Annotated in this window: 54 protein-coding genes and 11 pseudogenes (2 of these 65 running past the window's edge); 38 read left to right on the forward strand and 27 right to left on the reverse strand. The window is 57.1% G+C overall.

What is annotated here, in order from left to right; all coding sequences use genetic code 11:
* Window positions 1-164: pseudogene (locus tag ACZ1HE_RS22750) on the forward strand (GMC family oxidoreductase) (it extends 1,448 nt beyond the left edge of the window).
* Between the two features lie 71 nt (window positions 165-235).
* On the opposite strand, the gene ACZ1HE_RS22755 reads toward ACZ1HE_RS22750, so the two are convergent.
* Window positions 236-415: a hypothetical protein gene (locus tag ACZ1HE_RS22755; protein ID WP_472625078.1), complete on the reverse strand. Its 180-nt coding sequence runs from the start codon at window positions 413-415 to the stop codon at window positions 236-238.
* Between ACZ1HE_RS22755 and ACZ1HE_RS22760 the strand changes: the two are divergent.
* Both ACZ1HE_RS22760 and comE read left to right on the forward strand, forming a co-directional pair.
* Window positions 335-797 (forward strand): annotated as a pseudogene (locus ACZ1HE_RS22760) (sulfopyruvate decarboxylase subunit alpha). The gene ACZ1HE_RS22755 and the pseudogene ACZ1HE_RS22760 sit on opposite strands and share 81 nt — an antisense overlap.
* On the forward strand, window positions 794-1,348 hold the full coding sequence (gene comE / locus ACZ1HE_RS22765; RefSeq protein WP_472622080.1) for a sulfopyruvate decarboxylase subunit beta: 555 nt from the start codon (window positions 794-796) through the stop codon (window positions 1,346-1,348). Before ACZ1HE_RS22760 ends, comE begins: the two are co-directional and overlap by 4 nt.
* A gap of 2 nt (window positions 1,349-1,350) precedes the next feature.
* Here the strand turns inward: comE and ACZ1HE_RS22770 are convergent, their stop codons facing one another.
* Window positions 1,351-2,238 (reverse strand): LysR substrate-binding domain-containing protein, encoded by an 888-nt coding sequence (locus tag ACZ1HE_RS22770; protein WP_472624888.1) that lies wholly within the window; start codon window positions 2,236-2,238, stop codon window positions 1,351-1,353.
* A gap of 345 nt (window positions 2,239-2,583) precedes the next feature.
* Here ACZ1HE_RS22770 and ACZ1HE_RS22775 point away from each other — a divergent pair.
* From ACZ1HE_RS22775 to ACZ1HE_RS22800, 6 genes and pseudogenes are all read left to right on the forward strand, one after another.
* A pseudogene (locus ACZ1HE_RS22775) lies at window positions 2,584-3,206 on the forward strand (trimethylamine methyltransferase family protein); the annotation flags it as partial.
* On the forward strand, window positions 3,154-4,056 hold the full coding sequence (locus tag ACZ1HE_RS22780; RefSeq protein ID WP_472624890.1) for a trimethylamine methyltransferase family protein: 903 nt from the start codon (window positions 3,154-3,156) through the stop codon (window positions 4,054-4,056). The pseudogene ACZ1HE_RS22775 and the gene ACZ1HE_RS22780, both read left to right, overlap by 53 nt.
* Before the next feature lie 197 nt (window positions 4,057-4,253).
* Window positions 4,254-4,934 (forward strand): annotated as a pseudogene (locus tag ACZ1HE_RS22785) (mandelate racemase/muconate lactonizing enzyme family protein); the annotation flags it as partial.
* A 113-nt stretch (window positions 4,935-5,047) separates the two neighbouring features.
* Window positions 5,048-5,221 carry a hypothetical protein gene (locus ACZ1HE_RS22790; protein WP_472624892.1) on the forward strand — a complete coding sequence of 58 codons (174 nt, stop codon included), beginning with the start codon at window positions 5,048-5,050 and terminating at the stop codon, window positions 5,219-5,221.
* Window positions 5,222-5,237: 16 nt separating this feature from the next.
* The gene (locus ACZ1HE_RS22795; protein ID WP_472624894.1) at window positions 5,238-5,972 is read left to right on the forward strand and encodes an SDR family NAD(P)-dependent oxidoreductase; all 735 of its coding nucleotides are present in this window, start codon (window positions 5,238-5,240) and stop codon (window positions 5,970-5,972) included.
* Window positions 5,969-6,703, forward strand: coding sequence for an SDR family NAD(P)-dependent oxidoreductase (locus ACZ1HE_RS22800; protein ID WP_472624896.1), 735 nt, complete (start codon window positions 5,969-5,971; stop codon window positions 6,701-6,703). Before ACZ1HE_RS22795 ends, ACZ1HE_RS22800 begins: the two co-directional genes overlap by 4 nt.
* 3 nt (window positions 6,704-6,706) lie before the next feature.
* Here the strand turns inward: ACZ1HE_RS22800 and ACZ1HE_RS22805 are convergent, their stop codons facing one another.
* From ACZ1HE_RS22805 to ACZ1HE_RS22825, 5 genes are read right to left on the reverse strand one after another with little or no spacing between them, the layout of a single operon-like run.
* Window positions 6,707-7,852 (reverse strand): NAD(P)/FAD-dependent oxidoreductase, encoded by a 1,146-nt coding sequence (locus ACZ1HE_RS22805; protein ID WP_472624898.1) that lies wholly within the window; start codon window positions 7,850-7,852, stop codon window positions 6,707-6,709.
* The gene (locus ACZ1HE_RS22810; RefSeq protein WP_472624900.1) at window positions 7,839-8,048 is read right to left on the reverse strand and encodes an NAD(P)-binding protein; all 210 of its coding nucleotides are present in this window, start codon (window positions 8,046-8,048) and stop codon (window positions 7,839-7,841) included. Before ACZ1HE_RS22810 ends, ACZ1HE_RS22805 begins: the two co-directional genes overlap by 14 nt.
* Window positions 8,045-9,541 (reverse strand): aldehyde dehydrogenase, encoded by a 1,497-nt coding sequence (locus ACZ1HE_RS22815; RefSeq protein WP_472624902.1) that lies wholly within the window; start codon window positions 9,539-9,541, stop codon window positions 8,045-8,047. The genes ACZ1HE_RS22810 and ACZ1HE_RS22815 overlap by 4 nt, the downstream gene beginning before the upstream one ends.
* A gap of 3 nt (window positions 9,542-9,544) precedes the next feature.
* Window positions 9,545-10,420 (reverse strand): dihydrodipicolinate synthase family protein, encoded by an 876-nt coding sequence (locus ACZ1HE_RS22820; RefSeq protein ID WP_472624904.1) that lies wholly within the window; start codon window positions 10,418-10,420, stop codon window positions 9,545-9,547.
* 49 nt (window positions 10,421-10,469) lie between these two features.
* On the reverse strand, window positions 10,470-11,180 hold the full coding sequence (locus tag ACZ1HE_RS22825) for a GntR family transcriptional regulator (protein ID WP_472624906.1): 711 nt from the start codon (window positions 11,178-11,180) through the stop codon (window positions 10,470-10,472).
* A gap of 210 nt (window positions 11,181-11,390) precedes the next feature.
* On the opposite strand from ACZ1HE_RS22825, the gene ACZ1HE_RS22830 reads away from it, so the two are divergent.
* The 3 genes from ACZ1HE_RS22830 (at window position 11,391) to ACZ1HE_RS22840 (ending at window position 13,945) form a co-directional block, all read left to right on the forward strand.
* Complete coding sequence (locus ACZ1HE_RS22830; RefSeq protein WP_472624908.1) at window positions 11,391-12,341, forward strand: GlxA family transcriptional regulator; 951 nt, start codon at window positions 11,391-11,393, stop codon at window positions 12,339-12,341.
* Window positions 12,342-12,425: 84 nt separating this feature from the next.
* Window positions 12,426-13,157 (forward strand): sulfotransferase-like domain-containing protein, encoded by a 732-nt coding sequence (locus ACZ1HE_RS22835; protein ID WP_472624910.1) that lies wholly within the window; start codon window positions 12,426-12,428, stop codon window positions 13,155-13,157.
* A gap of 218 nt (window positions 13,158-13,375) precedes the next feature.
* Window positions 13,376-13,945 (forward strand): TetR/AcrR family transcriptional regulator, encoded by a 570-nt coding sequence (locus tag ACZ1HE_RS22840; RefSeq protein WP_472624912.1) that lies wholly within the window; start codon window positions 13,376-13,378, stop codon window positions 13,943-13,945.
* Here the strand turns inward: ACZ1HE_RS22840 and ACZ1HE_RS22845 are convergent.
* Window positions 13,942-14,361, reverse strand: a complete 420-nt coding sequence (locus ACZ1HE_RS22845) for a helix-turn-helix transcriptional regulator (RefSeq protein ID WP_472624914.1) — start codon at window positions 14,359-14,361, stop codon at window positions 13,942-13,944. The two genes, ACZ1HE_RS22840 and ACZ1HE_RS22845, sit on opposite strands and share 4 nt — an antisense overlap.
* On the opposite strand from ACZ1HE_RS22845, the gene ACZ1HE_RS22850 reads away from it, so the two are divergent.
* From ACZ1HE_RS22850 to ACZ1HE_RS22885, 8 genes and pseudogenes are all read left to right on the forward strand, one after another.
* Entirely contained in the window at window positions 14,341-14,739 is a 399-nt protein-coding gene (locus ACZ1HE_RS22850; RefSeq protein ID WP_472624916.1) for a hypothetical protein, read from the forward strand. The two genes, ACZ1HE_RS22845 and ACZ1HE_RS22850, sit on opposite strands and share 21 nt — an antisense overlap.
* A gap of 69 nt (window positions 14,740-14,808) precedes the next feature.
* Window positions 14,809-15,903 (forward strand): pyridoxal phosphate-dependent aminotransferase, encoded by a 1,095-nt coding sequence (locus ACZ1HE_RS22855; RefSeq protein ID WP_472624918.1) that lies wholly within the window; start codon window positions 14,809-14,811, stop codon window positions 15,901-15,903.
* A complete protein-coding gene (locus ACZ1HE_RS22860; protein WP_472624920.1) occupies window positions 15,900-16,787 on the forward strand; it encodes a thiamine pyrophosphate-binding protein in 888 nt (295 codons plus the stop codon). Before ACZ1HE_RS22855 ends, ACZ1HE_RS22860 begins: the two co-directional genes overlap by 4 nt.
* Window positions 16,726-17,511: a thiamine pyrophosphate-dependent enzyme gene (locus ACZ1HE_RS22865; RefSeq protein WP_472624922.1), complete on the forward strand. Its 786-nt coding sequence runs from the start codon at window positions 16,726-16,728 to the stop codon at window positions 17,509-17,511. Before ACZ1HE_RS22860 ends, ACZ1HE_RS22865 begins: the two co-directional genes overlap by 62 nt.
* Before the next feature lie 9 nt (window positions 17,512-17,520).
* A complete protein-coding gene (locus tag ACZ1HE_RS22870) occupies window positions 17,521-18,108 on the forward strand; it encodes a DEAD/DEAH box helicase family protein (protein ID WP_472624924.1) in 588 nt (195 codons plus the stop codon).
* Complete coding sequence (locus tag ACZ1HE_RS22875; RefSeq protein ID WP_472624926.1) at window positions 18,101-18,385, forward strand: hypothetical protein; 285 nt, start codon at window positions 18,101-18,103, stop codon at window positions 18,383-18,385. The genes ACZ1HE_RS22870 and ACZ1HE_RS22875 overlap by 8 nt, the downstream gene beginning before the upstream one ends.
* Complete coding sequence (locus ACZ1HE_RS22880; protein WP_472624928.1) at window positions 18,375-19,082, forward strand: HAD-IA family hydrolase; 708 nt, start codon at window positions 18,375-18,377, stop codon at window positions 19,080-19,082. The genes ACZ1HE_RS22875 and ACZ1HE_RS22880 overlap by 11 nt, the downstream gene beginning before the upstream one ends.
* Window positions 19,079-20,568 (forward strand): annotated as a pseudogene (locus ACZ1HE_RS22885) (aldehyde dehydrogenase). The gene ACZ1HE_RS22880 and the pseudogene ACZ1HE_RS22885 overlap by 4 nt, the downstream one beginning before the upstream one ends.
* Before the next feature lie 10 nt (window positions 20,569-20,578).
* On the opposite strand, the gene ACZ1HE_RS22890 reads toward ACZ1HE_RS22885, so the two are convergent.
* Together ACZ1HE_RS22890 and ACZ1HE_RS22895 are read right to left on the reverse strand one after the other, a co-directional pair.
* Window positions 20,579-20,920 (reverse strand): RidA family protein, encoded by a 342-nt coding sequence (locus tag ACZ1HE_RS22890; protein ID WP_472624930.1) that lies wholly within the window; start codon window positions 20,918-20,920, stop codon window positions 20,579-20,581.
* A gap of 85 nt (window positions 20,921-21,005) precedes the next feature.
* The gene (locus tag ACZ1HE_RS22895; protein ID WP_472624932.1) at window positions 21,006-21,527 is read right to left on the reverse strand and encodes a MarR family winged helix-turn-helix transcriptional regulator; all 522 of its coding nucleotides are present in this window, start codon (window positions 21,525-21,527) and stop codon (window positions 21,006-21,008) included.
* A 96-nt stretch (window positions 21,528-21,623) separates the two neighbouring features.
* On the opposite strand from ACZ1HE_RS22895, the gene ACZ1HE_RS22900 reads away from it, so the two are divergent.
* From ACZ1HE_RS22900 to ACZ1HE_RS22910, 3 genes are all read left to right on the forward strand, one after another.
* Window positions 21,624-22,724 (forward strand): cytochrome P450, encoded by a 1,101-nt coding sequence (locus tag ACZ1HE_RS22900; RefSeq protein WP_472624934.1) that lies wholly within the window; start codon window positions 21,624-21,626, stop codon window positions 22,722-22,724.
* A 237-nt stretch (window positions 22,725-22,961) separates the two neighbouring features.
* A complete protein-coding gene (locus ACZ1HE_RS22905; protein WP_472624936.1) occupies window positions 22,962-23,417 on the forward strand; it encodes an AraC family transcriptional regulator in 456 nt (151 codons plus the stop codon).
* 17 nt (window positions 23,418-23,434) lie between these two features.
* Window positions 23,435-23,968, forward strand: coding sequence for a GlxA family transcriptional regulator (locus tag ACZ1HE_RS22910; protein ID WP_472624938.1), 534 nt, complete (start codon window positions 23,435-23,437; stop codon window positions 23,966-23,968).
* A gap of 90 nt (window positions 23,969-24,058) precedes the next feature.
* Here the strand turns inward: ACZ1HE_RS22910 and ACZ1HE_RS22915 are convergent, their stop codons facing one another.
* Window positions 24,059-24,856 carry a glycoside hydrolase family 25 protein gene (locus tag ACZ1HE_RS22915; protein WP_472624940.1) on the reverse strand — a complete coding sequence of 266 codons (798 nt, stop codon included), beginning with the start codon at window positions 24,854-24,856 and terminating at the stop codon, window positions 24,059-24,061.
* Window positions 24,857-25,044: 188 nt separating this feature from the next.
* On the opposite strand from ACZ1HE_RS22915, the pseudogene ACZ1HE_RS22920 reads away from it, so the two are divergent.
* From ACZ1HE_RS22920 to ACZ1HE_RS22935, 4 genes and pseudogenes are all read left to right on the forward strand, one after another.
* Window positions 25,045-25,897 (forward strand): annotated as a pseudogene (locus ACZ1HE_RS22920) (D-amino-acid transaminase).
* Between the two features lie 240 nt (window positions 25,898-26,137).
* Window positions 26,138-26,878 (forward strand): hypothetical protein, encoded by a 741-nt coding sequence (locus ACZ1HE_RS22925; RefSeq protein WP_472624942.1) that lies wholly within the window; start codon window positions 26,138-26,140, stop codon window positions 26,876-26,878.
* A 260-nt stretch (window positions 26,879-27,138) separates the two neighbouring features.
* Window positions 27,139-28,023, forward strand: a complete 885-nt coding sequence (locus ACZ1HE_RS22930) for a hypothetical protein (protein WP_472624944.1) — start codon at window positions 27,139-27,141, stop codon at window positions 28,021-28,023.
* Window positions 28,020-29,141 (forward strand): hypothetical protein, encoded by a 1,122-nt coding sequence (locus tag ACZ1HE_RS22935; protein WP_472624946.1) that lies wholly within the window; start codon window positions 28,020-28,022, stop codon window positions 29,139-29,141. The genes ACZ1HE_RS22930 and ACZ1HE_RS22935 overlap by 4 nt, the downstream gene beginning before the upstream one ends.
* A gap of 56 nt (window positions 29,142-29,197) precedes the next feature.
* Here ACZ1HE_RS22935 and ACZ1HE_RS22940 read toward each other — a convergent pair.
* The 6 genes and pseudogenes from ACZ1HE_RS22940 to ACZ1HE_RS22965 form a co-directional block, all read right to left on the reverse strand.
* Window positions 29,198-31,412: pseudogene (locus ACZ1HE_RS22940) on the reverse strand (NADP-dependent isocitrate dehydrogenase).
* Between the two features lie 259 nt (window positions 31,413-31,671).
* Window positions 31,672-33,136 (reverse strand): annotated as a pseudogene (locus ACZ1HE_RS22945) (aldehyde dehydrogenase).
* A 9-nt stretch (window positions 33,137-33,145) separates the two neighbouring features.
* Window positions 33,146-34,182 (reverse strand): annotated as a pseudogene (locus ACZ1HE_RS22950) (LLM class flavin-dependent oxidoreductase).
* 3 nt (window positions 34,183-34,185) lie between these two features.
* Complete coding sequence (locus tag ACZ1HE_RS22955; RefSeq protein ID WP_472624948.1) at window positions 34,186-35,103, reverse strand: flavin reductase family protein; 918 nt, start codon at window positions 35,101-35,103, stop codon at window positions 34,186-34,188.
* A complete protein-coding gene (locus ACZ1HE_RS22960; protein ID WP_472624950.1) occupies window positions 35,100-35,906 on the reverse strand; it encodes an alpha/beta fold hydrolase in 807 nt (268 codons plus the stop codon). The genes ACZ1HE_RS22955 and ACZ1HE_RS22960 overlap by 4 nt, the downstream gene beginning before the upstream one ends.
* Window positions 35,878-36,480 carry an amino acid synthesis family protein gene (locus tag ACZ1HE_RS22965; protein ID WP_472624952.1) on the reverse strand — a complete coding sequence of 201 codons (603 nt, stop codon included), beginning with the start codon at window positions 36,478-36,480 and terminating at the stop codon, window positions 35,878-35,880. Before ACZ1HE_RS22965 ends, ACZ1HE_RS22960 begins: the two co-directional genes overlap by 29 nt.
* Before the next feature lie 108 nt (window positions 36,481-36,588).
* Between ACZ1HE_RS22965 and ACZ1HE_RS22970 the strand changes: the two genes are divergently transcribed.
* Window positions 36,589-37,275, forward strand: a complete 687-nt coding sequence (locus ACZ1HE_RS22970) for a GntR family transcriptional regulator (protein WP_472624954.1) — start codon at window positions 36,589-36,591, stop codon at window positions 37,273-37,275.
* A gap of 4 nt (window positions 37,276-37,279) precedes the next feature.
* The gene (locus tag ACZ1HE_RS22975) at window positions 37,280-37,570 is read left to right on the forward strand and encodes a DUF1330 domain-containing protein (RefSeq protein WP_472624956.1); all 291 of its coding nucleotides are present in this window, start codon (window positions 37,280-37,282) and stop codon (window positions 37,568-37,570) included.
* Here ACZ1HE_RS22975 and ACZ1HE_RS22980 read toward each other — a convergent pair.
* The 3 genes and pseudogenes from ACZ1HE_RS22980 to ACZ1HE_RS22990 all read right to left on the reverse strand — a co-directional run bounded on the left by ACZ1HE_RS22980 (window position 37,567) and on the right by ACZ1HE_RS22990 (window position 40,610).
* The gene (locus tag ACZ1HE_RS22980) at window positions 37,567-39,081 is read right to left on the reverse strand and encodes a tripartite tricarboxylate transporter permease (protein ID WP_472624958.1); all 1,515 of its coding nucleotides are present in this window, start codon (window positions 39,079-39,081) and stop codon (window positions 37,567-37,569) included. The two genes, ACZ1HE_RS22975 and ACZ1HE_RS22980, sit on opposite strands and share 4 nt — an antisense overlap.
* Window position 39,082: 1 nt before the next feature.
* Complete coding sequence (locus ACZ1HE_RS22985; protein WP_472624960.1) at window positions 39,083-39,565, reverse strand: tripartite tricarboxylate transporter TctB family protein; 483 nt, start codon at window positions 39,563-39,565, stop codon at window positions 39,083-39,085.
* A gap of 57 nt (window positions 39,566-39,622) precedes the next feature.
* Window positions 39,623-40,610: pseudogene (locus tag ACZ1HE_RS22990) on the reverse strand (tripartite tricarboxylate transporter substrate binding protein).
* A gap of 104 nt (window positions 40,611-40,714) precedes the next feature.
* On the opposite strand from ACZ1HE_RS22990, the gene ACZ1HE_RS22995 reads away from it, so the two are divergent.
* The 4 genes from ACZ1HE_RS22995 to ACZ1HE_RS23010 are packed head-to-tail and all read left to right on the forward strand — an operon-like array spanning window position 40,715 to window position 43,755.
* Window positions 40,715-41,380, forward strand: a complete 666-nt coding sequence (locus ACZ1HE_RS22995) for a response regulator transcription factor (RefSeq protein ID WP_472624962.1) — start codon at window positions 40,715-40,717, stop codon at window positions 41,378-41,380.
* Window positions 41,377-42,762: a sensor histidine kinase N-terminal domain-containing protein gene (locus ACZ1HE_RS23000; RefSeq protein WP_472624964.1), complete on the forward strand. Its 1,386-nt coding sequence runs from the start codon at window positions 41,377-41,379 to the stop codon at window positions 42,760-42,762. Before ACZ1HE_RS22995 ends, ACZ1HE_RS23000 begins: the two co-directional genes overlap by 4 nt.
* On the forward strand, window positions 42,729-43,160 hold the full coding sequence (locus tag ACZ1HE_RS23005; protein ID WP_472624966.1) for a hypothetical protein: 432 nt from the start codon (window positions 42,729-42,731) through the stop codon (window positions 43,158-43,160). The genes ACZ1HE_RS23000 and ACZ1HE_RS23005 overlap by 34 nt, the downstream gene beginning before the upstream one ends.
* Complete coding sequence (locus ACZ1HE_RS23010; protein ID WP_472624968.1) at window positions 43,141-43,755, forward strand: ABC transporter substrate-binding protein; 615 nt, start codon at window positions 43,141-43,143, stop codon at window positions 43,753-43,755. The genes ACZ1HE_RS23005 and ACZ1HE_RS23010 overlap by 20 nt, the downstream gene beginning before the upstream one ends.
* On the opposite strand, the gene ACZ1HE_RS23015 is transcribed toward ACZ1HE_RS23010, so the two are convergent.
* The 5 genes from ACZ1HE_RS23015 to ACZ1HE_RS23035 all read right to left on the reverse strand — a co-directional run bounded on the left by ACZ1HE_RS23015 (window position 43,756) and on the right by ACZ1HE_RS23035 (window position 49,187).
* Window positions 43,756-45,129 carry an FAD-dependent oxidoreductase gene (locus tag ACZ1HE_RS23015; protein ID WP_472624970.1) on the reverse strand — a complete coding sequence of 458 codons (1,374 nt, stop codon included), beginning with the start codon at window positions 45,127-45,129 and terminating at the stop codon, window positions 43,756-43,758.
* Window positions 45,130-45,237: 108 nt separating this feature from the next.
* Window positions 45,238-46,281 (reverse strand): alpha/beta fold hydrolase, encoded by a 1,044-nt coding sequence (locus tag ACZ1HE_RS23020; RefSeq protein WP_472624972.1) that lies wholly within the window; start codon window positions 46,279-46,281, stop codon window positions 45,238-45,240.
* 68 nt (window positions 46,282-46,349) lie between these two features.
* Window positions 46,350-47,330, reverse strand: a complete 981-nt coding sequence (locus ACZ1HE_RS23025; RefSeq protein ID WP_472624974.1) for an agmatinase — start codon at window positions 47,328-47,330, stop codon at window positions 46,350-46,352.
* Window positions 47,331-47,437: 107 nt separating this feature from the next.
* The gene (locus tag ACZ1HE_RS23030; protein ID WP_472624976.1) at window positions 47,438-48,415 is read right to left on the reverse strand and encodes an HpcH/HpaI aldolase/citrate lyase family protein; all 978 of its coding nucleotides are present in this window, start codon (window positions 48,413-48,415) and stop codon (window positions 47,438-47,440) included.
* A gap of 121 nt (window positions 48,416-48,536) precedes the next feature.
* Window positions 48,537-49,187 (reverse strand): response regulator transcription factor, encoded by a 651-nt coding sequence (locus ACZ1HE_RS23035; protein ID WP_472624978.1) that lies wholly within the window; start codon window positions 49,185-49,187, stop codon window positions 48,537-48,539.
* Window positions 49,188-49,396: 209 nt separating this feature from the next.
* Between ACZ1HE_RS23035 and ACZ1HE_RS23040 the strand changes: the two genes are divergently transcribed.
* The 4 genes and pseudogenes from ACZ1HE_RS23040 to ACZ1HE_RS23055 all read left to right on the forward strand — a co-directional run bounded on the left by ACZ1HE_RS23040 (window position 49,397) and on the right by ACZ1HE_RS23055 (window position 53,710).
* Window positions 49,397-50,641 (forward strand): pyridoxal-phosphate-dependent aminotransferase family protein, encoded by a 1,245-nt coding sequence (locus tag ACZ1HE_RS23040; RefSeq protein WP_472624980.1) that lies wholly within the window; start codon window positions 49,397-49,399, stop codon window positions 50,639-50,641.
* A 9-nt stretch (window positions 50,642-50,650) separates the two neighbouring features.
* Window positions 50,651-51,850 carry a malate--CoA ligase subunit beta gene (locus ACZ1HE_RS23045; protein ID WP_472624982.1) on the forward strand — a complete coding sequence of 400 codons (1,200 nt, stop codon included), beginning with the start codon at window positions 50,651-50,653 and terminating at the stop codon, window positions 51,848-51,850.
* Window positions 51,847-52,739, forward strand: a pseudogene (gene sucD / locus ACZ1HE_RS23050) (succinate--CoA ligase subunit alpha). The gene ACZ1HE_RS23045 and the pseudogene sucD overlap by 4 nt, the downstream one beginning before the upstream one ends.
* Complete coding sequence (locus tag ACZ1HE_RS23055; protein ID WP_472624984.1) at window positions 52,739-53,710, forward strand: 2-hydroxyacid dehydrogenase; 972 nt, start codon at window positions 52,739-52,741, stop codon at window positions 53,708-53,710. Before sucD ends, ACZ1HE_RS23055 begins: the two are co-directional and overlap by 1 nt.
* A 36-nt stretch (window positions 53,711-53,746) precedes the next feature.
* On the opposite strand, the gene ACZ1HE_RS23060 is transcribed toward ACZ1HE_RS23055, so the two are convergent.
* The gene (locus ACZ1HE_RS23060; protein WP_472624986.1) at window positions 53,747-54,178 is read right to left on the reverse strand and encodes a MerR family transcriptional regulator; all 432 of its coding nucleotides are present in this window, start codon (window positions 54,176-54,178) and stop codon (window positions 53,747-53,749) included.
* A gap of 146 nt (window positions 54,179-54,324) precedes the next feature.
* Between ACZ1HE_RS23060 and ACZ1HE_RS23065 the strand changes: the two genes are divergently transcribed.
* Window positions 54,325-54,576 (forward strand): WGR domain-containing protein, encoded by a 252-nt coding sequence (locus ACZ1HE_RS23065; protein WP_209250585.1) that lies wholly within the window; start codon window positions 54,325-54,327, stop codon window positions 54,574-54,576.
* A gap of 4 nt (window positions 54,577-54,580) precedes the next feature.
* On the opposite strand, the gene ACZ1HE_RS23070 is transcribed toward ACZ1HE_RS23065, so the two are convergent.
* Window positions 54,581-55,291 carry the 3' portion of an NAD(P)/FAD-dependent oxidoreductase gene (locus ACZ1HE_RS23070; protein WP_472624988.1) on the reverse strand. The gene runs 624 nt beyond the window's last position, so only the last 711 of its 1,335 coding nucleotides appear in the window; its start codon lies beyond the right edge, outside the window; its stop codon occupies window positions 54,581-54,583.

A 55,291-nucleotide genomic window follows, 5' to 3' on the forward strand; every position in this document is an offset into this window, starting at 1 on the left:
CTGACGCAGCATCTGTTGTAGACCCGGAACTTCGGTTGCGTGGAGTTGGCGGCCTGCGTGTCATCGACGCGTCGATCATGCCAAAAATCACCTCTGGGAATACTGCTTCACCCGTGATCATGATCGCTGAAAAAGCAGCCGATATGATCCGTGACAATAATTGAACCCCGCAAGCCTAGGGTTCGACGCCACTAAAGCTGGACTTTAGACTTTAGAAAGAAATTTTGCTTTGCAGTTAAGCCGCGCTTGAGAAATAGAAGGTGGAGAAATCTGAAACTGGAAACCGCCCATGACCATAGACGCCCGGATAACGGATGATCTGATCTCGAACGGGATCGAATTCGTCACCACCGTACCCTGCAAACAATTGGCCGGGGTGATCGAGGAAATCGACGCCCGCCCTGAAATCCACCATGTCCCCTCGAACAAGGAAGACGAAGGGATGGGCCTGTGTGCTTGGCGCCTGGATGGGTGGCAAACGCCCCGCCATCATCATGCAAAACACCGCCATCGGGGTGACCATCAACACCCTGGCGACGCTGATTCAGTACTATCGCATGCCACTGCCGATGCTGATTTCATACCGTGGAGAGTTGCGCGAACCGGTCGCCTGCCAGGTCGAAATGGCCGTTCACACCAAGGCGCTTCTGGCGCAGCTGAACATCCCAACCTACCATTTTCATTGGCAAAAAGACGTCGAAGAGCTGGATAACATCCTGAAATATACCTTCATGTGCAACAAGCCCGTGGCGATCCTGACCGACGCCAACTTCTGGGGAGGCTATGGCGACCAATGATCCGTTCAGAAATTCTTAAAGAAATCGCTCCTATCCTGCGCGAGCAGCTTGTGGTGTGTAACATCGGTATCCCCAGCCAGGAGCTGCACGCAATCGATGATCAGCCCAGCAATTTCTACATGCTGGGGACGATGGGACTTGCGTCCTCGATTGGCCTGGGCTTGGCTTTGGCCCAACCCAAGCCGGTGGTGGTGATTGACGGCGATGGCTCGATCCTGACCAATCTGGGGACCTTGCCGACGATCGCCAACAATGTGGCGGACAACTATGTGCTGCTGATCATCGACAACGGGTCATATGGCTCGACCGGGGATCAGCCGACCTATGCGGGGATGAAAACCTCGCTGACGGCGATGGCGCGCGCGGCGGGGTGCGAGAATGTGGTCGAATGCCAAGCGGAAGAGACTGGCGCGGCACTACAAGCGGCGCTGGACAGCGGCAAGATGACCATCATCGTCAGTAAATGCGAAAGCGGCAACGCAAAGATGCCCGTCATCACCATGGACCCTGTCGTCATCAAAGACAGGTTCATGAAGGCCGTCATAAGCTGATTTCAATTGGTGTCACGCGTATCGCTGACGATGCGCGTGACAGCAGCCAACAGCCCTTCGACCAACCTGGTCTTGGCACAATCAGCACGGGTCAGAATTCCCAATTGTCGATCCAACCCATGGCTCTGCAATGGAATCCGGCGCAAAGCGGAAAAGGCTGCATCAGGCACGCAAATATCGGGAACAATGGAAACTCCAAGATCGTGAGCCACCATACTGGCAACAGACTCAAGGGAATCTAGCTCCATTGTTGCTTCGACAGAATACCCGGCCTTGCTCAGCCACTGATCCGCCAATTGCCCGACCGTCGCCCTGCGACTGTGTCGGATAAAAGGACGGGACCGCAATAACTTGTCCGCATCTGTTTCGCTCACTTCCGGAGCAGCAATCAAGACAAGTGGCTCTGTGGCGAACGGTCGCCAGTCAAAAATCGGATCCAAGTGCCCCGCCGTTGCCAAAATGGCTGCATCCAATCCACGGCGCTCGACTTGTTCGGCCAACTCTTCGGACAATCCCGGCACGACCCTGACGTGAAGTTGAGGGTAAGTTTCCACCAACTGCTTAAGAACCCGCGGCACAAGTTCGCGCATAGTCGACTGAACAACACCCAGAGATAACTCCCCATACAGACGAGCTTCGCCAATCAAATCATCTACCATCTGATCATAGTCTCTAAGGATGGCGCGCGCCCTGGGCACAAGCGACAATCCAGACGCGTTCAGACGCGGTGACCGTTCTGAACGATCAAATAGTTGAGTCTGAAGAAGGTCCTCAAGCTTTCGCATCTGTTGCCCAACAGCGGCTTGGCTGACGCAAACCTGATCCGCCGCCGCGGCGAAGCTGCCTTGGTCCGCAATCGCAACCAACGTTCTCAGGAGAGTTAGTGACATGCTCCTGCTTCTCTTGAATTTCAGAAAATTACAAGGTGCCGGGTTAACCTCATCGCTTTCCAGACCCCTTTCGTGGCCTTCATAAGCCGATTCGCCACTCAAACCTTTAGACCACGTGCAAAAGCCAGTCACGATTGAGAAAGCATCAGGATTGCCGTTCACAGCAAATCAGATGTCGGTTTTTGCATTCACATTTCGGAAATCTGCACGTCAAACGATGTTTCTCAAGGGCATCCTGAATTCAAACAGGAGATCGCCCCCATGGCTCAAGTTGCAACCGCTCCCCGCACGCGTTCGGGTGGCAGACAAGCTCGTCGTGCACTTCGCACGGCCCCGAAATTTGACATGCTTCCCGGCCTGACCGCAACCATCCCACTGTGCGAGGTGATGGACGGGGCCCAAGTCGAACTCATCGACAACGCCTCGATGGACATCCTCGAAAATGTCGGTGTTCAGTTCCGCGACCCCATCGCATTAGAGGATTGGAAAAAGGCAGGCGCCAAAGTCGAGGGCGAGTTGGTGTTTCTCGATCGCGGATTGGTCCGCGAGCTGATCACAACCATTCCGTCGGACTTCACCTACCACGCCCGCGACCCCAAAAAGAACGTGCGCCTCGGGGGCGACATTCGATCTTTGTGCCGATGACCGGCGCGCCATTCCTGCGCGATCTGGATGACGTGCGCCGCAACCCGACGCTCGATGATCTGGCGATGTTCCACAAGCTGTCGCACATGATGCCAGCGCTACATTCCTCGGCCCACCACATCGTGGAACCTTACGATCACCCCATCAGCCAGCGGCACCTGCGCATCACCTATTCGTCGATGAAGCATTCGGACAAGACGTTCATGGGCATGACCACCTCGCCCAAGAACGCCGAGGACGTGATGGACATGTGCGCGATCCTCTTTGGTGATGAGTTCATGGAAACGCACCCCGTCACTACCGGCAATTGCAACGGCAACTCACCGCTGGTGTGGGACGAGACTATGCTGGGTGCGATGCGCGCCTTCTGCCGTCGCAATCAACCGGTGCTGTGCTCACCCTTCGTTCTTGGTGGCGCCAACACGCTCGGCCTCGGTCCCCGCAACGGTCGCGCAGTTGAACGCCGAAGCCCTCAGCGCGCTGGCTTACACCCAGGTGATCCGCAAGGGAGCCCCCGCGATCTATGGCCACTACCTGTCGACCGTGTCGATGAAATCGGGCGCCCCGATGGTCAGCACGCCCGAGATCAGCCTGATGAACTTCATGATCGGTCAGATGGCGCGGCACTATGGTGTTCCATGGCGTACCTCGAACACGCTTGGCGGGGCCAAGACGTTCGATGCGCAGGCCGGGTATGAATCAGCGACGACACTGCAAGCTGTTATGCATGCCGGTGCCAACTACATCTGGCACAGCGCTGGCTGGAACGAAGCCGGGATGCACTGCTCAACAGCCAAGTTCATCGTCGACGCCGAACAATGCGCGATGGCCTATCGCATGGCCGAAGGACCGAAGTGGGGCGATTTCGATCAGGCCCTTTCTGCCGTTCCGGATGTAGGGCCGGGTGGCCACTATCTGGGGCACCCCCATACCCAAGAGAACTTCCAAGAAGCGTTTTTCATGCCCGACATGTTCGACAACAACTCAATCGAGCAATGGGTGGCCGAAGGCAGCATCGAGATCACCGAACGTGCCCTGAACCACGCCCGCAAGCTGCTGTCAGAGTATCAGGAACCAACGCTAGATGTTGCCAAGAATGAAGAGCTGCTGGATTACATCGCACGACGCGAACGAGAAATTCCCGCAGCCGACGAGTTGAACCAACACCTCTAAACCAATCCCCTACTGGCTCGCCTTTCTAACTGGGCGGGCCTTTTTTCCCTTTGAGGCCCCGCATTGAAAATCGCCGAAATTCACATCTATCAACATGACCTCCCGGTTCGGAACGGCCCCTATACGATGGCCAAGGCGCAGGTTTGGGCGTTGGACACAACTCTGGTCAAACTTGTTTCTGACACGGGTCTGGTTGGGTGGGGGAAGCCTGCCCCGTTGGGCCAACCTACGCCGAGGCACATGCCGCTGGCGCACGGGCCGCACTGGTCCAGATGACCCCGGACCTGATCGGGACCGACGTTTCGCCGTTGACGTTGCACCGCACAATGGATGGTCTGCTGAACGGCCACAATTACGCCAAGGCGGCCATCGACATTGCAGCGCATGATCTGCTGGGCAAACACTTGGGCATCAGCGTGTCCGAGTTGTTGGGAGGGGCGGCAACGTCTCGAGTGCCGTCCTACTACGCCACCGGCGTCGGTAAACCGGATGACATCGCCCGTTTGGCAGCCGAAAAGATGGCCGAGGGCTACCCTCGCCTGCAGATCAAGGTTGGCGGACGCCCGGTCGAGATTGACATCGAAGTCATTCGCAAGGTCTGGGAGGTGGTCAGAGGCTCGGGCATGCGTCTGGCGGTCGATGGCAACCGGGGTTGGACCACACGCGACGCACTGCGGGTCAGCCGCGAATGCCCCGACATTCCCTTCATCATGGAACAGCCCTGCAACACGATCGAAGATCTGCATAAGATCCGCCCTCAGATCACGCACGGCCTTTACATGGACGAAAGCTGCACCTCGCTGAACACGGTGATCACCGCCGCCGGAAACGGGTTGGTCGATGGCTTCGGGATGAAAATCACCCGCATCGGCGGACTCCATCCGATGCGCGCATTCCGTGATATCTGCGAAGCGCGCAACCTGCCCCATACCTGCGACGACAGCTGGGGGGCGACATTGTTGCCGCCGCCTGTACACACATCGGTGCCACGGTGCGTCCCGATCTGCTCGAAGGGGTTTGGCTCGCCGCGCCTTACATCGAAGGGCACTATGATCCCAAAAACGGCATCCGTGTCGAGGGCGGCCACATCAACGTTCCAACGGGTCCAGGCTTAGGCATCAATCCGGATGAGACCCTGTTCGGGTCGCCCGTCGCGCAATTTTGACAGCAGGAGGTCGAGCATGGAGTTCCAAGGAAAACGAGCCCTCGTCACCGGTGCCGCGGGTGGTATCGGAGCCGCAATCGTCAACCGTCTACGCGGCGCAGGGGCGCAGGTTGCAGTGGCGGATCGCATGACGGATCAGATCGAAGCGGACGCTCACCTGCCCGGTGATCTGTTGGACGCAACCTATGCCAACGGCCTACCTTCCGCGGCAATCAGCGCACTTGGTGGGTTGGACATCGTGATCAACAACGCGGGCGTCATCACGCGTGGAACTGTAACTGAAACCTCTGACGACGACTGGACCCTTTCCATGGGTGTCAACGTCGAGGCCCCTTTCCGCATCTGTCGCGCTGCGATCCCGCTGATGGCGGAAACCGGCGGGGGTGCAATCGTCAACACCGCCTCTTGCTGGGGCGGCAAGGCGCCCGGGCCAAACCACGCGCTTTACTGCATGACCAAGGCGGCAATAGCGTCACTGACCCAATGCATGGGGATGGATCATGCGCATCAGGGCATCCGCATCAACGCTGTCTGCCCGAACGAGGTGAATACGCCCATGCTTCGCAGCGGGTTTGAGAAACGCGGATTTGATCCTGACACAGCCGTTGTGGAGCTGGGTAAATCCGTGCCTCTGGGTCGCATAGCCGAGCCTGAAGACATCGCGGATGTGGTGCTGTTTCTGGCCTCGGACGCCGCGCGTTACATGTGTGGAGCGCTGGTCGAAGTAAACGGAGGCAAGCCGGTCTCATGAAACGGTTCGACGGACAAGTTGCCTTGGTCACCGGCGGGCGCAGCGGCATCGGGCAGGCCATTGCCCGGCGCCTACGAAATGAGGGCGCACAAGTCTTCACAGCGCAGCGTGGCACCGACCCCGAGTTCGACTGCCTCACGGCTGATTTCTCGGACCCGGCCACGCCCAGCAAGGTGATCGCTGATGTGATTGGCAAAACAGGCCGTCTCGACATCCTCGTGAATAACGCAGGCATGATGCAAGAGGCGCGCGTCGAGGATATGAGCCTTTCTGATTGGAACAGGACGCTCACCATCAACCTCACCGCGCCATTTCTGATGATCCAGGCTGCACTGCCCCGCCTGCGAGACACGAAGGGTAATATCGTCAACGTGGGTTCCATCGAAGGGTTGGGGAGCAATCCGGGCCACGCCGCCTATTGCGCTTCCAAAGCCGGGCTACACGGGCTGACACGTGCAATTGCTGTGGATCACGGTCCCGAAGGCATCCGCTGCAATGCCGTTGCCCCCGGCTGGATCGACACCGAATTGAACGAGGATTTCATCGACAGCATGCCGGACCCGCAGGCATTTCGCCGCGATATCGCGGGCATCCATCCCGTCGCTCGCACCGGCAAACCCGAAGAGGTCGCCGCCCTCGCGGCTTTCCTCGCCTCGGCTGACGCAGGTTTTGTCACCGGGCAGGTCTACACCGTCGACGGCGGACGCATGGCTCAACTCAGCCTGCCCTAACCCCTACTCCTTGCCCGAGCGCCATTCCTTCCACATGAGATAGGTGTTGGCCCCCAAGGCAGCGAAGGGCTCGGGCGGCAGTCTCGGCATTTCAGGCTGCGCCAGGAAATGATCGGCAATGGCCGATTGCCCCTGCACGATCAGTTCGGCAATGCCCATCCCTTGTAATGTTCCCCGCGCCGTGCCCAACCCGTTCTGGCAGCAGGCAGAGTAGACGCCTTGTTCGAGCTCGCCAAACGCAGCCGACCCATTTCGGCTGAGGCAAAGCATCCCGGCCCACCGATGTTCCATCCGTACACCATTCAGGTGCGAAAATCGCTCGCGGAACTTCCGGTCATGCACCCAACCCGCGTTGCGCACTCGCATGGGGCTGGTTTCTATAGTGGGATGAAAACTGGCGCAGGTTCGGATCAGGATGCGGTCGCCATAGCTGCCAGAAATCCGACGCACGGAAGTTCCCATCGGGTCAGCGGGGGTGACGCCCCAACGAGCTTGGCCACCCAGAGTTTTCGCCTGATCCTCAGTAAGTCGTTCGGTTAGCGAGGCATAAAGGCAGATGTGCATCAACTGACGTTGATAAAAGCCAAAGCTCTCTAGATGCCCATTGTTGGCCAACACGACGGTTCCAGTGGTGATCTTGCCTTTGGGTGTCATCACCTGCCAGCTATTGCCATGACGTTCGAACCGGATCGCAGGCGTATTCTCAAACACATCGATCTGACCCAACAGAAGTTGGGACAATCCACGAATGTACCCTGCCGGTTGGAGCATCACCGTACCAGGGCAAAACACACCCGATGTGTAATGCGGGCTACCCGTGATCTCGGCGATCTGCGTTTTGTCGAGGTACTCGCAAGGCTCCCCCAAACGCTTTAGATGTTCGACATAACCGCGGTTATGCCTGTCGCCCGCCCGGGTTGCGGCCGCATTGTACTTGCCGCACGGGTCAAATATCTCATCCGGCATTTGGCATTCTGCCGCGACCTGTTCGGCAAAGCCAATCGCGCGCCGGTTCAGCGCGATTTCAGCCCGGTCAGCCTCCAACCCGTCGCCCGCATAATTGTCGGACGACAAATCATGCGGCAGGTCGATCATAAAGCCCGAGTTTCGCCCCGCTGAACTGTCCGCAAAACGGCTAAGCTTCGACAACAGCAATCTTCAGGTTGGGGTCCAGCTGGTGCAGCCGCCGCGCCGTGCTAAGCCCAGCAAAACCACCACCGATCACCGTGACGTCGACGGTCAAGTCCTGCTCCAGCACGGGCAATGCAGGTTGCTCAGGCAGGATGGCGTTCCACCCTGCTGGCCCCGTTTGCCTCGGTAATCGTTTGGCAGTGTAGCCGGTCAATCCACCGCCTCGTCTTCGTCATCTGCCAGATCGATCCAGATGGTTTTCAGCTGAGTGTACTGATCATGGGCATGGACCGAGTTGTCACGACCGCCAAAACCGGACTGCTTGTATCCGCCAAAGGGCGTGGTGATGTCCCCTTCACCAAAGCTGTTGACCGTCACCGTGCCAGCCCGGATTGCCCGCGCACCCCGGATGGCGCGTTTGGCGTTGGCGGTGAAGATCGAAGCGCAGAGGCCATAGTCAGTGTCATTGGCAATGCTGATGGCTTCGTCAAAACCCGACACTTCAATCACCGACAGGACGGGGCCGAAGATCTCTTCTCGCGCCAGGACCGCGTCGTTGCCGGATACCTCGACAACCGTCGCTTCGACAAACCCATCCTGGGCTTTGCCGCCGATCACCACGTTTTCGGCCTGTTCCAGATAGCCGCACACCTTGGTGTAATGCCCTTCGCTGACCAGTGCACCCATACGGGTTTCGGGGTCCAGCGGATCGCCGATGTTCCAGTGTTTGGCGTGATGCGCGATACGTTCCAGCAGCTCTGCCTTTACATCTTTGTGCACGATCAGCCGCGAAGAGGCCGAGCAGTTTTCGCCCATGTTCCAGAACGCGCCGTTCACCACGTGCGCCGCGACGCGATCGAGGTTTTCAGCATCGTCCATCACAATGGCCGGGTTCTTGCCACCCATCTCCAGCACCACCTCTTTGGCGTTGCTTTCTGCCGAATACCCAAGGAACCGTTTGCCCGTGACAGTCGAGCCGGTGAAGGACACCATGTCGATGTCAATGTGACGACCGATTGGCTCGCCCACATCGGCGCCGCCACCCGGCACGATGTTCAGAACCCCGCGAGGCAGGCCAGCCTCCATCGCCAGTTCCGCCAGGCGCAGGGCGGTCAGCGTGGTCTCGGTCGCTGGCTTCACCACAACCGAACAACCTGCGGCGAGCGCCGGGCCGATCTTCCATCCCAGCATCAGCAGGGGAAAGTTCCACGGTAGCACCAGACCCACAACGCCGATGGGCTCGCGCACAACCATGGCGATGTGATCATCCGATGCAGGCGAGACCTGATCATAGATTTTGTCGATCGCCTCGGCATGCCATTTGATGCAGTGAATGGTCTCGGGCACATCCACCGTCTCGCAGTCGTAGATCGTTTTGCCACTGTCGATGCTTTCTATCACCGCCAGTTCACGTGCATTCCGGGTCATCAGCTTGCACAACCGGATCAGCACGTCCTTGCGATCCGACGGATGCATCCGAGACCAACGACCGTCCTCAAACGCCTCACGCGCCTTTTCGACGGCAAAGTCCACATCCTCGGCCCCGCACGCGGCAATGTCGGCAAGTTTCTCGCCCGTGGCGGGATTCGACGTCTCAAACGTCTTACCCGAGATCGCCGGGCGATAGGCTCCGTCGATGAAGGCCCCGGTTGGCGGGGTCAGGTTTGCGGCGATGGATTTGTATTCGTCCTGAGTGAGCAGCGACATGATTTATCCCTCCGCCTCGATATCTGCGATTTTCTGTTTCAGCACGCGCGTGACCTGTTCCAGCGCGCGCTTATCGTCCTTGTTCAGCCCTTTGAGCGGCGGGCGCACAACACTGGCCTCGATCCCGTTCATGGTGACGCCGTGTTTGATGGTCTGGATGAACTTGCCGCCCTGCTCCAACACCCGCATCAGCGGCATCATCGCCGACATGATCCGGCGGCCCTTGGCAAAGTTGCCCTCGATTACGCAGGCATTGTAGAGCGCCACATGTTCACGCGGCAGAAAGTTCGACCCGCCACAAACCCAGAACGGCGCGCCCCAGGCAAAGAATTCGAGCGCCTGATCATCCATGCCACACCCCAGTTGGATGTGAGGATAGTCCCGCGCCAGCAGGTGCACCCGATTAATATCACCCGAGCTTTCCTTGATGCCGCAGAAATTGCGTGACCGGCCGACACGGTCCAGAAACTCCTCTCCCATCATCGTGCCGGTGCGGTGCGGATAGTTATAGAGCATGATCGGCAGGTCAGCTGCCTTGTCGATGGCCAATGCGTTCAACGCGTTCTCGCGATCGGTGGGCACCGAATAGGGCGGGCTGGCGAGCAGGATGGCCTCGGCACCCATGTCCCGTGCTCCGGATGCAAGCGCAATGGAATCCTGCGTCAGCATGGCTCCGGTGCCCACAACCAGCGGCAGACGTCCTTTGAGCTGCTGGTGCGTGAACTTGGCCAGCTCCAGCCGCTCTTCGACGGTTTGGGCATAGTTTTCGCCGGTCGAACCGCCCGAGATTAGGCCGTGCACGCCGTTTTCGATCAGGTATTCGATCACGTTCGCCAAGCCGTCCCAATGGACGCTGCCATCCGCGTGATAGGGGGTCACAACAGGCGTGTAGATCCCTTTGAATTCGAACAGGGAGTCATGATGGTCCTCAAGCAGGTGTTTTTCGTGTGACCGAGCCCAGTTGCACGTCGAGCCCGGCGGGCATGACGAACAGTTCAATCTGGTCTCGGGACAGGTTCCAATGGTCGATGGCCAGTTGCGCAGCAGCCACCTCATCGCGCGCTTCAATGGCGGCGATGATGGCGTCGTGTTGGGCGCTGGCCTCGGACACGTTTTCAACCATCTGCGCGTCTTGCGGGCGGTAGAAGGTCATCGAGATGCGCGCATGATCGATCAGCAGGCGCTGGAACGAGGGGAGCAGATAGATGTTGTCCGCCATCTCTCCGGTCACCTCGTGAAAACGGTTGTTGGCCATGGCGCGGTCTGCGCCAGACCCCGAACGCAGTGCGGATTTGAAAACCTCTTGCGCCGCCTTCAGGTCTTCGACCTGTTCGGAACGCGCGTTTTGTGCCGCCAGTTGCAGCACCGCGCCATAGATCATCGGTGCGGCCAGAAAGAAGTCGCGCAGGGTCATGTGGGACATCTCGCTTACCCGCGCACCGCGGTTTTCACGCAGATCAACGTACCCCTCGCCCGCAAGCTGGCGCAGCACTTCGCGCAAGGGTGTGCGCGACAGCTGAAATTCGTCCGACAGCCGACTTTCATCCAGATCGTCACCGGGCCGCAGATCCAAGGTCATGATCGCGGTCTTGAGCCAATCATAAAGTTCGGCTTTGCGGTTCTTCGCGGCGTCCTTCACCAGCACCTCCCTGAATCGGTTGCGAAGTTGACGAACGCTCTATCGCATAAAAATACATATTGTGTACACAGTAAAAAAATGTTGTGTGCAAAATATAAGTAGCGTACCCCGCATTATCTTGCCGCGCAGTCGAATCTTGGCTTAGCCTGAGACCTGCGTCGCAGGACAAAACAGACGCCACGCCCCGGTAACTTTGAATTGGGTCACGCCATGTCCAAGACACAGCACTTTGTCTTTCTTCTGGTCGAAGAATTCTCGCATCTTGCGTTTTCCTGTGCGGTCGAGCCTTTGCGCATCGCCAACCTGGTCAGTGGTGAAGAGCTGTATCGTTGGTCGTTTGCCTCCGAGAATGGTGAAACGGCGACCTGTTCGAATGAATCGGTCACGTTGGTTCACGCGCGCTTTGACAACCTGCCCCGATGTGACCAGTTGTTCGTTCTTTCCGGCATTCATATGCGCAACCACGTCTCAAAACCGTTGCTTGCCGCATTGCGACGCGAACGGGTGCGCGGCACGTCTATCGGCGCCTTGTGTTCGGGAGCATGGGTTTTAGCCCAGGCGGGATTTCTCGATGACATGCAGGCCGCGATCCACTGGGAATATCACGACAGCTTCATGGAAGCCTTCCCCGAGGTGAATCTTGTTCGCAGCGTCTTTGTAGCAGACGAGAAACACATGACAGCGTCCGGCGGAACCGCTACGGCAGATCTGATCCTGCATCTCATCGAGCAGGACCATGGGCACGACCTATCCGTCGCTGTGGCGGATCAGATGGTCTATAATGCCGTTCGCAATGCCACAGCAGAGCAGAAGGTGTCGCTTCAGTCACGCAACGGTATGCGAAACGCACATCTGACGAAAGCGATTCAGATCATGCAGAACCACATTACTGATCCAGTATCCCCAACTGTGATCGCAGAGCTGGTTGGCATTTCGACGCGACAACTGGAACGGCTGTTTGGTAAATACCTGAACACATCACCAAAAAAGTACTTTATGGAAATGCGTCTGGATCGTGCCCGCAATCTGCTGGTTCAAACCGAGTCCTCAGTCACCGAGGTCGCGTTTGCCTGCGGCTTCGAAAGTCCTGGTCATTTCTCACGCGTGTATCGGGCTGCCTTCGGCGTAACACCAATGTTGCAGCGCGGACGGATTTCTTGAAACTGAAACCACGCTATTTGGATTGACAGTGACGCAAATAACTCTTTCGCTGTCATGGATTTTTTGTTGGTTGTGAGGGTTCCAATGCACAAGATCTATGCCCTGTGGTCCCACCCACGTTCGATGTCCACTGCCATGGAAAGGATAATGCGGGAACGCGGGGACCTTGATTGTGCTCATGAACCCTTCATGTACGATTATTACATCAATCGCAGTGTCAGAGAGATGCCGCATTTTGACGTCCAGGACGACCACCCCAAAAGCTATGCGGCCATTCGTGACATGTTGCTGACGCGGGCGGAAGAGCAGCCCGTATTCATCAAGGATATGAGCTATTATGTCATGCCGCATATTCTGAACGATGAAGTGTTCGGTGATCGGCTGGTGAATCTCTTCCTGATCCGCAATCCCGTTGCTTCGATCCTTTCATACTTCAAGCTGGATCCTGATGTTACTTGTGACGAGATTGGCATCGAACAGCAGTGGCGTCATTACCAGGCTCTCGTTGATTCTGGGCAAACCCCTTGCGTCGTAGAAGCCGAGGCTGTTCGCCAGGATCCTCAGACGACTCTGGCCTCAGTTTGGAAACAAATTGGATTGCCCAACATTCCGGCAGCATTTGATTGGCACGATGGCCCACCCAAAGACTGGGAACAAGTCGAGAATTGGCACGCAGATGTTGGTCGGTCCAATGGTATCCGACCTTTGACCCTTGAGGATCTGAACAAGCAGGATACTGCTTTTTTGGAATGGCCCAGAAAGAACCCAAACTTCTCAATCTTCTTGAACACCATGCTCCGTACTACTTTCGGTTAAAAGCGCAGGCGGTTTTTCAAGCGTGCTAGTACACCGTCGGCGCCAAGAAGCATCTTGTGCGCCCGCGCATACAATACTCGGACCAATAGTCTCTTGCGGCCCAAATACATCTATGTACACGTTGGACGTTCAGGATGGACAGCATATTGGATAGATCGACCAAACTCCGCGGCCGGGGGCCCAGTCGAACCAGCCGAGAGGACTGGATTCAAATAGCGTTGGACACATTGATTTCCGACGGGGTGGACAGCGTCAAAGTCCTGACCTTGGCCGAGAAACTCGAATGCGCACGATCCAGTTTCTATTGGTTTTTCAAAAATCGTACCGACCTGTTGAACGCGCTGCTCGATCACTGGCAGTCGACCAACACCAAGGCACTGGTCGAGAGCACCAAAAGACCGGCCGCTACGATCAACCTGGCACTGGTTCAGGTCTATGGCAGTTGGGTTGCAGACGGTTCGTTTGACACGCAACTTGATTTTGCGATCCGCGATTGGGCCAGACGGTCGGGCAGTGTCCGGCGGGCGTTGGACATCTCAGATGCCGCAAGGCTGGACGCTTTGGCAAAAATGTTCGAGCGCTTTGGCTATCCGCAGTCCGAATCCGAGACCCGAGCGCGGATCACCTATTTCACTCAGATTGGGTATGACGCATTGGACCAACGCGAAACGATGGAAACGCGGGCCGCACGCGGGTGGGACTATCTTTATTGCATCACTGGCAAAAAACCCACGGATGAGGAATACGAAGCCCTTCGAAACGTGGTCTGGAAAAACGAAAACACCTAAGAGCCGGTGTTACACAGCATGAAGAGCGCCGATTTTGAATTGATCCCCAATTTTTCATAAGCTCGTTTTCGGTAGGTCAAAACGGTGCTCGGTGCCACGTTCAACTCCCATGCGATGGCATCTGCGGTGAGACCCCGGAGCATCCCTTCACAAATTTCTTTTTCCCGCGCAGACAAAGAGTTTAACGGGCTGCGCACCCTTGCCCCGTTGCGTTCAGAAAAATGGAGCAGCACGATTTGCGCAATCGCGTTCCAGAAATCCAGTCGCAGACTGTTTTCACTGATGGAGAAGCGCCCATTTTCCGTGAACCGGAAAAAGTTCATCGCGATGACGTCGTCGTCTCGGCGAGCGATAATGGTCAGTCGATCACCAATACCACCAACTGCAAAAGTCTCATGAGCGCCTACGTCTTCCATCGTCGTAATGAGAGTTCTTCCGGTCTGTCTTACCTGCTCGATCGCAGCGCGCGAAGGGTCGCTTTTGAACCCATCACGCAGATAGGTTTGCACCATGTTCTGCACGCCTTTGGCGTGGCGTTCATTGTATGTCAGGTAACACTGCGGCCTTGGGGTTTTGTAGGAAAAGACCATACATTGATCCGCCTTGATGACCTGTTCAATCAGCTCCAGAAACTGCGTATTGAAGCCCGGCGTGCCAATCGACTGCAGACAGGTCGAAAAGATGTGCAGAAAGTCGGGCGCACCGGGGCCGCTAAAAAAATCTTCCAAGGACATAAGGGCACAATGCGCGGACAGACATTCAAAGGCAACGGCACCCGTGTCCCCCCTGAATAAGGACAGACGACACGGACGCTCTGCGATAGACAAGCCGCAACGCAACCGAATTCATGGATGCCCCCAGACATGACTCAATCAGATACCAGTGGTTACCAGGTCGGCCTCTCCGCGGCCGAGGTCCAAGACCTTGCGCCCGACCAGCCGATCACCAAGCTCAGCTCGAATGAAAACCCCTTTGGCCCCTCTCCCGCCGCCGTTGCAGCAGCACGTGATGCACTGGTGGACGCCAATATCTACCCCGAACGCACGGACGTGGCCTTGTGTGAGAAACTGGCCGAGTTTCACGGCCAGAACATGCAGACCGAACAGTTTTTTTCCGCCAACAGCGGGGTCGAGGTTCTGTCTCTGATCGAAGAGGCGCTGACGGAACCCGGTCAACGTGCCATCATCTGCCCGCCCTGTTTTGGCGCCTATACCGGCTCTCTTCTTAAGAAGGGCGTTGTGGTGGACAAGGTCGATCTGGTTGGCCCCGATTTTGGCGTCGATGTCGATGGCATCCTGAACGCGATCACACCGGACACCCGGCTTGTCTATCTTTGCAATCCCAACAACCCGACCGGCACGTATTTTGGTGCGGACGTGCTGGATGCCGTCCTGGATGGGCTGCCGGATCAAGTGACCCTGATCTATGACGAGGTCTATTTCCAATTCGCGACCGAGTTCGACCTGCCCGATGCGCTGCATCATGTGCGTGACGATCGAAACATCGTAATAGTTCACAGCTTTTCCAAAGCATATGGGCTGGCCGGGATGCGCGTCGGTTATGGCATCGCGCCCGAACGGATCGCAGCGCAAATCCGCAAGCGCAAGCGCAGCTTTCACCTGAATACGATGGGCATGGCCGCTGCTATCGCTGCTTTGGACGACGCCGCACATCTGGACCGAACAGTGAAGAACAACACGAACGAACGCGCGCGCCTGTCCGAAGCGCTGACCGAAATGGGTTTCGAGGTGAGCAAAAGCCAAGCCAACTTTGTCATGTTTCGATGCCCTGAAGGCAAGGATGCCAAGTCTTTGACAAACGAACTGGTGACCCATGGCGTCATGGTCCGGCCCGCATTCGACCTGCCCAATTATATCCGAGCCACCGTTGGCCTACCGGATGAAAACACCCGACTGTTGAACGCGCTCAGATCGCTGCAAGACAAGGCACAGGCATGACCCAAGAAATGACCGGCGGCGAAGCGGCCGTCCTATCGCTCCACAATCACGGCATAGACACCATCTTTGGCCTGCCCGGTGTACAGAACGATTGGCTTTATAACGCCTTCTACGATCACCGCGCGAAGTTCCGCATCATCCATACCCGCCACGAACAGGGCGCGGCCTATATGGGGCTGGGCTATGCGCTGGCCAAGGATGAACCAACCGTGTTCAACGTGGTGCCCGGTCCAGGGCTGCTGAACGCAACTGCCGCGATGTCGACAGCTTACGCGTTGAACGCCAAGCTGTTCTGCCTGACCGGCCAGATCAGTTCGCGCGCCATTGGCAAGGACTGGGGTGAACTGCATGAAATCAACGACCAGTTGGGCGTGATCCGTGGGCTGACAAAATGGGCGGATCGGGCCAATGCGCCCGCCGAAGTGCCGGGATTGATCCACGAAGGGTTCCGCCAGATGCAGTCGGGTCGTCCCCGACCGGTCGGGCTGGAAATCCCGATGGACGTTTTGGCGGCTGAAGCGCCTGTCGATCTTCTGTCCGGTGAAATCAAAGGCGAAGAGCCTGAACTGGACGAGGACGCAATCGAAGCGGCCGCCAAGCTGCTGGGTCAGGCCAAAACGCCTATGATCTTCGTGGGCAGCGGCGCGCAATCGTCGAGCACCTTGGTCCGAGAGCTCGCCGAAACCTTGCAAGCGCCCGTTGTGGGTTATCGCACCGGCATGGGCGTGGTCGACGCGCGTAGCTATTTGTCGCTGCACCAACCCGCGGCCAAGGTGCTGTGGGACAAAGCGGACGTGATTCTGGCCATCGGCACCAACATGCGTGTGCTTAGCCCGCAAATGGATCAAGGGCCACGCACCAAAGATTATCCGCATCGACGTTGACCCCGACACGCACGACAAGTTCTTTACCCCGACTTGCGCCATCACGGCCCGTGCTGAACGTGCATTGCCCGTTCTGATGACCCGGTTGGAACGGCACAACCAGGTTCGCGCCTCGCGCAGAGACGAGCTGCTGGAAGCCAAGGCAAAATGGGCCGAACGGTCGGCGGTGCTGGAGCCGCAGCTGAGCTACCTCAAGGTGATCCGCGAAGAGCTGGGAGAGGATGGCATCTTTGTCGACGAACTGACACAGGTGGGTTTTGCCAGCCGCATCACCTATCCGGTCTACAATCCGCGCACCTTCATCTCGACCGGCTATCAGGGCACGTTGGGGTACGGTTTCCCCACAGCGCTTGGTGTCAAGGTCGCCCGCCCGGACGTTCCGGTGATCTCGGTTTGCGGTGATGGGGGGTTCATGTTCGGAGTGCAGGAACTTGCCACCGCCGTGCAACACAAGATCCCGTTGATTGTGCTGCTGTTCAACAACAACCAATATGGCAACGTACAGCAGATGCAAAAGAACAACTATGGCGGCCGGGTGATCGCGACCGATCTGCACAACCCAGACTTTGTTCGCATGGTCGAAAGCTTTGGTGCGCAAGCCCTGAGGGCCACCACGCCGGAAGAGGTACGTACTGCCATTCAGCAAGGCAAGCGCACCACGGATGTGCCAACAGTGATCGAGGTACCGTTCACCGAAATGCCAAGCGTTGATCAATTCCGCTAAGGGGGCCACATGAGCGACACTCAGATCATCATTCCCAAGGACAGCCCCATCAGAACGCAGCTGGAGCATGCGGTATCAACCCGCCGCATGATTTTTGTCGCGGGCCTGCCCGGCACTGGCAAAAGCCTGATGTTGCAGCAGATCATCCTGTTGGCGGATCGGGCCGGGCGCCGGGTGCATACAATGCAATGGGACGCCGCGCGCCGCCCTTTTGAAACGCCTCAGTGGCTGGAAAAGTACCCCGAGGTCGACAACCTGACCCACCCGGGCATCCGCAAGGCCGTCGGTCTTTGGGTGCGCGATGGCGTGATGAATTGGCGCGCGCAGAACAGCGATCCGGCCGAGCTTTTGGTGGCCGAACTGCCCGTTGTTGGCGGACGATTTACCGAGTTGCTGCACCAGTTGGATGACGAAGCAGAGGCTCTGCTCGGCTCGGACCAGGCTGTTTTCTTTGTCCCGATCCCGCGCGCCGAAATCCGCCGCGCCATCGAAGGGTTTCGAGCCGATACCTTTGCCAACCCACGCAACGAGCAGGAAACCAAGGACGCCCCCCGAGATCGTTCAAAACGATTGGCTCGACATCCGCCGGGTGCATGACCTGTGGACTGATACGCAATGCGATCCGGCGACGGCCCATGTCTATGACGCGCAGATCTATCGCTTCGTATATGACCGCCTGATGCGGCACCGCAACTTGCAGATCCTCGACATCGACAGAACGTTCGAAACCAAAGGGTCAGCCTATGAACGCACCGTCCCGGTGAAAGAGCTGGCGGCAACTGACGCAGAGATCACCGTCAGCTTTGCCCTTCTGCAAGACAAGTTTCCTGGTGACAGCGTCAATCCAGCGGTGGAGGCTTGGTATGACTATTGAACCAGCCGAAGCGCTGATCCTCGATTTTGGCAGTGTCGTCACGCTGACCATGTTCGAAACGCACCGCTTCTCAGAACGCAATCTTGGCCTGCCAGAGGGTAGCCTGACTTGGATGGGCCCGTTTGATCCGGACAACGATCCGCTTTGGACCGCTATGCAACGTGACGAGATCACCGAGCGCGACTATTGGCTGACCAGAGCACACGAGGTTGGGCAAATGCTGGGTGAAAAATGGACCGAGATGGCGCAATTCGTCATCGCGGCGCGCGGCAAAGACACCGAGCAAATCATTCGTCCCGAAATGGAGCCATTGGCGAAAATCGTGAAATCCTCGGGCAAGAAGCTGGCGATCTTGTCAAACGAACTGGACCTGTTTTTTGGCAAGACCCTGCGCCAATCCCTGCGCTTTCTGGACCATGTCGATGTGATCAGCGACGCGACCTACACCAAGATCTTGAAACCGGACCCCCGCGCTTATCAGGCGTGCCTGGATGATCTGGGACTTGAGGCACATCAATGCGTCTTTGTTGACGATCAGATGCGCAATGTAGTGGGCGGACAAAAGGCAGGTTTGCGTTCGCTACATCTGGACGTGAAGTCACCGCTTGATGCGTTCAATGCTGCGCTGCTTGAACTTGGGATCGAAGCCCAGTTCACCGCGCCCGGGCAAATGAACTGGCCAAAGGAGCCCTCATGACCCTCGATCAAACACGTATCGACGCTTTACGCGCCCTACCTGTGGCACAGGGGTTGAACTTCATTGATGGTCAAACCAGCGCCGCGGGGGATGGCACGATCCTGCCCGTGATCTCTCCTATAGACGGATCGCATCTGACTGATCTGGTGGCCTCTGGCCAGTCCGAAGTTGACCGCGCCGTCGCCGCCGCACGGCAGTCGTTTGAGGCCAGGCATTGGTCCGAGATGCCTCCGGTAGAACGCAAACGCATCTTGCTGAGATGGGCCGATCTGATTGAGGCAAAGGCTCTGGAACTGGCAGTACTGGGAGCGCGCGACAATGGCACGGACATCCGCTCCGCGCTCAAGGGTGAGCCGCTCTCTGCAGCTCAGACCATCCGTTTCTATGCCGAAGCGATCGACAAGCGGAACGGGGAAATTACACCAACTCGCAAAGATGTCCTGTCCTTGATCGACCGAGAACCGGTAGGAGTTGTGGGGGTCATCACGCCCTGGAACTTCCCGCTGATGATCGGTGCCTGGAAGCTGGCCCCTGCACTTGCCGCGGGAAACTCGGTGGTGATCAAGCCGTCCGAAGAAGCCAGCCTGACAACCTTGCGCATCGTGCAACTGGCGCATGAGGCTGGGTTGCCGCACGGCGTGCTGAACGCGGTCACTGGACGTGGCATTGACGTCGGCGCGGCCATGGGATTGCACATGGACATCGACGTCATGGCCTTTACCGGTTCGGGCGGCGTGGGTCGGCGGTTGATGGAATACGCGGCACAATCCAACCTGAAGCGGGTCTATCTGGAACTTGGCGGCAAGTCCCCAAACATCGTCTTTCCCGATGCGCCTGATCTAGACCGCGCGGCAGCGGAATCGGCGGCTTCGATTTTTCGCAACAACGGGCAGGTCTGCGTCGCTGCCTCGCGATTGATCGTTCACCGCGACATCCACGATGATTTCCTATCCAAGGTTCGGGAACACGCTCTGAAGTTGAAGATCGGCGATCCTTTGGACTTGGATCATTCAAATGGCGCGCTCGCCACAGCAGCGCAGCTGAGCAAGACACAATCCGCTGTGTCCCGCGCATTGCGTGAAGGAGCTGAACTGTGGACAGGTGGCCATCAACTTCATATCGAAAGCGGTGGTTTCTACCACGAACCAACAGTGCTGACCGGCGTGACTTCTGCCATGGACATCGCAAAAAACGAGGTGTTTGGTCCGGTACTCGCCGCCCGCAGTTTCGAAACTGAGGACGAGGCAGTAGCGATCGCCAATGAAACTGTCTACGGCCTGTCGTCGGTGGTCTGGTCGCGCGACATTTCTCGCGCACATCGCATGTCGCGACGCATCAGATCCGGCACTGTTCAGGTGAACTGTTTCAGCGGCGCGGATGTGACCTCGCCGCTGGGGGTGTAAAGCAATCTGGCAATGGCTCGGACCGGTCATTGCATGCGCTTGAGAAATACGAAAACCTCAAGGCAACCTGGATTCAGCTTTGAGCCTTTAGGCTCAAGGCATGGCAGCGATCACAAGGATTTCGACCTTCAGGATCTCGCGGGCCAGCTTGGCCTCGCCACAGGCGCGAGCAGGGGCAAAACCGGTGGGTACCCAAGCATTCCAGACCGAATTCATTTCGGCAAAGTCTGACATATCCGCCAACCAGATCGTAGTTTGCAGCAGGTGTTCCTTGTCAGTGCCAGCCTCGGCCAGCAGGGCGTCCACCTTGGCCAGGCAATCGCGGGTCTGTTCGGCAACAGTTTCACCTTCGGCAACCTGCCCACTGAGGTAGACAACCCCATTGTGCTTGACGATCTTACTGGCGCGTTCGGTGGTGTGAAAACGTTCAATCATGGGCAGTCTCCAATACTGGCCGGATGTTTAGTGTCGCCCCCACTCATCAATTCAAAGCAAAAAGCGCAACCCTCCAAGTGAACATTCAAGTCTTATTTTCGCTGCCGTCCAAATTTTCCAGAAGCTTGGTCAAAAGCCGGTTCAAATCGGCGACGTCATCCTTCGTGAAGCCCCGCAAAAGATGCCTTTGACGGTCCAGGGCTGAAACAAGAACGTTGTCATGCAACTCTTGCCCTTTATCGGTTAAAAACCACTCTTTGCGACGTTCGTCGGGGCTGTTGCATTGCGCTTGGGCCAGACCGGCCAATTCTAGCCGCCCCAAACTGCGGCTCACAGCACCTTTGTCTATGCCAATGGTGGCGCTGGCGTGGGACACACTGCTGCCCGGATCTCGGGTCAGGGTCACCAACATTCGCCAATCCATCGCCCCAATACCGAATTCACTCTGGTAATGACGAGATGCATTCCGGGTGAACCGATTGGCGGCAAAATTCAAAAGGACAGTTGGTGAACGTGAGAAACTCAACGTTTGCCGACCGCAGCCATCATCACCTTGTTCCACCTCTGTCAGGAACATCTCGTTCGGCAGATTGTCTATATCTGTCATCCTAGCCTCGCTTTCCGGCGACCCTAGCCAAATTGGATTGACTCAACAACAGCTCCTGTGTTGACATGACAACATGTGACATGAAAGGTCAGCCAAATGTCCAAAGCGCCAGTCTATGACATAGATCCAGACGCGTTCTGGAAAGATCCATATCCGGACCTGAAAAAACTACGCGAGGATGCCCCCGTTGCCTTTGTTCCACAATTGGGGGCAATCCTGATCACGCGTCGTGACGACATTTTTGTAAACGAAAAGAAGATCGACATCTTCTCGTCGACACAGCCCGAGGGTCTAATGACGCGACTTATGGGCCAAAACATGATGCGCAAGGATGGCGACGCTCACATGGCTGAACGTAAGGCAATTTTTCCCACGGTGTCACCTCGTACGGTTAAAGACGTCTGGAAAGCACAATTCGTCGAGTTGACGGATACCACGCTGACTGCCCTGCGCCCCGTTGGCCAGGCAGACATGGTGATGGACATCGCCAAACGTATCTCGGGCGATGCGCTGCGTGTGATGACCGGCTTGACCAATATGACATGGCAGGAAATGGATCGAACCAGCCAAGGCATGATTGACGGCTGCGCCAACTATTCAGGCAACCCAGAAATCGAGCAAAGGTGCCACGATTGTACGGCCTCAATCGACCGCCACATTGCCGAACGCAAACCTGAACTTGCAGCAAAGCCTGATACGTCGCTTCTGTCCGTGCAAATGCAAGCCGGACTGTCAGACGAGCAAATCGGTGCCAATATCAAACTGGCGATCTCGGGCGGACAAAATGAACCACGTGACGTGATCGCCGGGGCCATCTGGGCGTTGTTGACCCATCCTGATCAACTAACAGCAGTTCAGTGCGGGCAGGCCAGTTGGATGGACGTGTTCGAAGAATATGCACGCTGGATGTCTCCAATCGGAATGTCACCGCGCGAGATCACTAAATCTTATGAGCTTCATGGTGTTTCTTTGACACCGGGTGATCGAGTGTTCTTCATGTTTGGGTCAGGAAACCGGGATGAGCGCGTTTTTGAACGGCCTGATGTATTTGACTTGTCCCAAGACCATGGCCCATCAATCGCTTTTGGGGCAGGCCCTCATTTTTGCGCAGGAGCACTGGGCTGCCAGAACGTTGATCGCCGACGTTGCCTTGCCGATGATCTTCGATCATTTGCGCGGTCTGAAGCTAGCAGGTGATGTGCCATTCAGAGGCTGGGCATTCCGAGGTCCCGTAACAATGCCCGTGACTTGGGACAGCTGACCCCATCGCGGTGCAATCAAAAACCCAATCTAAAGAGCGGGAACTTTGGGCAACAACAAAAAAGAATTTGGGAGAGTTGCACCCCTCAACTATAGCTGAATGCTAAGAAAGTGCCCGACATCCACCTGCAAAAGCCTATTTATAGGAATAATCCAGCCCAGAATGAGTTGATCATGCAAGACCGTCTGAAAGCATCGGACAAACGCGAAACAAAGATCGGATTTATCCTGTTTCCCGGGTTCCCCATGTCTTGTCTAAGTTCAGCCATAGAACCGCTAAGGGCAGCCAATGAGATCTCGGGGGGCACAACTTTTTCCTGGGTTCTGATCTCTGAGAATGGTGAGCAGGTACAATCCAGCGCCGAAATACCCTTTCAAACAAACTGTGCTTTGGCTGATGTTCGAGATCTGGACATGCTGTTTCTGACGTCCAGCCCTTCAGGTCAGTTCAGCAACCCAAGGCAATCCAACGGGCAGCTTCGCAGGCTGGCGCGGCACGGTACCATTGTTGGGGCAGTCAGCGGAGGTGTTTTTCCCTGGCACGGTCCGGCTTGGCCGATGGCTCTTCATGCTCGGTTCACTGGTGTTACCAAAGTGCCTTCCAAGAAGAATTTCCGCACTTGGCCATAAGTGACAGTGTCATTCAGATGGACCGGCGCCGATACACGGCATCAGGTGCAGGAGCCGTCTTTGACCTTATGCTTCACGTGATCGAAGATACCCTAGGCGCGACACTTATGACTGAGGTCGCTTGCTGGTTTCAGCATCCTGTCATTCGAAATGAAGGCGTCCGGCAAAAGGTACCCGCTTTCAATTGCGACAGTACGGCAGACGGATTACCCCCGGTTGTATCCAAAGCTGTGGAACTGTTTGGGCAAAACCTTGCGATGCCATTGGCCATGAGTGAAATTGCAGATCACTTGGGCGTATCAGCGCGCCACTTGGAGCGCAGTTTCAAAGCGACGATGGGTGAAAGTCCGGGAAAATACTATCGCGATCTAAGAATGCGCGCAGCCAGACAAATGGTCCTGTATTCCGATGATCCGGTGAGCCAAATTGCGCATGCTGTTGGATATGAAACCTCTGCCAACATGATCCGCAATTATCGTCGTTGTTTTGGCCGTTCTCCGCAAGAAGACCGGCGTCAAACGAACACATTTCGCGCGGAACCCACAGACTGACCTCCGCGCAAGCCTTGGGTATATTCATCAGGCCCTGAAGAACCCGTCGGCGCCTCCGGCACCGCCATCAAATAGACTGCGTCGGACCAATCATCGTGCCCATTCCAGCCATCGCTCCGGTGATCCTCTGAAAACGTTGATGTCGACGTTCCCCGCTATGCCCGGCACAATGCCTGTTCCCGTGTATTGCCAAAACGTCCATGTTTGGCGCGGATATACCTCTTTGGGATGTCCAGCAACGGATCTCAGCCAGAATTCGGTGGCCCGCAACTTTCCAATTCCGGTGTCGCGGTAAAAGTCGACTGTGGTGTAAACGATCGGTCGGCGGCCGTAATGACGCTCAAGGATGCTCAGAAATTTGAGCGCCTCAGAGCGAACAGTTGCCCCGTCAGGACGTTTTGTGCAGGTGCGGGAACGCGGGGTCCATTCCATGTCCAAAACATGTGGCAAGGCGCCCGAGTCCTTGGGCACATTGCGAATGAACCAACGGGCCTGTTCCTCTGCCGTACGGCAGAAGTAATAGTAATGATAAGCCCCGTACCTCACTCCGGCTCGCTTGGCGCCGTCCCGGTGCAATTCAAATTTGGGGTCGGCCACGTCCCCGCCTTCGGTCGCCTTGATAAAGGCGAAACTAACGCCAGAATTACGTGCCTTGCGCCAATCAATCGATCCCTGCCAGCGCGAGATGTCGATACCGTGCACGGGGTAGGCACGCGGCGAACGACCTTCCCATTCGTGTGGGTCGCTGTCACCAAATTTGGGATATGTCACCACCGGCCCGCCAACAGGTGATACCCGCGCAGATTGAGGCTCGGGCGCACGCTGCCTCGAACCGCAGGAGACCAGAGAAACCGCCACTAAAAACAAACCAAGATACTTGAACATCATTCCTCCGGCTCTTGGGCAAAACCGCCCGCCTGACGCCATTAGATGACGCGCGGCGCGAGAATGACCACCTCTTTTTTGGGCCCCACACAATTTGGTCGGATCATGCCAATAGACTCTTGTAATTGCCTTCGAGGTCAGGTCTCGACATAACGTTCGACAACGTTTGATTTCAGCCCCAGGACCTTCCAATGACCCGCACCGTTTTCGTAAATGGCACCTACCTGCCCGAGGATCAGGCCACCGTTTCGATCTTTGACCGCGGGTTTTTGATGGGTGATGCAATTTACGAGGTTACAACTGTCATTGACGGCAAGTTGATCGAGTTTCCCGCCCATATGGCGCGCCTTGCTCGCTCGCTTGCCGAGATCGAAATGCCCTTCAAGGTTGACGAGGAAACTCTGCTGGCGATGCATCGTGAGTTGATTGCCCAAAATAATCTGAACCAAGGCATGGTATACATGCAGATCAGCCGCGGCCCTGCAGATCGCGATTTTGTCTACCCTGCCGATCCGAAACCCACGCTGATCGCCTTTACGCAATCGATTCCTTGGCTTTCGATGCCCTTTATCGAGATCTGGGTTGAAGGTCGTATCCTGCCCCGACAAACGCTGGGGTCGACGCGATATCAAAACCGTGCAGATTCTGTGGACATGCATGAGCAAGGTCGATGCCGTGCGCCAGGGCGCTGACGATGTCTGGTTCGTTGAAGACGGGCTGGTAACCGAAGGCTCAAGCTGCAACGCCTTCATCATCAAAGATAACCACCTTATCACCCGTGCCCTGTCCAACGACATCCTGCATGGGGTAACCCGCGCCGTCATCCTGAAATTTGCCAAAGAACAAGGGCTTGAGATCGACGAATGCGGCTTTTCCATTGCAGAGGCTCAACAGGCAGATGAGGCCTTTGTCACTGCCTCACCCCTTTTTGCAACCGGAGTAGTCGAAGTAGATGGCGTTCAGATAGGTTCTGGAAAACCCGGCCCCATGACAATGATTTTGCGAGACGCGCACATTCAAGAAAGTTTGAAACAAGGGCTCTAGCACTTCCTCACTCAACCTCTGATTTTGCAAATTTTGCCAATATGTGATATGGTACGGACATTATTTTTTAGAATACGGAATTTGTTCAATGCCACATTATCTAACGATGGTCGTCCTTGCGACGGTCTTGAGTCTGCCTATCCCGCTGATACCACTTGAACACCCTCAGCCCATGGCAGGCCCTTGTAACCCTGCTGTCCAGAAGTGTTGGTAGGGCGGTTCGCCTACCTTTGACACAACATGGACTGGCTTATCTACACCGGAGCGTTGAGCTTTGGCGCAGTTGCCCTGCTGATCGAAGCCCGACGCAATTATCGCGAGTCGCTGACGCAGACGCCATTTCAGCGGCACCCGATCCTCCAAAACGCGCAGGTCAGCGATCTGTGCACACCCCGCGATGGTTTTGCAGGGTTCGTGATCTATTCGATGCTGTACCTGGTATCATACATCGTCATCCTGTCATCCGCGGAACTTTTTGACCTTCTGCGCAGCGCGAACCTCGCCAAACTGGAGGTAGGGGCAACGACCGCATTCGATCCCTTTGGGGACGATATTCTGAACATCGAAAACACAGTCTATGCAAAGCCAATTTTTGTTTCCGCTTTGCTGATAGCAATCATGTCGGTTGGCGCCATGCGCCCGATTGAAAACACGGTACGATCCGCGGCGCACCGGCTGGCCGGAATTCCCCGCGGCGTTTATCGAGTGATTGACGCTCTACAGACGACGGCCTTTCAACGTTTGGTCAACAAACGCAAACGAGGTTCACTGTCCGCCTATTTTCACACCAAGTTTGAAAAGGCGAAAGACATCCCCCCGATTTGGCCGGATACACTGACGAGATCGATCAAGCGTTACGCTCCATTGATTTGTTGTCGCCAGCAATCACACCAAATCGTCGCGCACAACACTTTCCGGCAGCCGAGCTCGACAAACTCCTGGACATGGCTACGCAGCTGCAAGAAGAGCTGTCGATCCTGAACTCAGAACTTTTGGCTTTTGACTTTAAAGATACCGATGCGTTGCGCAAACTGCATGAAAACGCGGTGCGTGTGGCAAACAACTGCAAGGCCTTGTTTGCTGTTCACTATATTCGCAACAACAGGTCCGTTAAAAACTGTGATCTCGGAACTCCACTTCATGCGGTGATCAAGATCATTGACCGCAACTACAATCCTGAACAGAACTCTTTTGCGCTGGCCGTATTCATTTCGGTCTTCCTGACGTTTTCATGCACGTTTTTGGTTTATGACACCTGGTATCACAAGGAGGTTGCGGTCAATCCCGGCAGAGCAGCTTCACAGATTGAGACCATAATTGACACAGGTGACCTACCCTTCGAAGCGGCCGACTGTTTGGTTGGTGACCTAAAACCAGATCAAAAAGAAAAGTGCCAACAAGTTCTTGAGGAAGGAAAATCCGACTATCTGTTTGCCATTCGCCCCGAGCTGGCAGCCGAAGCGTTTTGGGATACCTTGAAAACTGCGCTCATCACGCTGGCCGCTGTTGGGGCGGTCACATTTGGTCGGGATGTGCGTATTGAACAGGAAAGCTGGAAACCAGGATGGAGTTTCAACCGGATGCCGTTTCTGCGGCTGTTGGGGCTTTGCATCATTCCAGGGGGACTGGCTTGTCTCGCGGCGGTTTTGGGCAGCCTGTTGGAACTTTGGGTGGAAAATGGGTTCGACATTACCCAAACGCAGCTGATCATTTTATTCGGAAGCGAGAAGATCTATTTCTTCATGATGCCTGTTGTCGGATTTACTCTGGCCTTCGGAACTCTGGTGATACTCGACAAACATGACGATCTGAACATGGCCCGAACCGTGTTCTTTTTGGCAGTCCCAACAGCCATTGCTGTAGGGCTTGCCTGGGCTAGCGTGGTCTATTTTTCCTACAACTTTCCCGATTACTATCTCTTCGATAACCGGTGGTTCAGCTACAAGACCCGCGACTGGTTGATTTTGTCCATGCATCCAATGCTGTTCATCGTCCTCTTCGCCCTGCTGATCGAATTCACCGAGGAAGAAGACCCAGACTCTGATCAACCGCAGTCCAATTGGTTCATGCGCCTGTTCAGAGGCCAAACAACAGTAACCGAAGTCGTTAGGGAGCCTGCAGAATGAAGGGCGTGATTTGGCTTGCCTTGCTGATCGGCTTCAGCTTGCCATCGGCACTGGCACAAACTTCGGAGGCTTGGCCAAAGCTGCGGATCGGTGTGCGATCCGAAGCCCGCCCGTTTTCTTATCAATCGGAAACACTAAGAGATGTCCTGACGGCTGCGACCCCGGGCCCCTTGGCCGCTGAGAATTTTACTGGATACATCGTAAAGATCTGCGACGCCGTTTTGAACGAAATGGTCATTAGCCCAGGCGCTGATGTGCCGTTCAAGCACGATTGGATAGACGTAGTAGATCTGGACGACAGGATCGCAAAACAAGAAACATCAGTGAACAGCCGGTTTGAATTCCTGACAGGCACAGCAAACGGTTCGGTTGAACCGGTCATCGATATTTTGTGTGACCCGGCCACAATAACAAACGAACGACGTAAGGGTTTGATCATTTCACCTCCGGTTTATTTGACGGGTATTTCTTACATCACCCCCCGAGGTGTCGGTCGTGGACGAGGTCAGCAGCAGAGCTCTGACGGATGCCCTGTGCGCAATCCATCGAATCCTAATCGTCTGTTGTTCCTATATGGGCTGGTTGGGAACACCACTGCCGCAAGTTCAGGTATCAACGCCCTTCTGGATCTTGGGGAAATGCCCCAGGATCGCACCGCCCTGATACGTTTTCTCAAAGGTGAAAATCCCTGCGCACAGGAACAGAGTGTTGTCAAAGTTGCCGACGAAATGGGAATGGAACAAAACGTTGATTGGAGCGGCCCAGTCCGCCTTTTCAAAAACCACAAGGATGCGGCAGATGCATTTTGTCGAGGTGAGATATACTATTACGTCGGGGATCGCGAAATCATCATAGAAAATGTAAACGCGATCGCTGGGTGCGAGTTTGAAAACGGAAACAGCACCTTCACAACGGACAGATATGCGATATTTGGCCGGTTGGACTACAAGGACAACCCAAATCGCGCGCTCCTCGTTGCTCGGTTCTTTGAAATTCTATCCCAGAAAATCCTGTCTCATCCGTCGATCATCGATCAGGCATTTTATGATACGTTTCACCCGACCGAACCGACCAAGGCTTTGGAATTCTTCTTTCAATCAGTTCGAGGTACTCCATAAAAAGAAACGCCCGACACTCTGGTCGGGCGTTTCAAGTTTCTACCCTGCAAAATCGATTAATCGACGATCGCGTTCAGGGTCGCGCTTGGGCGCATGATCTTGGCAGTTTTCACCGGATCGGTGTGGTAATAGCCGCCCAGATCAACGGGCTGGCCCTGAACTGCTGCCAGTTCCCCCAGGATCGCCGTTTCACCGTCGGCCAGAGCCTTGGCAACACCCGCAAATTCGGCCGCCAGTTCGGCATCGTCCGATTGCGCCGCCAAGGCTTCGGCCCAATAGCGCGCGAACCAATAGTGGCTGTCGCGGTTGTCGGGTTCACCCACCTTGCGGCTGGGGCTGCGGTTGTTGTCCAGAATGCCTTGGGTCGCAACCTCGGCCGCGTTGCCCAGAACGCCTGCTTTGGCGTTGCCCTGTGCATCGGCCAGGAAGTTCAGCGATTCACCCAGAGCACAGAACTCACCCATCGAGATCCCACCGCAGGTGGTTTTCTTCAACCAACTGCTGCACGTGCTTGGGGGCCGAACCACCCGCGCCGGTTTCGAACAGGCCACCGCCCTGCATCAGCTTGACGATCGACAGCATCTTGGCCGAGGTGCCCAGTTCCAGGATCGGGAACAGGTCGGTCAGATAGTCACGCAGCACGTTGCCCGTGATGGCGATGCTATCGTTGCCAGCCGTGATGGTTTTCAACGACTGAGCCGTTGCTTCGCGTGGCGCCATGATCTGGAACTTGTCGGCAACTCCGGCAGCTTCCAGCACGGGCTTCACGTATGCAATCAGCTGCGCGTCGTGGGCACGGTTTGCGTCCAGCCAGAAGATCGCCTCGGATCCGGTCAAGCGCTGACGGTCCATCGCCAGTTGGATCCAGTTCTCGATCGGCGCCTTCTTGACGGTGCACGACCGCCAGATGTCGCCACCTTCAACCTCATGCGAATGCAGCGTCTCGCCATTGGCCAGAACAATGCGGATGGTGCCGTCGGCGGGGGCTTCAAACGTGGTCGGGTGCGAGCCGTATTCTTCTGCCTTTTGCGCCATCAGTCCAACGTTGGCCACGGCACCGGCGGTGGTCACGTCCAGCGCACCGTTGGCTTTGAAGAAGTTGATAGTCTCGTCATAGACGGTCGAATAGCAGCGGTCGGGAATGACACAGTTGGTGTCGCCCTTCTTGCCTTCGCCGTCCCAGCCCTTGCCGCCTGCGCGGATCACGGCCAGCATCGACGCATCGATGATCACGTCCGACGGCACGTGCAGATTGGTGATGCCCTTGTCGCTGTCGACCATATACATCGCCGGACGGTCTGCATTCACCGCCTCAATAGCGGACATGATCTCGGCGTCGTCTTTGACGCGATCCAGCAGATCACCCATGCCAGAGTTCGGGTTTACACCCAGGGCGTCCAGCTTTTCTCCGAACTGTTCGAACACCGGGGCCAGCCATGCCTTGACCGCGTGGCCAAAGATGATCGGGTCGGACACTTTCATCATGGTCGCTTTCATGTGAAGCGAGAACATGGTGCCGTCTTTCTTGGTGTCTTCGATGGCTGCAGCCAGGAAGGCGCTCAGAGCTTTCGCCGACATGAAGGTCGCGTCAGCGACGGTGCCCTCGTCTAGCGGCCAGGCGTCTTTCAGAACGGTCACGGCGCCGTCTTTGCCAACGAATTCGATCTTGGCAACACCCGCCTGCGCGGCGGTGATGGTGGCGGACACTTCGTTTGCGTAGAAATCGTTGCCCGGCATCGACGACACTTTGGTCTGGCTCGACGCGTCCCAAGCACCCATCGAATGCGGGTTATTCTGAGCGTAGTTCTTGACCGCGCGGGCAGAGCGGCGGTCCGAGTTGCCTTCGCGCAGAACCGGGTTCACAGCGGAACCTTTGATGGCGTCGTAACGTGCACGAACGTCTTTTTCCGCGTCGGTCTGCGGCTCTTCGGGGTAGTTGGGCAGCGCATAACCTTGGGCCTGCAGCTCTTCGACGGCAGCAACCAGCTGCGGCACCGAAGCCGAGATGTTGGGCAGTTTGATGACGTTAGCGGCGGGTGTCTTCACCAGCTCACCCAGTGCCGCCAGATCATTTGACTGGCGCTGTTCGTCGGTCAGGCTTTCGGGAAAGGCCGAAATGATGCGCGCGGCCAGCGAAATATCTGGCGTGCCAACGGTGATTCCAGCCGAGGAAACGAACTTGCGGATGATCGGTAGGAACGAGGCGCTGGCCAGTTCGGGCGCTTCGTCTACAATGGTATACAATAGATCTTGGGTTGAGTTTTCGACCATTTTTCTTACCTTCTCGCCCTTCCTGGGGCGTGCGACTAAGATGAAACTCATGCAGCGGGCTGCTGCGGCTGGTGTGGGGCGAACGCCCCGGCCCCGATGTCAGGGCGCGCACAACATCTCACTGGTGTGCGAATGCCCCCATTTAGATGAACTCTTTGCAACGTTCAATCGACTGCGCGCCGATTCAAGGCGCGCAATTTGACCCAGTCTGCAAGTTTTTCTGTGATCTTGCCGGAAATGCCCGAATTTCGGGCAGCTCTCAGCGCATCACAAATGGATCGGGAATCGGATCATCCGAGGTACGAAGCCACACTGCTTTGACCTTGGTATAGTCCAACGCGGCCTGAATTCCGCCTTCGCGACCATGTCCGCTCAACCCATGTCCACCAAAAGGCGCGATGGGGGACACCGCGCGATAGGTGTTGACCCAGACGATGCTCGGCGCGAATGCCCCGGATCATCCGATGCGCGCGGGTTAGGCTGCTCGTAAACACGCCCGAGGCCAGACCGAAGGCGGTGTTGTTGGCGATCTCAAGCGCCTCTTCTTCGGTGTCAAAGGACAGAACCGACAAGACTGGGCCAAAGAACTCGTTGGTGATACAGTCGGCTTCGGGTGCGTTCGAACAGTCGATGATCGTCGGCGGAAAGTAGAATCCATCGCCTTCCAAAGCCGAGCCACCGGTAATCACCTTGGCTCCTTGTTGTTCTGATGCCTTGATCAACGCAATCGCCCGCTCACGCTGGCGCAGCGTACACAGCGGCCCCACTTCGGTCGCCATGTCATCCGGCACACCGATCACCACCTCTTGGGCTTTGACCTTGAGGCGTTCAAGGAACTCATCCTTGATCGTGTTCGAAATCACCAGACGCGATCCCGCTACACAGCTTTGCCCTGTAGCCGCAAAAATCCCCGACACCTGCGCATTCACCGCGCTTTCGATGTCAGCGTCCTCAAAGACGATGAACGGCGACTTGCCTCCCAGCTCCAGCGAGGTCGAGGCCAGGTTCTCGGCCGAATTGCGCACGATATGCCGCGCGGTATCCGGCCCGCCGGTAAAGGCGACATGATCGACTTTTGCGTGGCTGGTCAAAGCGGCCCCAGCCTCTGCCCCGCCGGTGATGACGTTCAGCACACCTTTGGGAAAACCCGCCTGATCAAAGATGCGGGCAAATTCCAGCATCGGCGCGGGGCCATCTTCGCTGGCTTTCAGCACCACGGTGCAGCCCGCCGCCAAAGCAGGCCCGATTTTGACCGCTGACAGGAACAGTTGCGAGTTCCATGGAACCACGGCAGCCACAACACCTATGGGTTCACGCCGCAGCCAGACTTCCATATCCGGTTTGTCGATGGGCAGATGCGCGCCTTCAATCTTGTCGGCCAACCCGGCGTAATAGCGGTAGTATTCCGCGACATAAGCGATCTGCGCCCTGGTCTCGCGGATGATCTTGCCGGTGTCGCGGGTTTCAAGCTCTGCTAGACGCGGCGCGTTTTCCGCAACCAGATCGGCGAGTTTCAGCAGCAGCTTGCCGCGTTGAGTCGCGGTCATCCCCGCCCAGTCAGACGACAGGAATGCGCGTTCCGCCGCCTCGACCGCGCGGTTCACGTCCGCGACGCTGGCCTCGGGCATCCGCGCCCAAGGCTGCCCTGTCGCCGGATCAAGACTGTCGAACTGCGTCGCGCCGGAATCAAAGGCACCGTCAATATACTGCTGAAACTGTTGCATCATCTGTCCTTATTGAAACGCGGGCATCACGTCCGAAATGAACCGCTCGAGCGAAGCTTTCTTGCGCTCGAAACTCATGCTTGAATCGATCCAGAACGAATATTCATCATATCCCAATGCCTCGTACTTCTTGAGCCGCTCGATCACCGCTGCGGGTTCTCCAATCACCAGATCACGTTCCATGGCTTCGGGCGAATAGAACGGATGGGCCGCCATTTCATCATCGCTCAGCGTCTTGATTAGGCCCTGCTCGACAGGACGTTCGTTTTTGAACCACGCACCAAAGTAGTTGTAGAAACGGTTCAGCTCTTCCGCGCCCAGTTTCACATCCTCTGGGCTATCGGCCACATAGGTGTGCAAGAGCAGCATGATTTTCGGGCGCGGGCGTTCGGGGAATTTGTCGCAGGCGTCGTTGAATTTGACCATCAAACTTTCGATTTCACCATCACCTTGCCACAGCGGTGTCACCTGCACGTTGCAGCCATTGGACACCGCAAACTCGTGGCTGTTCGGATCACGCGCCGCAACCCAGATCGGCGGGCCGTTCTCCTGCACTGGCAGGGAGAAGACGTGGTCGAAGGGAAGGAATAAAACTCTCCCTCTTGGGCATAATCGCCCTCCCACAGCTTTTGCACGGCCGGGATCAGCTCGCGCATACGTTGACCTGCTTCCCAGGCGTCCATACCCGGCATCATGCGTTCGTATTCATAAGAATACGCCCCCCGCGCAATTCCAAGGTCCAGACGACCGTTGGTGATGATGTCGGTCATCGCCGCCTCACCCGCCAACCGGATTGGGTGCCAGAACGGCGCAATCACGGTGCCGGTGCCAAGGCGCACGTTCTTGGTTTTGTTCGCCACGTCGATCAGGTTCAGAAACGGATTGGGCGAGATGGTGAAATTCATCCCATGATGTTCCCCCGTCCAAACCGCATGCATCCCGCCCTCGTCAGCGATTTTGCACAGCTCGATGAACTCATCATACAGCTGCTTTTGGTCCTGTTCTGGAGAAATCCGCTCCATATGCGCAAACAGTGAAAACTTCATGCCTCAACTCCCTGACATGATCGGGCGGACTTTGCCGCTGATTTGATCGCCAAAATAGATCCCGTAGTTGCCAAGCCGGTTTTCCCCGGCAAAGCGTTCAAGCATGATGCGAAGCGCCGGATCGGCCACATCCATCAAGGTTGATTTGCTCAAACTTGTAAAACTGCCCTTTTTGGGGGCGCCTTCGTCCGCTTGGCACAGAAACGAGATATGCTGGTGTTCGCGCGCACCATCTTCGAAAACGGAATAGATGAAACCCGGATCAGCCGGGATGCCAGCATCCACAATCAACCGGTTCAGGGCCGCGGTGGCCCCGTCGGCACCTACATGCATTTGCGGCAGCGTCACACCGCCCAGCCCATCGTCGACCATCAAGACCTCTTCGCCACGCGAGATGAGCGCGCTTACGATCAACTTTGCCCCACGCCGCAGCGCCTCGGCCTCGGCCGCCGGGGTGACATAGGCCCCGCGAGAGTATCCCAGACCGGGTGCAGTACTGGTGTCAAAGGCTTCGACCTTGCCAATCAGGATGACATGGTCCCCTGCGGGCACTGTCTGATGCATCGAGCAGTCGAACCAAGCCGACACATCGTCAAACACGGGCGAACCATGTGGGCCGTTGGTCCAGTTCACCGCTTCAAAGCGATCCTCGACCGGGCGGGCAAATGTGTTCGACACATCCTTTTGCCCCTCAGACAGCACGTTGACCGCAAACCCCTTGGCCTGTGTGAGTGCATCATAGTTCTGCGAGGAGTTCGCCAGACAGACCAGAACCAACGGCGGATCGAGTGAGACCGAGGTGAATGAATTGGCGGTGAACCCCAGCGGGTTTCCCTCACCATCGTGCGACGTCACCACCGTCACCCCGGTCATGAACGTGCCAAAGGCATTGCGCAAAGCGCGCGGGTCAATCGTGGTCATTCCGGGCTCCTTTCCGTGGCTGGACGGGCCAACCATGCTTGCAGGATATCAGTAACAACATCTGGCGCGGTTAGATTCACCATATGCCGATGGTCTTCGATGATCACCGCCTCACCATCCTGTGCTGCATCTGCCATCGCCTGAGACATCTCGGGCGTGGAGTTCGGATCACCATCGCCAGTCAGCGCGAGCATAGGGCAAGCCACATTGGGCCACCCATCCACATAGGTGTCATCGCCACGCGCGAAAGCTCCGTAAGCCGTTGCATAGCCGCCTTGATCGACCTCTTTCAGCCATCCGGCCACCTGATCCCGAGCCGCTTTCTGATGTGGAGCAAACCAGCGGTTCAATGGCGTCTCAAGATCAACTGGCCCGTTAAGGATTTCAGCAGCCCGCGCCTCGACCGCTTGCCGCGCATCGACAGGGCGACGGTACACCCCGTTCACCACAGCCACCCGCTTCACTTGGTCAGGATGTTCAATGGCCATGCCACCGGCAATCAGCGCACCCATCGAATGGCCTGCCAAATTGACCGGGCCAATGTCCAAAGCCGCTAGGACTGCGCTGGCCCAGGCCACAAAATCAGGCAGCTCTGCTGTATCATGCAAGGGATCACTGCCCCCATGCCCCGGCATATCCACTGCAATCACGCGATGGGTGGCAGACAAGGCATCAATCTGTGGACCCCACGCGGCCGATTGCATGCCGACCCCGTGGATCAGCACCACCGGTTCGCCCTGCCCCGCCGCGCGATAGGCGACTTGGCCGTATGGCTTAGACAGCTGCAGGGTTGTCAACGTCATGGCCCAGATCCTTGAGGTCCTGATAGCGGTCACCAATGCGGTGATGCGGACGCCCGCCGATGCTGGCACCAAGCGCGATCACAATCTCATCCGGCCCCGGCGCATCCGCAACCGAGGTCTGGATGGTGAGATAGTGCGAGCGACGGCCAGCATCGTTCTTGTCCATCAACGGGATCAGCAGCGGTGCGTTAGCGGGACCGCGCGTGTTGCAGAAGGACAGGTAGCTTTTGGCGCCAACCGCCTCACGGAAGTGATTGCCAAAGCGCAAGGTGTGGATCAGGCCCGAGACATGCTCGACCTCGCCATTCACACCGACGATACCGGATTTGCCGTAACCTTCGACCTTGTCACCACCACCGGCGGTGTCGATGACCATCTCTGTCAGCAGCTCACCCAAACCAGGCGCACAATCCAGGATGCCGGGTTTCAGGTCGTCAACAAAGCCCTGCCCAGCCCATGGGTTCCGGATCACGGCAATTGCGGCAATCATCTTGAGCGGCGTAGCAGCAGCCTTGCCCCCCTCGATCAGGGTGTTTTCGACAAACAGCTGTGTCTTGCGAATTTCTGCGGGCATTGGGGCACCTGAAGCAATGAATGAGTCGTTGGCAAGAATATGGTATACCATTATACCATACGTCAAGATGACCTTGTTCCACGTGCTACAGATTGTTAGAGATTTACCATGACCAAAACCGGCCTTCCCGACCTCAAGATCGAGCACACCCCTGTCACCCTGCGCGAAATCGTGCAGGAGAAAATGCGAGAAGCGATTATCGAGGGGCATTTTGAACCGGGGCAACGTCTGGTCGAGCGCCCCTTGTGTGATCAGCTGGGCGTCAGCCGGACAGTCGTGCGCGAGACCATTCGTTATCTTGAGGCCGAAGGTTTGGTGGAAATCTTGCCAAATAAAGGGCCGATCGTGGCCACTTTGGACTGGGACGATGCCCGCCAGATTTATGACATTCGCCGAATGTTGGAATCTGCTGCGGCCATGGCCTGCGCAGAACTTGGTGACAAGAAAACCCGCAAGGCGTTGAAGGCGGCTCTCGCCAATCTGGAAAGGGCTTTTGACGACGGCTCCCCACGTGCTTTGTTCAAGGCGACGGCGCAGTTCTATGAAGTCATCTTTACTGGCGCCGGACACAGCATCGCATGGGAAGTTGTCAATCGCTTGAATGGGCGTATTAGCCGGTTGCGGGTCATGACGCTGTCCACCGCGGATCGCAAGAAACCCGGGCTGGGGCATATGACGGCAATCTGCAACGCGATCGCAGACGGCAACCCGAAGCTGGCTCGCGACGCGGTTCACGCCCATATCGACGATGCATCCACAATCGCCAAACGCCTGCTGGCGCAAGAAGAGGAATAGAGCGATGCCCAAAGCCTATTGGATCGCCCAGGTCACCGTAACTGACCCCGACCGCTACGCCGGATACCAAGCCGTGGCCCCTGCTGCGTTCCAAAATCACGGCGCTCGGTTTTTGGCCCGTGGCGGCCGAACCGAAACCGTCGAAGGCCCCGAATGGGCCCGCCATGTGGTGATCGAGTTTGAGAGCATGGAACAAGCGCTGGCCTGCTACAACTCAGACGACTACACCGCCGCGCGGGAACGGCGCGACGGTGCATGTGAGGCTCAGATCTTTATCACCGAAGGGATGGATTAATCTCCATCCGCAACGCCCTGCTGGCGCGCCCTTGCGCGACGAGCGCGGTAGCTGGGCAGTAGCACCAGGATCACTGCGATCACCAACAGACCAAGCGTCATTGGACGCTCCCAAATGAAGCCGATCCCATCATAGAGCTGCATAGAGCGCGAAAAGTTATCCTCGAGCATGCCACCCAGAATGAAACCGATCAGCAGGGGTGCAAGTGGATAGTCGGCGAACTTCAATGCGGTTGCGCAGATCCCGAAAGCAACCAGCAGCAACAGCTCCGTGGCATTGTTCTGACCGATGTAAGCCCCCATCAGGGTGAAGAACAAAATGAACGGGATCAGGTAGTTGCGCGGAACCGACAGCACCTTAGCAATGTAAGGGATCAGCGGCAGGTTCAGGATCAAAAGGATCAGGTTGCCGATGAACATCGACATGATCACCGCCCAGAAAATCTGTGGCTCATCGATCATCAGACGTGGGCCAGGCGTGACGTTCAGCGCCAGCAGCGCACCTAACAGAATGGCCGTGGTTCCAGAACCGGGAATGCCCAGTGTCAGCAAGGGCACAAATGATCCGGTGCAGGCCGCATTGTTCGCAGTCTCAGGCGCAGCAAGTCCCTTGATCGAGCCCTTACCGAACTCGTCCTGTTCTTCCTTGGTGGCAATGTTGCGTTCAACCGCATAGCCCAGAAAGCTGGCAATCGTTGCACCCGCACCAGGCAGAACTCCGATAAAGAAACCCTGTAGCGATTGGCGACCAATGACTGGCGCGATTGCTTTGGCCTCGGATCTGCTGATGCGCAGGTCCTTGATCTCTCCACTATTGTCACCGGAAAGATTCTTGGGCTTGAGCACAAGGAACAGTGCTTCGGGCAAGGCAAACATGGCCATGGCCAACGTGATGAAGCCGAAACCCGATTGCAGATCCATGATCCCCATCGTGAAGCGAGGCATATTGAACAATGCACCTTCGCCAACAGTTGCCATGATCAGACCGAGCAGGGTCATCAACAGCGCCTTGGCCACCTGACCAGTCCCGGCAAAGGCCGCGATCGCAGACAGGCCGACTACCATCAGCGCAAAATACTCGGCCGAATGGAACAGCAGCGCCACCGATGACAGAGCCGGAGCAAAGATCATCAACAGCAACGCACCAATGAACCCGCCTGAGAAACTGGCGATTGCAGCAATTGTCAGCGCCTTGCCCGCTTTACCCTGTCGGGCCATTGGATAGCCGTCAAAGCTGCTGGCAACAGTTCCTGCAACCCCCGGCGCGTTCAACAGGATCGATGAGGTCGAACCGCCGAAAATCGCGCCGTAGTAAACCCCGGCAAGAAGGATCAGCGCAGCAGATGGATCGCCAAGCGAGATCGCAACCGGGATCATGATGGCGATGATCGACATCGGCCCCAGTCCAGGCAGCATGCCGATGAATGTCCCGATCAGACACCCACCGATCACCATCAGCAGGTTTTGAAGGGAAAAGGCCGTTTGAAGACCAATCAGCAGTCCTTCGAGCATATCAGCCTCCAATAAATCCGGGCAATGGGCGCATGTAGATGCCAAGCACTTGCTGCACGAGGTACCAGACGAACAGGGTTGCGATAACCGCTATGGGAACCATCACATGCCACTTGCGTTCGCCTAAGATGAAAGACCCAAGGATCAGGAACGCCGAAGTCGAAAAGAGAAAGCTAGCCGGACGCAGCAACAGCGCATAGACGACCATGAGGGCAAGCAGGAACAGCGCCTGTCCAAGGTGATAGTCCCCAAGCCGCCGGTAATCGATATCACCGATCTTTTGCTCGCTTTTTTCCAGACCAAGCAGGATGATCAACGACATGGCAATGCCGAGAATGGACAGAACCTTGGGGAAGGTGCTGGGCCAGATCGGGTTGCGTCGCATGAACGGTGCAAGTTGCGCATCCATCGTGAACCAGGCGGCATAGCCATAAGCCACGCAAATCCCGAGCAGTATCAATGCAATCCAGCGGTCTAAAGCCATTGCACCCTCCAAGAATTGAAAACGGTCGGGCGACATGGCGCCCGACCGCGAAAGGTATCAGAGGAAGCCGAGCTTCTTCATCAGATCACCGATGGCCTTTTCCTGTGCCTCAAGGAACGCCAGGAAGTCATCACCCGAGTTGTGAATGTCCACCCAACCGTTGCGATCGCGCACTTCGGCCCATTGCTCGGTTTCATACATCTTGGCGATGACGTCCTGATACATGGCCAGCTTGTCTGCGGGCAGTCCGGGCGCACCAAAGAAGCCGCGCCAGTTCACGAATGTCGTGTCGATGCCCTGCTCTTTCATGGTCATGGCATCAGGAGCCGCTGCAACACGCTCATCCGAGGTCACACCGATGATTTTCACCTCGCCCGCATTCGCAAGATCGACCGCTTCGGAAAAGCCGGTCGACAGCGCAGCGATCTCGCCCGAAAGCAGCGCTGCCATGGCTTTGCCACCCGCGTCATACGGAATGTATTTGACACCAAGCGCATCCTTGCCCGCCGCTTCCATCACCATGGCCGCAACCAGATGGTCCATACCGCCAGGAACCGAGCCGCCACCGATGGCGGTTTTTGATGGTTCAGCGTCATAGGCCGCCATCAGATCGCTCATCGAGTTGATCGGGCTGTCCTTGCCCACGACCAGAGCGGCGTAGTCACCAATGGTGCCGGACACCAGCGTCAGATCACGGAAATTGTGCGGGAACACGCCGGTCAGCGAGCGGATAACGATGGGGGTCGAGATTGACCATCAACGTGCCGTGGTTGCTGTCAGCGTTTTCGATCAGGAACCCGATGGCCTTGCCGCCACCGCCGCCCGACATGTTTTCATAGCTGGCCGTTCCAACCAGACCCGAACCGGTCAGCGCTTCGCCCGTACCACGCGCAGTGCCGTCCCAACCGCCACCGGCACCACCCGGGATCAGAAAGTGGATCGCGTCCACAACAGGTTCCGCGCTGGAGGCCACAGGCGCACCAACGCTCAACGCGGCCGCAGCCGCAATCATCAGGGCGCGACGGCCCAGGTTCATCGTCTTCATGAGGTTCCTCCACGGTTGACAGCGGCCCCTCTTGCCGCCCTTTTGATAAGGAAAGCTCATGAAACTGACACTAACCTGACACCGGACGACGAAAGGCAATATGGATGCGGTTCCTTCTGGTCGAAGACAACGAGCAATTGGCGCGTGCCATCCTCGACCGCCTGTCGATCGAGGGTCATGTAGTCGATCATGCCCCCTGTCTGGAAGATGCGACCGCGTTCAAGGACACCACGTCTTATGATCTGATTTTACTGGATATTATGTTGCCTGATGGGGACGGCAGGACCTTTCTGGAACAACACCGACTCAAGGCGGATGCGACGCCGGTGATCGTGCTGACGGCACGTTCCGAAGTATCGGATCGAGTCGGTGTTCTGGACCTGGGCGCAGATGACTACATCACCAAACCCTTCGACTTTTCCGAGCTTCAGGCGCGCTGCCGCGCGGTACTCAGACGTCGGGGAGGGGCGGCGCGGAATCAGCTCACGCTCGGTGATGTCTTGTTTGATTCGCTGGCTGGCACCCTGTCGATTGGCGGCAAAACCATCCATTTGCGAAACCGCGAATTGCGATTGTTCGAGGTTTTTGCCGGTGCACCCGAGCAGATTTTTTCGAAATCCAAGCTGGTCGATCGGCTGTTCTCCTATGACGATGACGTCAGCGAAAACGCGATCGAGGTCTACGTGGGTCGTCTGCGTCGCCACCTGACCGGCACTCGCGCGCAAATCGTCACCGTACGCGGCCTTGGTTATCGGCTGTCCATCTCATGACAGCGGCAATCAACAAACGCGGCTCGATCCTGCGCCAGTTGATTGCCCTGCTTCTGGCGGGCGCGGCGGTTCTGGCCGTGATCCTGTTCTTCGTGGTTCAGGGCTTTGCACGTCAATTGGCCGAGGAAAGCCAGGACAACATTCTGAATGCCTCGGTCACGGCCATTCTGGACACGGCCGCCGTGCAACAGGGGGAATTGACGCTCGACCTGCCGTATTCTGCCTTCTCCATGTTGGGCAACCTGAGCGATGACCGGGTGTTCTATGCGGTCTATTCCGATCAGACATTCCTGACTGGATACGAGGACCTGCCACAGATCGGAACGCCTGCTCCCGAGCGCCCGCTGTTTGAAACAGTTGCCTACCAAGGCGAAGATATCCGTATCATCAGCGCCGCCCGTCTGTTGGTGTCCGACGGTCGGTTGGTGACATTGACCGCTTCGGTCGCGCAGACCCGGAATGGGCAGATTGCCACGCTCAACCGGATTTCACAGAATGCGGCCGCTTTGGGGTTGGGGTTCTTTCTGTTAACCGCCTTGATGGCCTATCTGGCGGCGCGATCTGCCATTGGCCCGTTGCAGCGGCTCGCAGCTTCGGTCTCTCGCAGGGGGCCACAGGATTTGCGGCCAGTGGCTGCCCCGGTACCTGCCGAAATGGTGCCCTTGGTGGGCGCGCTCAACAATTTTATGGACCGCCTCAAGACATCGCTGTCCCGATCCGAGGATTTCATCGCCGAAGCCGCGCATCGGATCAGAACGCCACTGGCCACGGTGCGCACCCACGCGGAAAATACGCTCCATCGAGTGGAGCGGGATGAAAATCGCGCCAGCCTGCGCGAGATGATCCGCGCCATCGACGATAGCAGCCGGGCGGCCGGGCAACTGTTGGATCATGCGATGGTCACCTTTCGCACCGACCATCTGGAGCAGGAAGAGATCGACCTGTCTGCTTTAGCCCGTGAGATGGTTCACAGGTTGGGGCCGCTGGCCGATTTACGGGACATCACGATGATCTGTGACGCGCCCGCTCCGGTGTTGATCCTCGGGGACCAGATCCTGCTGCAGAACGCTCTGCGTAACCTGCTGGACAACGCGATCAAATATTCGCCGACGGAGGGAGAGATCGAAGTCACGGTCGCCGCTACAAACACCCAAGCCACTTTAAACGTGCGCGACGGCGGGGCGGGCTTTCCCCCAGGCGATATTGCCGAGCTGACCAAGCGCTTTGCCCGCGGAACCAACGTTGAAGGGATCGTCGGTTCGGGCCTTGGGCTGACCATCGTGGATGAAGTCACGCGCGCCCACAACGGCACCCTGTCCATCACCAACACTCCTAAAGGAACCGGCGGATGCGTTACCTTGTCCTTGCCCTTGCCCTCTTGATCGCGCCCATCCGGGCCGCCGGGTTCGAGGTCGAAGACCACGCCCGCTTTGGACCCTCGGATGCCACCGAAGTTGTCCGAGTGATTTCCACGGGCGACATCCCCGTCTTCTCGCCCGCCATCACCAAGTTTCTGGACCAGAACCCGGACGTGGCAGTGGATTACACCGTGGCCAGTTCAACCCAGCTCATGCTGGCTCTGAACCAGGAAGGCGCCGTTTTTGACGTGGCCATTTCGTCTGCCATGGATCTGCAGACCAAGCTGGCAAACGACGGGAGAACGCGCAGGCATCAGTCGGCTGCAACCGACACTTTGCTCGACCTGGGCCAGATGGCGGGACAACCTTTTTGCCTTTACCCAAGAACCTGCGGCCATCGTTTTGTCCCGCTCGGCCTTTGATGGGCTGGACATGCCGCAAACACGGCAGGACCTGATCGCCATTTTGCGCCAACACCCCGAGCGGTTCCGGGGCCGGATCGGCACATATGACCTGCGTGCCTCGGGTCTGGGTTATCTCTTTGCCACGCAAGACGCCCGCACGTCCGAAACCTTCTGGCGCCTGACCGAAGTTATGGGGGGGCTGGATGCGCGGCTCTATTGTTGCTCGTCCCAAATGATTGACGACGTGGCCAGCGGTGAACTTGCGGTGGCCTATAACGTCTTGGGCAGCTACGCCAAAGCACGCGAGGATCTGACCCGGTTCGAGGTGGTTCTGCCTGCCGATTTCACCACGGTCATGCTGCGCACCGCGCTGATCCCTGCTGCTTCAGAGCAACCGGAATTGGCGGGTCGGTTCATCGACCACCTGCTGGAGGTCGCCTGGTCCGAAACCCCATTGGAAAGTTACCCCTTCACCCCGATCAATCAGAACCGGGGCGAGGCTGACGCCAGCCTGCGCCGGATCCGAATGGGACCCGGCCTGTTGGTCTATCTGGACCGGTTCAAGAAACGCAGCTTTCTGAAGGAATGGGAAAGCGCGATCCTGCAGCCCTGATCAGTGGTGGCGCCCACCCTGACGTTCCAGCTCTTTCTGGATCAACAGCGGGTCAACTTGTAACAGCGGCTGGTTCTGCTGTTTGATCGAAATCGCCGCCGCAATCCCTGCCGCTTGGCCCGTCACCGCACAGCACGCCATGTTACGCGTGGCCGCATGGCTGTCGCGATCCCCGCCCGTGGCACGACCTGCAACCAGAAGGTTTTCAACCTTCTTGGGCAACAGGTTGCGATAGGGAATCTGGAAATAGCGTCCGGTGGTGGGCAGGATCAGGATGCCATAGCCGTCGATGAATTCCGGGAAGATGCCCACCGAATCCTCGAACCTACCCTGCTCGCGCACGTCCAGGCTGCTCATGTTGTACTGACAGTCGACTTTGCGCGTGTCTCGCACACCCAAGGACATGCCGAAGTTGCGCAATCGAATGCCTTCGCAGCCGGGTGTGTAGCGGCGCAGCGCCTCGATCGCGAGCATGGCCTGACGGCGGCCTTCGATCTCGTATGTGGTCAGGCTATCTGGGTCGGTCCCATCGCAATCATCCATGTGGATGAGGTTCATGTAGGTCAGCTCGCCCGTGTCATGCACCGCGCCCCAGGTGCCCGCGATGGTGTTGAGATGCGGTGGGATCAACCCGTCTTTGATCGCCTGCTCGAATGGTTTTTTCAGGAAGGGCGAGAACATCTCGTCCTCTTTGCCAGACGTCTCGATGTTCCATTCGCCACCGCCGCCCCAATCGGCATAGGTCTGCGGATCGGACTTGATCCCGTCCATGAATTTCTGCTTGTCGACACCTGCGACGTGGAACATCACAGAGGCCGCCATCATGTCCTCTTTTGGGGTTTTGTAGGTCGGTGCTCCTGCCCGCTCGAGCACATCCGCGTCACCGGTGGCGTCAATCACCCGCTTGGCCAGGATCGCCTCGCGCCCGGCTTTGGATTCGGTGATGACGCCAATGATCGCGTTGCCTTCCATGATCGGCGCCACGAATTGCCGGTGCAGCATTGGTCGGATGTTAGGTTCATCCTGAACCATCTTGTCGGCCACAAGCTTGAACCCTTCGCTGTCGATCTCATAGCTCAGCGACTGACTTTCGGGGACGGCGGCGCCCATCTCCTTGGCGCGCTCTTCAAACTCGCGCGCGATGCCATTGGATTCAACCGTCTCTTCATGGCGATACCAATGCATCCCCTCGACGCCCACAACCGTCAGGTTGCCACCAAAACAGCCAAAGCGTTCGACCAGGCAAACTTCGACCCCGGCGCGCGCAGCGGCTAGGGCCGCTGGAAGGCCACCAGGACCAGAGCCCACGACCAGAACGTCGGTTTCGTGGATGACATCAATCTCGCGTGCCGGTTCCTGAATTCGAAGTGTCATGCGTTCCTCGCGCTAAACGTTGGGTGGCACCATTCCGAAACAGATTGGATTCGGCAAGATACTAACGAAAGTGGCCTCTATGAAATTTGTACATGACTGAACAGAAGCTCACGTGCGTGCTGAAAGTACCCTAAAAATATGCCGGTCATAAAAAGTGGGGCCAGTGACTGCATCAAAGAATCCATTATGTCCGCCTCTGGACGACATCCAAACCTCAATCCCATCGCCCGACATGGCGGCAATATCGTCACCCCTTACAACCGGATCGTCCAACGCACCAAACAAAGTCAGATCTGCGGGGCAATCGATCAAATCGCTTCGATCAAGACGGTAGGCCAAAAAATAGTCGGTCAGGTTTTCGAACTCGGTCCAGTTCGGAATGATCAACTCGGACATGCCAAGCACACTGTCCCGTCCCAAAACATCATCTATTCTGTACCGATCCGGGAAAGCGGCGTTCTTTTGTCGGAGCCACCGCTTGAGTTTGCGTGAAAAATAGGCCCGCATGAGCGGATGAGCATCGATCATCGGGCTGGAAGACACGGGATCGATCACCGGGCTGATAGCGAACACATGATGCAAATTGGGAATGGGTTGCGCCTTCAAACGGCGTGCGATGCGCAGTGCGAAATTGCCGCCTAAAGAATATCCGATCAGCGACACATCGTTTTTTGCCCAGCCTGCAACTTGTGAAATGACATCAAATAGATCCACATCCTGAGCGGCATGATGGAACCCGGGATTCAGCTCTACAGCGTCACCATGCTCGAGTAGGTTTACTCGACAAACGCTAAACCCCTGTTGAAAAAGAAATTTAGCCGTTGCGACGACATAAGCTGACTGCACGGATCCTAGCCAACCATGCAAAACAACAACCAATCCCTTTTCGCTCGGATGCTGTGAAAAAAGACAAGACGTGCGCGCGCCAGAAGATCCCGACAGTACGTGGTGCTGGGCCGCAGACTCCAGCGCAGACGCCCCGAGTTTTCGAAACTTTGCACTGGCCAACGCAGATTGCACAACTGGTGATCGCAACCAGATTGGAGGTTCGAAGCGAGGTGGCATAGGAATGTCAGTCAAATCGACCTCACAGAGAGCAACGCGTTTTCTCAGCATTTGAGCAAAAAACGCGACCTTGGCAAGCCGATCCATCTGCAATGCCGTGCGGTCAAGATTGGGTACCGAATTTGACAGGCTTCAATTGAATTGCCGGACGCGTTCTAGTTGGATCGATTGACAATAGCTTGTGACAGGACGCACATCAGCTCGAACATGAGTGAAATACCCAACCAAGCTGTACCACCACCACTGTCAAAAGGCGGCGAAACCTCAACCAGATCAGCACCTATCAGGTTCAGCCCTGCCAATTCGCGAATGACTTGTTGGGCCTGAAAACTGTTGGGTCCGCCAATTTCAGGAGTCCCCGTACCCGGAGCGAAAGTCGGGTCCACAAAGTCAATGTCGTAGGTACAGTATACCGGCTTTGCGCCTAGAATTTCCCGAGCTTCCAACATGACATCTGCTATGCCCCGCTCGAAAAGCTCTTCGATCCGGATGATCCGGACGCCCTGTTCGATGCCCCACTCCACATCCTCGGTGTTGTAGGCAGTGCCACGAATTCCGATCTGAATGAACCGTTTTGGATCCACCAACCCCTCTTCAATGGCACGTCGGAACGGGGTGCCGTGGGTGAATTTGTTGCCGCCAAAATAGCTATCAAACAGGTCTGTGTGACTGTCGAACTGGATCAACCCAACTGGGTCTCCATCGGCTAAAGCCCGCAAGATAGGCAATGTCGACAGATGGTCCCCGCCCGCTGTCATTGGAGTTATTTTGTTGTTTTTCAGTCCCTTGTAAAAGTTGGTGATCCTCTCCAGACTGTCGTGAATGTCGATTGGGTTTGGCGGCACATCGCCCAGATCAGCACAATTGACGGACGCAAAGGGGTTAACTCCGGTGGCTGCATTCATGGCACGGATCATCGACGAGTAGTCGCGAAGCTGACGTGGCCCATGACGTGCGCCTGCACGGTTTGTCGTTCCGCCGTCCCGGGGCACTCCGACCAGCCCCAATTGCACGTCCGCATAGCGTTCGTGGTCCGGCGTCAGGTGCGGCAAGCGCATGAACGTCGGCACACCCGCAAACCGTGGCAAATCCATTGCGGACACAGGTTGAAAAAAGGGATCACCACCGCTGGTCATGTCTAACCTCCAAGGCTTCGCTTTGGATCACTATGCAGAGCCAGCGGCCTAATTCAAATTGCAAATCACCGGCGCCCAACTCACACTTGGGCACCGGCGGAATTGACTTAAGCACCTGAGATTTGGCGTGCTTTCTCGACCAAAACCTCAGCCTGACGGATCGAGGCATAGTCGATCAACCGACCGTCCAGAGACACCGCCCCCTTCCCTGCAGCCTCGGCATCGGCCATGGCCTCAAGAATGCGCTGCGCTTTGGTGACTTCGGCTTCACTGGGCGACATAACCTCGTTCGCAAGTGCAATCTGGCTGGGATGGATTGCCCACTTGCCTTCACACCCCAGAACTGCCGCACGTTTGGCAGCGGCCTTGTATCCTTCGGGATCCTGAAAATCACCAAACGGGCCATCTATCGGACGCAGCCCATTCGCCCGAGCGGCGACCACCATCCGAGCCAGCGCATAGTGCCACATATCCCCCCAATGGGTCATGCGCGCGCCGTCGTCCATCGGGTCCGTCAGGACCGAATAATCCGGGTTCACACCCCCGATGATCGTAGTGCGCGCACGGGTGCTGGCGGCATAGTCGGCGACCCCGAAATGAAGGCTCTCATTGCGCTTGGATGCGGCCGCAATTTCGCTGACATTTTGCATGCCCAAAGCGGTCTCGATTATGTGCTCGAAACCGATCCGTTTTTTGAGGCCTTTGGCGTCCTCAATCTGGGTAACCAGCATGTCGACAGCATAGACATCAGCCGCTGTTCCGACCTTGGGGATCATGATCAGATCGAGCCGTTCGTCGGCCTGTTCAACCACGTCCACCACATCGCGATACATGTAGTGGGTGTCCAATCCGTTTATGCGTACCGACATCGTCTTGGTGCCCCAATCAATGTCATTGAGGGCCGCGATGATGTTCTTACGCGCCTGTTCCTTCTCGTCCGGCGCAACCGCGTCTTCGAGGTCGAGGAAGATCACATCGACGTCTGATTTCGCAGCTTTTTCAAACATTTGTGGCTGAGAGCCGGGAATGGCCAATTCGCTGCGATTAAGCCGTGCCGGGGCTTGTTCGATGGGGAGAAAACTCATCTGTGACCGCTCCTTTTTTGTCTGGTCAGTGGACGTAACGGCCACAAAAGGAGCGAGAATCACGCGCTGTCAAGAAATTTTATTGCGCACAATTGCATACATTTGAAACATGATTCCTCGGTTATTCAGGGTCGGATTTCTCCCCCGGAAGGCGCGAGGAATAGTAGAACGCTATGGCCTGCGCCCGGTTCTTAACCGAGAGTTTTTCGAAGAGGTTCGAGAGGTGGAATTTGACCGTGTTGATGGTGATCCCCAGCTCTTTCGACAGCTCGCGATTTGTCAGCCCTTTGGACAGCGCCTCAAGCATCGCACGTTCGCGTCTGGACAGGCTGTGGATCGGGTCTTTTTGCAGCTCTCGCACGTCGATGTAGGGGAACACCATTTTGCCCGTCGCCACGTCAGCGCAGGTGGCCAGAAGTCCCTCGACTTCGCCGGCCCGATCTGCAAATCCCGCTGCCCCCGCAGTCATCGCCAAACGCGGCAGATCGCCGTTGCCATCGCCGTAGACCACCAACCGAGGCGCGTTGAGCTGGTCACGCAGAACCTCGATCAGCTTGGCGGCACCCAAAACCGGAAGATCCCAGTCGATGATGCCGACTTGAACCGGCACGCGCATCACCGTGCCGAGAAACCCCTCGGCGGTGGCGGATGTTGCCACCAGCGAGAATCGCGGATCGCGGTCAAAAATCTCGGACATGGCGGACAGAACCAGTGGATTGCTGTTGGCCAGCATCACGTCGATTGGCTTTGCAGGTGCGGCAAGATCTTGCATTTACAGCTCAATTTCAAATTTACTGCCCATTTAGGTAGGCTTTACTTTGGTATACGTTTGTATTCTTGCACTAAAGTATAGGTATTTTACCACCCATTTAGCTACCCAAAAGCAGGATTAACGGGCGTTGTGAGAAAACTCAATCGGGTTTTTGCTCATCTCAACGATCACACACCCCCAGATCGGGGGCTGGAAGCTGAGGTTATTTGATGAACGCGCAAACTGCCTTTCCCCGTCTCGACATCCCCGAGACGATTGCCGCAGGTCCCGGCCCCGGCCAGACCGACACCCGTGTCCTTGCCCGGTTTGCCGGTGCTGGTCTGGCCGACCACATGCAGGCCGACGTTCTCCGGGGTATGATCGAATGCAAGTACATGTTGCGCACCCTGTGGGGTACGACGAACACCTACACCTTCGGCGTTGCCGGAACCGGGTGGAGCGGGTTGGACGCGATGTTCAGCGCCGTTCAGCCGGGCGACACGGTCGTGGCCTTCGTCAATGGCACCTTTTCGGGCATCGACGGTCAGACCTTGCGGATGAAAGCCGCCACCGCCGAAGAACTGGCCGCCGATCCGATGAATCCGCAGTCCGCATCGGTCGTGACCATCGACGTGCCACACGGTACATCAGTGACCCGCGACGTGATTGAGGCTGCCCTGACCGAACACAAACCGAAATGGGCTTTCATGGCGCATTGGGAAACCGGATCGGGCCGGATCAACGACATCTGCGCACTGTCGGATGCTTGCCAAGCAACCGGTGCCATGGGCCTGGTCGACGCGGTGTCGTCGCTGGGTGTTTCGGACTTTGCCATCGACGACTACCCCGGCATCGTCGGTTGGGCGTCTTGTCCGCAAAAGGGCGTGGCTTGCCTGCCGTTGACTTATGCTCCGGTGAGTTTTTCGGATCGCTACGTCGACGTGCTCAAAACAACCGGTGCCCGGACCTATGCGCACCATCCGGTCCTGGAAGCTCGTCACTGGGCCATTATCGACGGGCATGATGCCGAGAAAGGCACCTATCACCGCACCCACTCAGGCTATGCCGTAGCCGCGTTTCACGAAGCTTTGCGGATCGCGTTGGAAACCGGCGTTGCAAACCGCGCCGCAGAATACACCCGGCACGAAGCGATCCTGCGCGAGGCCGTCACCGTGATGGGCTGCGATGTCACCTCGGACATGACGAGCCTGTTGGTTCTGGATTTGCCGCCTGCCTACAAGGGGCGCGAGATGGAATTGGTGCAAGCGTGCCGAGCAAAGGGGTTCGGTATCTGGCCTACCCTGTCGGAACCGGTTCAGGTACGCATCGGCATTCTGAACCTACTGTCTGAACATGCAATCTCGGACATCACCCTGCGGTTTGGTCAGGCCCTGAACGATCTCGGCGCTCAAATTGATCTGACCGAGATCGAGACCCTTCTTCGCAACCGCTACTCCGAAGCACTCGCAGCGTGAGGTGAGACAATGGACATTCACGAATATCAAGCCAAGGACATCCTGTCCGGTTTCGGCGTCGAGGTGCCGCCCGGTGCCATCGCCTATAGCCCCGAACAGGCCGCATACCGCGCCCGCGAACTGGGTGGCGAGAAATGGGTGGTCAAAGCGCAGGTTCATGCCGGTGGTCGCGGCAAGGCGGGCGGCGTCAAGCTTTGCTCGTCCGACACCGAGATCCAAGCTGCCTGCGAAGAGATGTTTGGCCGCAAGCTGGTGACGCATCAGACGGGCCCCGAAGGCAAAGGCATCTACCGCGTCTATGTCGAAGCAGGCGTGCCGATTGATCGCGAGATTTACTTGGGCTTTGTGCTGGACCGCTCCAGCCAGCGGGTGATGATTGTTGCATCCGGCGAAGGCGGGATGGAGATCGAGGATATCTCGGCCAACAAACCCGACAGCATCGTGCGCTCGACCGTTGAACCCGCCGTGGGTCTGCAAGAGTTTCAGGCACGAGAGATTGCGTTCGCCCTTGGCATCGACCCTGCGCTGACTGCACAAATGGTGCGCACGCTTCAGGGCTGCTATCGCGCGTTCACAGAGCTGGATGCGACGATGGTGGAAATCAATCCGCTGGTGATCACTGGGGACAGCCGCATTCTGGCGCTGGATGCCAAGATGACGTTCGACGACAACGCCCTGTTCCGTCATCCGCAGATTTCCGAATTCCGGGACAAAAGCCAGGAAGACCCCCGCGAAAGCCGCGCCGCAGATCGGGGTCTGTCTTATGTCGGTCTGGACGGCAACATCGGCTGCATTGTCAACGGTGCCGGTCTGGCGATGGCAACGATGGACACCATCAAGCTTGCCGGGGGCGAGCCTGCGAACTTCCTCGACATCGGTGGCGGTGCGACGCCTGAGCGGGTGGCCAAAGCGTTCCGGCTGGTGATGTCGGACGACAATGTGCAGGCCGTTCTGGTTAACATCTTTGCTGGGATCAACCGCTGCGACTGGGTCGCCGAAGGGGTGGTTCAAGCACTGAAAGAGGTGCAGGTCGACGTGCCCGTTATCGTCCGCCTTGCCGGAACCAATGTGGAAGAAGGGCAAAAGATCCTGGCCAAGTCCGGCCTGCCCATCATCCGCGCCACAACACTGATGGAAGCTGCCGAACGTTCTGTTGGCGCATGGAAAAACGACCTGTCTCAGGCCACCAGAGTAAGGGCTGTCAAATGAGCATTCTTCTTGATCGCGATACCAAGGTCATCGTTCAGGGCATTACCGGACGCATGGCACAGTTCCATACGCGGGACATGATGAACTATGGCACCAATGTTGTCGGTGGCGTTGTTCCTGGCAAAGGTGGCGAAACGGTCGAAGGTCTGCCCGTGTTCAACACGGTGAAAGAGGCGATCGCCTCCACAGGCGCCGAGGCGAGCCTGGTGTTTGTGCCGCCCCCATTTGCTGCAGACTCTATCATGGAGGCCGCTGACGCGGGCATCCGGTATTGCGTCTGCATCACCGATGGCATCCCGGCGCAGGACATGATCCGGGTCAAGCGCTACATGTACCGCTATCCCAAGGACAAGCGCATGGTGCTGACCGGCCCTAACTGCGCCTAGGCACCATCAGTCCCGGCAAAGCTCTGCTGGGGATCATGCCGGGCCACATCTATCTGCCGGGCAACGTCGGCATAGTGGGGCGCTCGGGTACGCTTGGCTACGAAGCAGCGGCACAGCTCAAAGAGCTTGGTCTGGGCGTTTCAACCTCGGTCGGCATTGGTGGCGATCCGATCAACGGCTCGTCGTTCAAGGATATTCTGGAACGGTTCGAACAGGACGATGAAACCCACGTGATCGCCCTGATCGGAGAAATCGGCGGCCCGCAAGAAGCAGAGGCGGCGGAATACATCCGTGACCAGATCACAAAACCGGTCATTGCTTATGTTGCGGGCATGACCGCGCCCAAGGGCCGGACCATGGGACATGCCGGAGCCATCATCTCGGCCTTTGGAGAAAGCGCTAGCGAGAAGGTTGAAATCCTGTCCGCCGCCGGAGTAACCGTCGCGGAGAACCCTGCCGTCATCGGTGAAACAATTGCAAACGTCATAAGAAAGGCCGCGTGATGGTTAAGCCCAGTGTTTTTGTAACCCGCCGTTGGCCCGCCGCCGTCGAGGCGCGCTTGGCCGAAGATTATAACGTCGTGCTCAACACCGGGGACAAGCCGCTGGCGGCTCCCGAACTGCGCGATGCGCTCAAAACCCATGACGCCGTGCTGCCCACGGTGACCGATAAACTGGGCGCCGAGGCATTGGACGTGCCGCAGGCGCGGGCACGCATCTTGGCGAACTATGGTGTCGGCTACAGCCACATCGACGAAACCTGCGCCCGCGATTTGGGACTGACGGTCACCAACACACCGGATGTGCTCAGCGAATGCACCGCCGACATTGCCATGACGCTGATGCTGATGGCAGCGCGCCGTGCGTCGGAAGGCGAGCGCGAGTTGCGCAATGGGCAATGGAGCGGCTGGCGTCCGACCCATCTGATCGGGACCAAGGTCAGCGGCAAAACACTGGGCATTATCGGATTTGGCCGCATCGGTCAGGAGATGGCCAAGCGCGCCCACCATGGGTTCGGGATGAAAATCCTTGTTCAAAACCGCTCGACCGTTGATCCTAAGGTGTTGGCGCAATTCAACGCGACCCAGGTCGACAGCGTCGACGCGTTGCTACCGCAATGTGATTTCGTCTCGCTGCATTGCCCCGGCGGCCCGGCGAACCGTCATCTGATCAACGGGCGGCGGTTGGATTTGATGAAACAGGACGCTTTCCTGATCAACACCGCCCGTGGTGAGGTTGTAGACGAACATGCTCTGGCCCAAGCGCTTTGGTTTGACGTCATCGCCGGTGCGGGATTGGACGTTTATGAAGGCGAACCCCGGATCAACCCGAACCTGGCGGGTTGCGATAACCTGGTGATGTTGCCTCATCTGGGCAGCGCCACCCGCGAGGCGCGTGAGGCCATGGGGTTCCGCGTGCTGGACAATCTGGATGACTTCTTTGCCGGGCGCACGCCTCGCGATCGGGTCATTTAGGCCTTTGGGTCTGCCGGTTTCCCGATCGGCAGGCCCCTACCCTTCGCCGATGCTGTCGTGATCTGTCAGGCATTCTGAATGATCGCTGAGCACCTTCAGCACGTTGCAATCCTGCCCCGAGCCACCGCCGCAATTGGCGATCATCCGCTCCAATTCGGCCTCTAACGCCTGGAGGCGCAGCATGCGCTGGCGCACCTGTACCAACTGTCGCTGTGCAATGGAATCTACATGGCTGCAAGACTGGTCCGGATTGTCGGACAGATCCAGAAACTCGCGGATTGCATCGAGCGAAAAACCTAACTGTCGCCCGTGCCGGATAAAGGCCAGCCGATCTAGATCCGACGCATGATACCGCCGCTGTCCGCCTTCGGTCCGACCCGGTTCATTCATAAGGCCGATCTGCTCATAATACCGGATGGTTTGAACTTTAGTCCCGGTCTGGCGAGACAATGCACCGATCGACAGCATGACATACCTATAGTTTATGTAGCTTTTTTCAGAGCTAAACCTTAACCCGTTGGCCTGCAAGCCACACCTTTTGATTTTCGATAAGCAATTTATTTGCGACTCACGCTTACCTTCGTAAACAGACTGTCCAACGACGGGGAACGCGTGTGCAGATTCGGCTGGAAAGAATCAATCATGTCAAACGGCAGAGCCGGTATTACGTACTGAGCGTATCCGAGACGCTGTTTGGTGAATGGTGTCTGACCCAGGAATCCGGCTCCATCGGGGCAAATGTGGGTATCAAACGAACCGATTATTTGCCGTCCCGCGCGGATGCCGTTCAGGCTCTGTTGACGATGAAAGACGCCAAAACGCGATCCGGTTACGCACCTATTCCAGTGCAGTTGCCGCTGTTGTAAGGCGTTACATCGCGTCGCGGATCCTGTACCACGCAAAGGCAGGCGGCAGGGACGCGCGACGAAATGATCCCAATTCAAACCGGCGAGGCGCGCGTTTCATCAGATCGGGATGAGGTCTGCGCGATTTGCCCAAAGCCATATCGGCGATCAAGGCGCCAGCATAGTTCGCCATCGTCACACCGCCGCCATGATAGCCAAAGGCGGCATAGACGCCCTCCATCCCCGGCAACTCTCCGGCAAAGGGCACCAGGTTTCTGGTCATGCAGATCAGGCCTGACCAGAAATAGGGCGTCTCGACATGTCGCCATTCGGGGAACATGCGATCAAAGTCAGCGCGTGCGATGGCACGGGTTGCCGCCATGTTATGCTCGGTCACGCGCACCGAACCACGAAGCCCCAGCAACATACGGTTATCCGGCAGCAGCCGGAAATAGTGCAGCAAGGTTCGGGAATCGACCAGCATCTGACGGCTCCACCAGCCTTGCGCCTGTATCTCATCATCAGTCAGCGGGCGTGACACCAGAATGTTGGATTGCACCGGCAGGTATCGCCCAGCCAACACGCCCGGCATATCATCGCTAGAGTACCCGTTGGTGCCAACCAGCAGTTTCCTGGCCCGAACGCGACCTTTTGGCGTATGCAGAACATAGCCGTTGGCGTGCTCAATTCTGGTCACTGGCGTCTTGCTGAAAATCCGCACCCCGCGCTGCGCGAC

Source organism: Falsiruegeria sp. JB4-1 (assembly GCF_055693495.1).

Bases quoted from the DNA above. Each gene is read 5' to 3' on its own strand.
- ACZ1HE_RS23005 (WP_472624966.1), top strand. From the start codon at position 42,729: ATGCGTTACCTTGTCCTTGCCCTTGCCCTCTTGATCGCGCCCATCCGG.
- ACZ1HE_RS22985 (WP_472624960.1), bottom strand. From the start codon at position 39,565: ATGGCTTTAGACCGCTGGATTGCATTGATACTGCTCGGGATTTGCGTG.
- ACZ1HE_RS23025 (WP_472624974.1), bottom strand. From the start codon at position 47,330: ATGACCAGCGGTGGTGATCCCTTTTTTCAACCTGTGTCCGCAATGGAT.
- ACZ1HE_RS22970 (WP_472624954.1), top strand. From the start codon at position 36,589: ATGACCAAAACCGGCCTTCCCGACCTCAAGATCGAGCACACCCCTGTC.
- ACZ1HE_RS22900 (WP_472624934.1), top strand. From the start codon at position 21,624: ATGTCCAAAGCGCCAGTCTATGACATAGATCCAGACGCGTTCTGGAAA.
- ACZ1HE_RS22830 (WP_472624908.1), top strand. From the start codon at position 11,391: ATGTCCAAGACACAGCACTTTGTCTTTCTTCTGGTCGAAGAATTCTCG.
- ACZ1HE_RS22860 (WP_472624920.1), top strand. From the start codon at position 15,900: ATGACCCAAGAAATGACCGGCGGCGAAGCGGCCGTCCTATCGCTCCAC.
- ACZ1HE_RS23045 (WP_472624982.1), top strand. From the start codon at position 50,651: ATGGACATTCACGAATATCAAGCCAAGGACATCCTGTCCGGTTTCGGC.
- ACZ1HE_RS23055 (WP_472624984.1), top strand. From the start codon at position 52,739: ATGGTTAAGCCCAGTGTTTTTGTAACCCGCCGTTGGCCCGCCGCCGTC.
- ACZ1HE_RS22890 (WP_472624930.1), bottom strand. From the start codon at position 20,920: ATGATTGAACGTTTTCACACCACCGAACGCGCCAGTAAGATCGTCAAG.
- ACZ1HE_RS22815 (WP_472624902.1), bottom strand. From the start codon at position 9,541: ATGTCGCTGCTCACTCAGGACGAATACAAATCCATCGCCGCAAACCTG.
- ACZ1HE_RS22755 (WP_472625078.1), bottom strand. From the start codon at position 415: ATGGTGGATTTCAGGGCGGGCGTCGATTTCCTCGATCACCCCGGCCAA.
- ACZ1HE_RS23040 (WP_472624980.1), top strand. From the start codon at position 49,397: ATGAACGCGCAAACTGCCTTTCCCCGTCTCGACATCCCCGAGACGATT.
- ACZ1HE_RS23015 (WP_472624970.1), bottom strand. From the start codon at position 45,129: ATGACACTTCGAATTCAGGAACCGGCACGCGAGATTGATGTCATCCAC.
- ACZ1HE_RS22800 (WP_472624896.1), top strand. From the start codon at position 5,969: ATGAAACGGTTCGACGGACAAGTTGCCTTGGTCACCGGCGGGCGCAGC.
- ACZ1HE_RS23020 (WP_472624972.1), bottom strand. From the start codon at position 46,281: ATGGATCGGCTTGCCAAGGTCGCGTTTTTTGCTCAAATGCTGAGAAAA.
- ACZ1HE_RS22910 (WP_472624938.1), top strand. From the start codon at position 23,435: ATGGACCGGCGCCGATACACGGCATCAGGTGCAGGAGCCGTCTTTGAC.
- ACZ1HE_RS22995 (WP_472624962.1), top strand. From the start codon at position 40,715: ATGCGGTTCCTTCTGGTCGAAGACAACGAGCAATTGGCGCGTGCCATC.
- ACZ1HE_RS22795 (WP_472624894.1), top strand. From the start codon at position 5,238: ATGGAGTTCCAAGGAAAACGAGCCCTCGTCACCGGTGCCGCGGGTGGT.
- ACZ1HE_RS22935 (WP_472624946.1), top strand. From the start codon at position 28,020: ATGAAGGGCGTGATTTGGCTTGCCTTGCTGATCGGCTTCAGCTTGCCA.
- ACZ1HE_RS22850 (WP_472624916.1), top strand. From the start codon at position 14,341: ATGAGCGCCTACGTCTTCCATCGTCGTAATGAGAGTTCTTCCGGTCTG.
- ACZ1HE_RS23060 (WP_472624986.1), bottom strand. From the start codon at position 54,178: ATGCTGTCGATCGGTGCATTGTCTCGCCAGACCGGGACTAAAGTTCAA.
- ACZ1HE_RS22905 (WP_472624936.1), top strand. From the start codon at position 22,962: ATGCAAGACCGTCTGAAAGCATCGGACAAACGCGAAACAAAGATCGGA.
- ACZ1HE_RS22770 (WP_472624888.1), bottom strand. From the start codon at position 2,238: ATGTCACTAACTCTCCTGAGAACGTTGGTTGCGATTGCGGACCAAGGC.
- ACZ1HE_RS22780 (WP_472624890.1), top strand. From the start codon at position 3,154: ATGAGTTCATGGAAACGCACCCCGTCACTACCGGCAATTGCAACGGCA.
- ACZ1HE_RS22965 (WP_472624952.1), bottom strand. From the start codon at position 36,480: ATGCCCGCAGAAATTCGCAAGACACAGCTGTTTGTCGAAAACACCCTG.
- ACZ1HE_RS22870 (WP_472624924.1), top strand. From the start codon at position 17,521: ATGAGCGACACTCAGATCATCATTCCCAAGGACAGCCCCATCAGAACG.
- ACZ1HE_RS22975 (WP_472624956.1), top strand. From the start codon at position 37,280: ATGCCCAAAGCCTATTGGATCGCCCAGGTCACCGTAACTGACCCCGAC.
- ACZ1HE_RS23035 (WP_472624978.1), bottom strand. From the start codon at position 49,187: ATGCAAGATCTTGCCGCACCTGCAAAGCCAATCGACGTGATGCTGGCC.
- ACZ1HE_RS22880 (WP_472624928.1), top strand. From the start codon at position 18,375: ATGACTATTGAACCAGCCGAAGCGCTGATCCTCGATTTTGGCAGTGTC.
- ACZ1HE_RS22980 (WP_472624958.1), bottom strand. From the start codon at position 39,081: ATGCTCGAAGGACTGCTGATTGGTCTTCAAACGGCCTTTTCCCTTCAA.
- ACZ1HE_RS22855 (WP_472624918.1), top strand. From the start codon at position 14,809: ATGACTCAATCAGATACCAGTGGTTACCAGGTCGGCCTCTCCGCGGCC.
- ACZ1HE_RS22955 (WP_472624948.1), bottom strand. From the start codon at position 35,103: ATGACCACGATTGACCCGCGCGCTTTGCGCAATGCCTTTGGCACGTTC.
- ACZ1HE_RS22895 (WP_472624932.1), bottom strand. From the start codon at position 21,527: ATGACAGATATAGACAATCTGCCGAACGAGATGTTCCTGACAGAGGTG.
- ACZ1HE_RS22845 (WP_472624914.1), bottom strand. From the start codon at position 14,361: ATGGAAGACGTAGGCGCTCATGAGACTTTTGCAGTTGGTGGTATTGGT.
- ACZ1HE_RS22960 (WP_472624950.1), bottom strand. From the start codon at position 35,906: ATGACGTTGACAACCCTGCAGCTGTCTAAGCCATACGGCCAAGTCGCC.
- ACZ1HE_RS22835 (WP_472624910.1), top strand. From the start codon at position 12,426: ATGCACAAGATCTATGCCCTGTGGTCCCACCCACGTTCGATGTCCACT.
- ACZ1HE_RS23000 (WP_472624964.1), top strand. From the start codon at position 41,377: ATGACAGCGGCAATCAACAAACGCGGCTCGATCCTGCGCCAGTTGATT.
- ACZ1HE_RS22925 (WP_472624942.1), top strand. From the start codon at position 26,138: ATGGACTGGCTTATCTACACCGGAGCGTTGAGCTTTGGCGCAGTTGCC.
- comE (WP_472622080.1), top strand. From the start codon at position 794: ATGATCCGTTCAGAAATTCTTAAAGAAATCGCTCCTATCCTGCGCGAG.
- ACZ1HE_RS22915 (WP_472624940.1), bottom strand. From the start codon at position 24,856: ATGATGTTCAAGTATCTTGGTTTGTTTTTAGTGGCGGTTTCTCTGGTC.
- ACZ1HE_RS23030 (WP_472624976.1), bottom strand. From the start codon at position 48,415: ATGAGTTTTCTCCCCATCGAACAAGCCCCGGCACGGCTTAATCGCAGC.